The sequence below is a fragment of the Vibrio sp. zbq_1 genome (assembly GCF_043102935.1).
GTDB lineage: Bacteria > Pseudomonadota > Gammaproteobacteria > Enterobacterales > Vibrionaceae > Vibrio > Vibrio parahaemolyticus.
Window position 1 is genome coordinate 343,677 of the sequence record NZ_JBICJH010000004.1, and the last position, 57,671, is coordinate 401,347.

Genomic DNA, 57,671 nt, shown 5'->3' on the forward strand with positions numbered 1-57,671 from the left:
AGTGGTTCAGGTGCGGGCTTTGGAGGCCTCACTACTTTAGGGATCTTATTCGGACAGTATCTCACGCCCGATGGTGATCTGATTTTTAGTGCTTTGTATCGAGTCACCAGCATACTGTTTGCCATCGTGGTCACTTTGCTTGTTACTTATGCCGTGCATCGGTTACTCAACAGCTTTGCCGCAACGCGCTTTAGCCAATCATAGCCTTGACGCGTCGCAGTTCACTAAATCATACGTTGCTGGTCAGAAAGGACTGTTCCAGCAACTTGGTTTTCAAATCTTCAGTCATAGTAATGGGTTGCTCGAATCGAATGCCTATCACCCAGCCTTTGGGTTGCTTCTTTATATTGGCGATCAAGCAAGGATTTTCCTCTCCTATATGAATGCTAAGAGGTGATACCACCGAAACTCGGTCTCCAACCTTAAACTCAGGCTCAATAAAGGTCTGAACACCGACGCCTGCCAGTGAAAAATCAACCAAACTGCCGTCATAAATATTGCCGCTGTGATCGATGGTACAGTCCATTTGTAGCTTGTAACGCTCGTGCTCTCTAACAGGCTTAGTTGCAAACGTACCGGGTATGCGAATAAAGAGCAGAGGGGAAGGGCGAACGGCTGTCATTAGTACACTGGATTTAAAAGCCAACACGTGACCAAGCTCAGTGTCGGAAACGCCGCGCACAATCACATCGGCGTTATGCAGTTTTCTCATCACTTGATCTTCGAGCAATCGCATCGGAATATCGAGGATCAAATAAGAATTTTCTTTTATTCCTAAATAAACGGTTGAGTAGCTGAATTTATCTTTTGGTCCAAATTCGAAGTTAATCGAGAGTTTCATCCCTGGTTTGAGGAATTTATGCAGTACATCTTTCGTATGAGTTGCTGGCATAAGATCTGAGGTTCCAATTTCTGATTGAAAAGAGGCTACCAAAACGCCGTTTTACTCATCAAGTGTGGTTTATAAAAGTTTTTGTCAATTAATCGCTATCTGTGAAGTGGTGGGCGATAAGTTTGAGTAAGTTCATGCTTCATAAAGATTTGGCTGGCGACTACGCTACCGCAAGTCACCAGAATTAACGCGATCCAAGTTAGCGAATCCGGTTGTTCGCCAAAGATTGGAACGGCAAGCAACGTTGCGACAACGGGAGTGAGAGACCCAAATGCGGCGCTGGCTTCGGCGCCAATGATTTTTATGGCATAGATAAACGTAAACGATGCGATAAGCCCTGCGCCGACACCTTGTAGCATTGCATGGCTAAACAGCTCCTCCCAAGGCCAACTGGAGATAGGCGTTACCGCTAAATAACTGTCTATCCAACCGAACCCAACTGCGATGATAAGCATAAGTAACGAGACAATGGCGACAAAACCCGCGCATACATAAGCGTTGAGGTTGGCTACGCGTGCACTGATAGTAAAAACCGCCCACATCAAGCTGCCAACTAAAAACATCGCATGCCCTTGAAGTTGAGACCAGTTGTATTCCTCCCCGATATTAGATAGCAGAAACACAAAAATACCCAGCAGTACGGTGGAAAGACCAATAATGCGGTGATGACTCAGCGATTGTTGATAGAACAAGACTGCAATGGCAGAAACAAACAAAGGCAACGTGCCAGGTATTAAGGCGCTACCATGCGCGACGGGAGCGAAATGCATGGCAGTGCCCGCTACAAGTAAATAAGGTAAACCGCTACCCAAGACAATACCAGTAAGGTATTTGTTGGGAACGGCTTTTAGGGCGGCTTTATGTTTCATTACAAAAGGCAACAAGATTAGGCTAGGAACGAGAAAGCGCACCAAAGCAATATCAGCAGGTTGTAGTGCCGAAATTGCCCCACCTTTGAGCGAAATGAAAAAACCAGACCAAAGCAGTACGGTCACTAAAATTGCAGCGTATCCCAAAATCATCGTTGTCGCGTCCATGTGTAAAGTTCGCTGTAATTATTGAACGAAACTGACGCATCATGTTGGCAAAATGTGACGTACTTTGTTTCAGTATTGGTGTTAAACTGCGTTTAATTAATTAAATTTAGTGATTTTAGGCAAAGGGAGTTGGCATGGACAAAATTGATAGGCAGTTACTTCATCTCATACAGAAAGACGCCACATTAACGACAGCGGAGCTTGCTGACCAAGTAGGGCTCTCTGCTTCACCATGTGCGAGGCGCTTAAAACGTCTTGAACAAGAAGGGGTTATCAGCGGATATCGAGCAATGATCTCACGTGTCGCAGTAGGTATTGCGATGACGGTGTTTGTTGAAGTGAGTTTGAATAACCACCAAGCGTCGTCAATCGATGAGTTTGAAACCGCAATCGTCGATATGGATGAGGTGATTTCTTGTCACGTTGTATCTGGCGCTTACGATTATTTATTGGAAGTGGTAAGTAAAGATCTTCCCGGATACGAAAGCTTCACGAGAAAGCTGCAAAGGTTAGAAAACGTCAAAGACATCCACACACACCTTGCTATTCGGCAGGTAAAAGGAAATGGCTGTTTACCCATTTAATTTGATCATTGTGCCTGTAGTGAGCAAGAGGGGAGATAAATGAAGTGGCTCGATAGATTGAAGATTGCCAACTACCACCGCAAGCGTTATAAACAATTCAGTAATGATAAAGCGCGTACGCTGGGTTGGCAGGACGAATATAGCCAAATCAGCCGATTTGAAGCGCTGACTCGTAGCCTTTGTTTAGAGGCAGTTAGTATTCTCGATATTGGCTGTGGCTTTGGTGATCTGCTTGAATATATTGAGAGCCAGAATCAATATCCAGCGCGCTATGTCGGCATTGATCTGCAGAAGCAGTTCATCACAAAGGCCAGAAAGAAAGCCTTTAAAACGCCTGTTAATTTCATTTGTGGCGACTTTTCTAAGCTTGTTCTTCCTCAAAGTGATTATGTGTTCGCGTCAGGTTCATTAAACTACAAATCGAGCAATGCCAATCATACGATTGAAATGATAGAGAAGATGTATCGAGCGGCTCGAATAGGCTGTGTGTTTAACTTACTCGATGAAGAAAAGCTGCCGAGCATGAGAATGCTAGAATCGCATAACAAAGTGGGGGTGTTGCGCTATTGTCGATGGCTATGCCCAGATGCACAATTAATCGAGGGTTACTCCGACCACGACTTCACGATTGTCATGATCAAAAAAGCGGAGCCAGTTTCCTAACTCCGCTTCATAAACTTTTAAGCCTTATTGGTGTTTGTACTGTGAGATCTTACAGTCACCAGTTTGTCTATCAACCTTAAATGAGAACGCGGCTGAATGGTATTCCCTTCCATCACTCCAAATTGTTTCTCCGAAGATTTTACATAGGTCCAAATCGCTAATTGAACCGAACTCTTTTACGTGCCTAACTACTGACAAAAACTTGGCTTTGGTAGCATTAGGACAATCCCTGTTACTTAATCGATTGATAACCATTTTTGTAGCATCATCTCCAGCCAAATGTGACTTTTTATTAAATTTTGTTAATGGGTAAATTAACCAAAAAATGCGCGTAAGTAAAGCATTATTGTGACGTATGTCTCTATAAAATGGCTGCTTTGGTTATTGGTTAATCAATTTTATTAAGGGGAACAGTCCCATTTTGTAACAGTTTAATGGCGAGAGCCTTGGGCGTATTTTAATGCACTAGCTTCTTTGTCATAAAGATGGGCTAATCCCAGAAATTGCGAGGATAGGGTCGTATAGTCTTTAGCCAGTTGTTGAGCGTTTTCTCGATACCATTCTGCACTGATTTGGTTCGCTGTTTCATTATTATGTCTGCAACTTTGAGCGAGCTTTTCCCAGCCATTGGCTGCCCACTGCGACTCGGTACTAAGCTTGATAAGCTCATTTGCTTTTTGCGTTAACTCTTCTTTGTACTGAACCGAGGCTTTTAGCTGATTTTGGAACAGGTTTTGATTGTACTTAGCGCGCCATAACAAACTGAGTTCATCTGTGGAAAAAGTTTGCGAAAGCAGTTGGCGCTGCTTGTGCTCACTTAACAAGGTGTTGAACACCTTAACATGCTGATTGTAATTGGACTCTAAACGGCTGAATTGGGTAAGATTGTCATTCCAAGAAGATGGATTACATTGAACATTGGCGAACCCTAGCAAAGGGAACGAGATAAGTATCAGCATCCAATAGTGTTTGTTGATCATGATTGCTCACGTAAGTTAACCGTCTCTAAACAGTATAGATGGCGAGATAAGCACAAAGAATAAAAAGGAAAAGAACATGAAAAAAGTTCTCATCGCAGTGTTGATTCTTCTGCTGCTGGGTGGCGCGGGTGCTGGTTACTATTTCTTTTTTATGCAAAAAGACGAACCTGAAAAGCCTGTTGCGGCTAAAACGGAAAAGGCGCCTGTAGATAAAGGGGATGCCTCCAAACCCATCATGGATTTAGAAGCGCCAGCTCCTGAAATCACGGAATATTACGTTATCGAGCGTCGCGTTAACGTTTACAATAAGCCTGATGATAAGTCTTTGATAGTTGATGCGCTTTACAAAGGCGAAAAAGTGTCTGTGCTGGAAAAGGTCGAGGGTTGGTTTCGTCTATCTGACTACATCGTTTACGAAGATGGTGGAGAAGAGACTGCGGAATGGGTCAACTCGAAAGGTCTCTCTGATGCTGAACCTGTCATCAAAGAGCAAGAGCGATTAGAGATCTTGGATGGCTACCTGCAAAAGTCAGACGATTTGAAGGAACATTTAGATATGTTCCGAAACAAAACCCAGCAATTGCTGAAAGATGAAACGTGTGATCCTAGTGATTTTGAAGAGCTCGGTGGTTGGGTTCGTTCAGTGACGTTCAAAAAGCGCAATGTTTACTTCATCTATTGCGGCGGTTTGGAGCAAGAGAACAAGATCTACTTAGATGTCGATAAGGGTGAGCTTTTTTATCGGTAACTTACGACCGATTACATTGGTTCTCTAAAGACGTTTTGATAAAAGCAATGACGATACAAACCTGAAATCAGAGATTTATAACTTTTTAGTTGTGAACCATAATCAATAGGAATACTATCATTAAGCCAAGTGACCTAACTTGGCTCTTTGTGTTTTTAGTGAGTTTCTATGCCTTGGATTTACCTAAGAAAATTGATTTTGCTGCTATTTGCAATGGTATTGCTACCAGTGCATGTATCTGCTGCGCAAATCGATCACAAGGCTCATGTACCGCACTTTTCTAAGCTACAACCTTTTGTAGTTGCAAGTGTATCGCCAAACTCTTCCGTCGATTTCTCTGAAGTTTCAGAAGAAAGTTCTCAATCTCCAGTATCTGAAGGTCATGCAAGTCTTGATTCCGTTGCTTTGTTTAACTCTCAACGCTGGACGTCTTACTTACGAGAAGGGCTTGATGACGAGCACGTAGATTTTGTCGGCGATCTCACGACTCCGTTTTACGCTGATGCGGGTTACGCATACAGCTTGATGGACATTAACTGGCGTCACAACCAGTCCACATTTTATCATTTCACAAGCGATCATCGCATTTCTGGTTGGAAAGAGACCAATGCCATGTACGTCGCACTCAATAGTCAGTTCTCTGCCTAAACACCATCTATTTGCACCATTGTGCACTCTTAACACGACGATTGTATTCGACAGGGCGCGAGCGTTCTGAGCATTTCATACCCTGAATTTATTCTGGGAGCATCTGTCGTGTGTTAAGCCTTGTTATTAAAAGCTTCACTTCATCGTGAAGGGATGATGTTTACATGAAAAAAACACCAAAGCAGCAAAAGAATAGAAAGCTGATGAATCACTACTCAGCTTGGAAATATGTCGTATTAATCACGACGGTCATTATCTTAACCTTAAGTGCGATCCCAACTTGGTTTGGCGAACAGCCTTCTATCCAGTTGACGTTTGCGGATCAAAACAACAGTGAAATGTCGGTTGTTCATCTGAATCAACTGCTAAAAACCAACCATATTTCAGCCGACAAAATCATTGAAAAAGACGGCAAAACAACCATTGTATTCGATGGTGAAGATGCGCAAAGTAAAGCTCGTGCGTTGTTAAACAAAGAGCTAAATAAAGACGACAGCATCACTTTCTCATACGTATCGGTTGCGCCAGAATGGTTGAATGAGATGGGCTTTAGCCCAATTAAACTCGGTCTTGACCTTCGTGGTGGCGTTCAGTTCTTGTTGAATGTTGATGTGAATAAAGCGTTTGAAGAGCAACGTGATGCGTTGATTGATGAAATTAAAGCGAATCTACGTGATCAACGTGTTCGTGGTGTGCAAGTTCGAGCAGAAAGCGGCAACCGAATTACGGTAAACAGTGACAGCGAGCAAGCATTGTCGGAAGTGAACAAGTTCTTGCGTCAAAATTACCCTAGCTGGATTTCAAAAAGTTCATCTCGTGGCTTTGTGCTTGAACCGAGTGAACAAAATATCCAAGAATTTCAATCCTCGACTCTTCAACAAAACCTGAAGATCATGCGTGGCCGTATTGAAGAACTTGGTATCACAGAAGCACTAGTGCAACGCCAAGGTAAAGAGAGCATTCGAATTGAACTCCCTGGTGTACAAGATCCTGCTCAAGCGAAAAACGTTATTGGTGCAACAGCAAGCTTGGCGTTTTATGAAGTGAAAGATGCGAGCCAAGCACACAGCAGCCAAGATCTTGTTCTTCAAGACAATGACGGCCGTACGGTGATTTTGGCAAAACGACCAGTACTAACGGGTGAGCACATCGTAAACGCTCGAGCTGGTGTCGACAAAATGGGTATGTCAGAAGTAAATATTTCTCTTGACCACGCTGGTGGTAAGAAAATGAGCGACTTCTCAGCAACTCACATCGGCAAGCCAATGGCGACCGTTTACCGAGAGTACAAGACAAACGATCGCGGTGTAACCGAGCGTAGTGAGCGCGTTATCAGCGTCGCGACTATTCAATCTCAACTTGGTAGCCAGTTCCGCATTACCGGAGCAGGTAGCATGGACGATGCGCAGCAGTTAGCGCTATTGCTTCGTGCGGGTTCACTAACTGCGCCGGTTACTATTGTGGAAGAGCGTACTATCGGTGCTTCTCTGGGTGCAGAAAACATTGAAAACGGTTTTGCAGCACTGGCTTTAGGTATGGGTTTAACACTGACCTTTATGGCACTTTGGTACCGCCGCTTAGGTTGGGTAGCAAACGTGGCGCTTTGTGCCAACATGCTTTGTTTGCTTGGCCTAATTGCTTTGCTACCAGGTGCGGTGTTAACGCTTCCTGGCATTGCAGGCTTAGTGTTAACCGTCGGTATGGCAGTGGACACCAACGTTATTATTTTCGAACGTATTAAGGACAAAATGCGTGAAGGCCGCAGCTTCGCTCAAGCGATTGATCTGGGCTTTGACAGCGCGTTCTCGACCATCCTTGATGCCAACATTACTACTATGATCACCGCCGTGATTCTGTACGCCATCGGTAATGGCCCAATCCAAGGCTTTGCCTTAACACTCGGATTAGGTTTGTTAACCAGTATGTTTACAGGCGTATTTGCCTCTCGAGCAATGATCAATTTAATTTGGGGCCGCGATGCCCGTCGTGATGTGAGGGTTTAATCATGGTCGAAATGCTAAAACAAAATATTCGTAAAATTCGCTACTTTACTACGCTAGTTTCCATCATTTTGACGGTGATCGCGTTAGTCGCTCTAGGCTTTAAAGGGTTGAACCTCGGCTTGGATTTCACTGGTGGTATGGTGACAGAAGTAAAGGTAGATAAGCAGCTAACTAACCATGATCTGCTTGACGTACTGCAACCAAAACTTGGTGAGTCAACATCAGTAACACGTTCCGGTGAAGATGGCCGTTGGGTGATCCGTTACTCTGCGCCGGAAGAAGGGCAGACATTACCAAGCGTGGCAGATGTACTTAAGCCAATCTCTCACCAAGTTGATGTTGTCAGTAACAGTATTGTTGGTGCTCAAGTTGGCCAAGACTTGTTTGAACAAGGTGGCTTAGCACTGTTGATTTGTGTGTTGAGTATTCTCGGTTACTTGTGTTTCCGTTTTGAGTGGCGTTTGGCAAGCGGTTCACTGTTTGCTTTGGCCCATGATGTGATCTTAGTGCTTGGCTTCTTTGCAATTACTCAAATGGAGTTCAACTTAACCGTTTTTGCTGCTGTGCTGGCGATTTTAGGTTACTCATTGAATGACTCGATCATCATTGCAGACCGAATCCGTGAGCTGTTGATTGCGAAGCAGAGTTGGAAAACAGAAGACATCAATGACCAAGCTGTTATCGCGACGTTTTCACGTACCATGGTGACATCTGGTACAACACTGATCACCGTTGGAGCATTGTGGATTATGGGAGGAGCGCCTTTGGCTGGTTTCTCAACCGCGATGTTTATTGGTGTTCTGTCTGGTACATGGTCATCGATTTCGATTGGTACCGTGCTGCCAGAGTGGTTGAAACTGGAGCCGAAACATTATCTGCCTGTTGAGATCGACGCTGCGCCATAGCATCGTTCTTTTAAGGTAAAAGTGCTTGCGCCACTCATTTTGAGTGGCGCTTTTTTTGTGCTTATTTCACGCGCATCAGACGATGTTTTACCCGTCCCAAATCGAACTCTAAGATCTGTGAGCGCTTCATTGCTTCGACTTTATTCAACATCGACTCTTGGTAGCCTTTTTTCTTCATCCACTGAAGAGGCTCAGAGAAAGCATCTTCATTAACGACATAAGACTCGCCTTTATGCTCTCCTGCATAGACGTTCACAACCCAAACTCGGGCCTGAAAATCTAGTACTTCACTCATCACTTGCGTGAACTTTTGAAAGAGGTTTTTCATTACTTTTAGTTCTGCTCTAACTCACAAACAGCCAAACACCAACGCCCATCATCAAAGTGCCTGCGAAACGGTTCATCAAACGTACATTTTTTGATTGGCCTAAAACACGTTTAAGCCCTTTACCGCCTGTCGCGTAAAGTGACATACAGATGAACTCGAACAGCAGAATGATCGAGACTAAAACCATGAGCTGTGGCGCCAAGGCTTTGCTTTGGTCGATGAATGGAGGCAAAAGTGAGATCATAAACGCCCAACCTTTAGGGTTCGCGATGGCGGTAACGAAGCCCTGCAGAACCAAATTCCAGTTACCTTTAGGTGGTGAAGTTGAGTTCTCCAAATTGATCGCGAGTTTGCCCCGAGATCGCCACATTTCGATACCTAAATAGAGCAAGTACGCACCGCCGCCAAATTTGAGGAAGGTAAACAGCCACGGATAATTGAGCATAACTGCGGCGATGCCGAGTACAGCAGAGATGGAAACCAGAGCGACTCCGGCGAGTTCCCCAATCATCATCCACAGTGTCCGGCGATAGCCGACACTCATTCCCAATGTGAGTGCCAACGTCATGCACATTCCTGGAGTAATCGAGACGAAAAAGAAAGTAGGGATGAACATACTGAGTAATGCAATATTCATATCTGTTGATGACTTAGTGATTAAAGAGAAGCCACAAAGATAGTGCAAAGCGGGAGAGGATGCTACTACAAAGCGAACGGTTGCTTTTTGTGTTAGTTAGCTGATGTTATTAGGATATTTAAAATTAAAATGAAATTATATTTTAATCTCTGCGTCATAATAGTGCGTATTGCACCAGTATGAGACAAACTCTTATATCGTTCTTCGATTAAATATATTTAATTGTTTATATTTTTTCGTTGTTTGTTTTCATTGTTTTAAATAGCCATATTGATAACTAAATTGTCATTAAATACAGTAATTAAATGATATGTTTGATAATTGTCTTTACTGATATTTGAATTATTATTCTAATCTTGTTTTTGCCATAATCATTTAGACTTAAAATTCAGATCTTAAATCATGACATAATGTAACGTCTGCTGTTCTGTATGTAATCATTTGATCTATAAAGATTATTTTACCGTATTGATAGGCTAGTGTTTCAAGTAAGTACTATTAAAAACAATGAGTTATGAAGAGTTAACCATTTTATAACATTTCATGTGTAATGAGATCTAAATCAATCTTATGCAAATGGATTAGTTTTTTATTTGAAATGTAATATTTCTAGGTTAACTTAAAATAAAAGGCAGCACAGGATTGGTTGTCAAAAGAATAAATAAACACGTCAGTTGGTGAACTATTTCATCAGTGTATTAAGTTTGCTTTTTAAATGCCGTTAAGAATGGAGTCTTCAATGAAGAAAGTCGCTTTGATCACTGGATCAAAAGGCGGAATTGGTTCTGCTATTTCCTCTCAATTAGTCAATGACGGTTACCGTGTAATCGCTACTTATTTCACAGGTAACTACGAATGTGCGCTGGAGTGGTTCAACAGTAAAGGGTTTACCAAAGATCAGGTTCGCCTTTTTGAGTTGGACGTAACAAACACCGCTGAGTGTGCAGAGAAGTTAGCGCAATTGCTTGAGGAAGAAGGAACCATTGATGTTGTTGTCAACAACGCAGGTATCACACGTGATGGCGTGTTTAAAAAGATGACTGCGCAAGCTTGGAATGATGTCATCAATACCAACCTCAATAGTCTATTCAACGTTACGCAACCCCTATTCGCAGCAATGTGCGAAAAAGGTGGTGGTCGTGTCATCAATATCTCTTCAGTCAATGGTCTAAAAGGGCAGTTTGGTCAAGCAAACTACTCGGCGGCGAAAGCTGGGATGCTCGGTTTCTCTAAAGCCTTGGCATACGAAGGCGCTCGCTCGGGTGTGACGGTCAATGTTATCGCTCCGGGGTACACCGGTACGCCAATGGTTGAGCAAATGAAGCCAGAAGTGTTGGAATCCATCAAGAACCAAATCCCAATGAAACGCCTTGCGACACCAGAAGAAATTGCAGCATCAGTGAGCTTCTTGGTCAGCGATGCCGGCGCCTATATCACCGGTGAGACTTTGTCGGTGAACGGCGGCCTATACATGCACTAAGGAGATAAGATGATGGAAAAAGTATTTATCGTAGCGGCGAAGCGTACCCCAATTGGCGCTTTTGGTGGCAGCCTGAAAAATACCTCAGCTGGCGATCTGGCAGCAGTAGCGATTAAAGGCGCGTTAGAAGCTGCAAAGTTGGCTGGCGACAAGGTTGACGAAGTGATTGTCGGCAACGTTGTTGGTGCAGGTCAAGGCATGGGTGTTGGCCGCCAAGCGGCATTGTTTGCTGAGATTCCTGAATCTGTTCCTGCATACGGCGTAAACATGGTTTGTGGTAGTGGTATGAAAACGGTCATGGACGCAGTTTCTCATATCCGTAGTGGCGATGCAGAGATCGTTGTTGCAGCGGGTGTTGAGGTCATGTCTCAGATTCCGTTTGCCGCACCAAGCAGCATTCGTGATGGCAATAAAATGGGCAATCTGGAGCTGAAAGATCTGCTCGTAGCGGACGGTTTAACCGACGTTTACAACCAATATCACATGGGTGTGACGGCAGAAAACGTAGCAAAAGAAATCGGCCTAACTCGTCAACAGCAAGACGAATATGCGTTGTCGAGCCAACAGAAAGCGGTTGCCGCTATTGAAGCAGGTAAATTCAAAGACGAAATTGTGCCAGTGGAAGTGCAACAGCGTCGAGAAACCGTACTATTCGATACCGATGAATACCCAAAAGCGAACGCAACAATGGAAGCTTTAAGCAAGCTGCGTCCTGCTTTTGACCGCGAAGGCACAGTGACTGCGGGTAATGCGTCGGGCATTAACGATGGCGCGAGTGCGATTATCGTTGCGTCTGAAAGCGCAGTTAAAGCGCACGGATTAACGCCGCTTGCTGAGATCGTAAGCTACGCGCAATCGGGTCTTGATCCGAAAATCATGGGCTTAGGTCCAGTTGAGTCGGTCAATAAAGCACTCGCAAAAGCGGAACTCACAGTAAACGACATCGACGTTTACGAGTTAAACGAAGCATTTGCAGCGCAAGCACTTGGCGTGATTCATCAGTTGGCGGAAACCAACCAAGTTCCAGTTAATGCGATTCAAGATAAAGCGAACTTTAACGGCGGTGCTATCGCGCTAGGCCACCCGCTTGGTGCATCGGGCAACCGAATTTTAGTGACGCTTGTTCACGAGCTTCATAAGCAAAATGGTCAATATGGTGTTGCTTCACTTTGTGTGGGCGGCGGCATGGGCACGGCTGTGGTTGTAAAAGCAGTTAAGTAATTATTTAAACGGACATTTTTAATTCTTTCTCTAGGAGATAAACCATGTACACTGATTTTTTCAAAACATTTAGCGATCAAACTGAAAAAAATCTAGAACCTTACTTGAAGTTCAACAAGCTAGTGACAAAAAACGTAGAAGTGTTGACTGAGCTTCAACTGAACGCAATTCGCACTTACAGCGAAGTGGGTCTAAACCAGATGAAAGCAGCGTCAGAAATCAAAGACGTGACATCACTAACTGCTTTCAACAGCCAACAGCTAAGCGTACTTACTAAGCTTTCTCAGCAAATGATGGATGACAGCAACAAGCTTCAAGCCATTGCAAAAGAGTTCAAAGAAGACGTTGAGAAAATGACTTCGGAAAATCTAAAGACTGTTACTCCTGCGTAATTTGTCCGATTCTCGCCGCCCCTAGATTTGGGCGGCGTTGTTTTTTCCGAATATAGGAGTAAGACTATGTTTCAACACTTCTTTTCGGACTATCTTGTGAAGCTTCAGGAAACCAATCATCAGTGGTGGCATGATTTCGAAGTGAACAAGGCAGTCGTGAACTCTCCTTTAAACAAGGCCATGCAAGAAGTGAACTTTGAGGATACTGCCAAACTGTTCGAACAAGCTGCGAATCAGCCTGCTGCGATTTTAAAGCTGCAAGCACAGTGGTGGGAACAGCAACTGCAAATTTGGCAGAATGTTGCATTGGCGGGGAATCAAGCACAAATCATTGAAGCTGAAAAAGGGGATAAGCGTTTCTCAAACGAAGCGTGGCAAAATGAAGCCATGTATAGCTTCATCAAACAATCCTACCTTTTATTCAGTAAGACCTATCTTGATACCATCGAGTCTTTGGAAGGCTTAGACGAAAAGACGAAAGAACGTATTATTTTCTTCTCTCGCCAAGCCATTAACGCCCTTTCTCCTTCCAACTTCATCGCAACTAACCCAGAGCTTTTGAAGCTGACACTTGAGCAAAACGGTCAAAATCTACTGGCTGGCTTAGAGCAGTTGAAAGAAGACGTTGAGTCGAGCGCAGACATTTTAAAAGTGCGTATGACGAACAACAACGCTTTCCGAGTGGGTGATGACGTTGCGACAACCGCTGGCGATGTGGTGTTTCAGAATGAGTTGTTTGAGCTTATTCAATATCGTCCGTTAACCGAAAAAGTCAACGCGACACCACTGCTTATCGTTCCGCCTTTCATCAACAAATACTACATTCTTGACCTCACTGCGAAGAACTCGATGGTTCGCTGGTTGCTTGAACAAGGCCACAGTGTGTTCATGATTTCTTGGCGTAATCCAGGTAAAGCGCAAGCGCATGTTGAATTTGGTGATTACGTTACTGAAGGCGTTGTGAAAGCGGTTTCTGCGATTGAAGAAATCACAGGGCAAGAGCAAATCAACGCGGCTGGTTACTGCATTGGTGGTACGGTTTTAGCGAGCACTGTTGCGTACTATGCAGCAAAACGTATGAAGAAGCGCATCAAATCGGCGACGTTCTTCACAACGCTTTTGGATTTCTCTCAACCGGGCGAAGTCGGCGCGTACATTAACGACACAATCATTAGCGCTATCGAGACGCAGAACAACGCAAAAGGTTACATGGATGGTCGTTCACTGAGCGTAACATTCAGCTTGTTGCGTGAAAACAGCTTGTACTGGAACTACTACGTCGACAATTACTTGAAAGGTAACAGTCCGGTTGATTTCGACTTGTTGTACTGGAACAGCGATAGCACCAACGTTAGTGCCGCGTCTCATAACTTCTTGCTTCGCGAGCTCTATCTAGAGAACAAACTCGTGCAAGACAAAGGCGTTAAAATTGGCGGAGTGTGGATTGATCTCAACAAGATCAAAATTCCTAGTTATTTTGTGTCGACGAAAGAAGATCACATCGCGCTTTGGCAAGGCACATACCGAGGTGCATTGCACACTGGCGGCAATAAGACCTTTGTATTAGGCGAATCGGGCCATATTGCTGGTATTGTTAACCATCCTGCTAAAAACAAATATGGCTACTGGTTAAATGACACTCTTGATGACTCAGCTGATGAGTGGTTGAGCAATGCAGAACACAAAGAAGGTTCTTGGTGGACGCATTGGAACGAATGGTTATTGCAATACAACCCGCAAGAGCAGATTGAGCCATTCCCTGTGGGCTCAGAAAATTACCCAGTGATTGATGAAGCGCCAGGACAATACGTTAAGCAAGTTCTGCCAGTGAAAGAGTCTTAAAACTCCCTATAGCAGTAATCTTTAGCGGCCTACATGGTCGCTTTTTTTATGGTCGGATAAGCTGCCATTACACTATAAACAAAAAAGCGCCGAGCATTTGCTCGGCGCTTAGTGTCAACAAAATAGGCAATAAAAAGTTGACGGGGTAGAGATGAACTAACCTTGCGGTTATACCTCTTTATCCTTACCTAGTGAGAGTAGCCATAAAGAGACTGCTGCTACTCCTACAAAGCCGGAAAGAATAATCACTGGCATTGCGCTGTATCCAAGGATATGCCAAATCACAGATTCTAAAGTACTCATGGTTTGTCTCCTTATTGCCAGCCTTCAACGCCACTCATGTCAGGCAGCTTGTGAGCAATACCTTTGTGACAATCTACACAGGTCTTGTCGCCAGAAGCTAATGCTGTTGAGTGTTGAGCCGCAGCACGCGAGCCCTGCTGTGAGTAGTCCATGTAATCAAACTCGTGACAGTTACGACACTCTAGAGAGTCATTCTTCTTCATACGAGCCCATTCGCGCTCGGCTAGATGGCCACGACGAGCTTGGAACTTCTCTGGTGTATCAATGGTGCCAAGAACGTAGTGTGCAAACAGTTCTTTTGACGCTTGAACTTTACGTACGATCTTATCTGTCCATTCATGTGGTACGTGACAGTCAGAACAGATTGCACGAACGCCTGAACGGTTAGAGTAGTGGATCGTCTCTTGGATTTCTTTCACGATAGGTGCGTGACATCCAGAACAGAATTCTTCCGTATTCGTTGCTTCCATACCCGTGTTGAATGCGCCCCAAAACAGAAGACCACCGGCAAAGCCTAAGAATAAAACCACACCAGCGGCAGCTTTACTTGGGTTCTTCAGCCTCTTCCAAAACGCTTTAAGTATTTTCATAAATGACCTCTTAGTACTTGCGTTTCAACTACTGAAGTGAATCAACTGACTGGAATTCATTTTCCACTAGCGGTTTCGCATTGGTTTGTGGAACGTGACATTGCAGACAGAAGTAACGACGAGGAGAGACATCAGCAAGTACTGCATCTTGGCGGTTTACATAGTGCGTTACACTGATTTTTGTTGCGCCAGACTCTTTCGCGTTTTTCCAGCTATGACATGCAAGACACTTGTTTGCGTTCAGTGACACTTCGTAGCTACGAATGCTATGTGGAATCAACGGTGGCTGATAAACAAAGCTGTCTTCAACGATTTGGTCTTTCGGAAAATCTTTAAATTCGTCTGCAGGGCGAGTGTCTTCCAGTTGAGTCATTCCACGTAGTGACTCAAGGCCACCTGTGCCTCCTGGATTGTCCAACTCTGCTTGCGCAATGCCTGTTACTAATGCACCTACAGATAAAAGTGCGACAAGTAATTTTTTCATCATTTCATCTCCGCCTATATGGCTTAAATTCTTTATGAGGCCGCCGCTATGACGGCCTTTACGTTCGTGATTTGACGGTTAAGCAACCTTAGTGATTTTGACTGGACACTTCTTAAAGTCTGTCTGTTTAGACAGAGGGTCAGTCGCATCAAGGATTAGCTTGTTGATCAAAATACGAGCATCAAAGAACGGTACGAATACCAAGCCTTTTGGCGGACGGTTACGACCGCGTGTTTCAACGCGAACGCGTACTTCGCCACGTTTGTTCGCGATAACCACTTCTTCACCGCGACGTACGTTGCGCGCTTTCGCATCTTCTGGGTGCATGTAACACACCGCATCCGGTACTGCTTTGTACAGCTCAGGTACACGACGAGTCATGGTACCAGTGTGCCAGTGCTCAAGAACACGGCCTGTACATAGCCATAGGTCGAATTCTGAATCTGGCACTTCAGGTGGCGCTTCGTACGGTGCAGAGATGATCTTCGCTTTACCGTCGGCATTGCCGTAGAAATCCCAACCAGAACCCGCTTTCGCGTATGGGTCCGAGCCTTCTTTAAAGCGCCACTGTGTTTCTTTACCATCAACGACTGGCCAACGTAGACCGCGTACGGTGTGGTACACATCGTATGGTGCTAAGTCGTGACCATGGCCGCGGCCGAACGTTGCGTATTCTTCAAACAGACCTTTTTGAACGTAGAAACCGAAGTGGTGCGAATCGTCGTTCAGTTCACGTGCCTCTTCAAGCGGGAACTTGTCAACTTGGCCGTTTTTGAACAGCATGTCGTACATGGTTTTGCCACGGTACTGAGGCGCTTTCGCTAGAAGTTCTTCTGGCCATACTTCTTCCATCTTGAAGCGTTTAGAGAACTCCATTACCTGCCATAGGTCAGACTTAGCGTCGCCTACCGTGCCTACTTGTTGGTACCAAGCTTGAGTACGACGTTCTGCGTTACCGTAAGCGCCTTCTTTTTCAATCCACATTGCTGTTGGAAGGATAAGGTCAGCCGCTTGAGCGGTAGCCGTTGGGTATGGGTCAGAAACAACGATGAAGTTTTCTGGGTTACGGTAGCCTGGCAGACGTTCAGTGTTAATGTTCGGACCAGCTTGCATGTTGTTGTTACATTGAACCCAGTAACAGTTCAGTACACCATCGTTCAGCATACGGTCTTGAAGTACCGCGTGGAAACCTGGTTTTGGTGGAATCGTGCCTTCAGGCAGTTTCCAGATTTTTTCTGCGATTTGGCGGTGTTTAGGGTTAGCAACCACCATGTCCGCAGGTAGACGGTGAGCAAACGTACCAACTTCACGAGCTGTACCACACGCCGATGGCTGACCAGTTAGTGAGAATGGGCTATTACCCGGAGTGGCGATTTTACCGGTTAGAAGGTGGATGTTGTAAACCAAGTTGTTCATCCACACGCCGCGAGTATGTTGGTTCATACCCATTGTCCAAAGTGACATTACTTTCGTGTTTGGATCGGCGTATTGCTTCGCAAGCTCAATCAGTTTTTCTTTCTCAACACCCGAGATCTCAGACGCTTTCTCGACCGTGTATGGCGCTACAGACTTCTTGTACTCTTCGAAAGAGATTGACGTCAGTTTGCCTGAGTTAGGGTTTTTCGCTGCTTTTTGTAGCGGGTCGTCGTCACGCAGACCGTAACCGATGTCGGTGTCTGCTTGAGTAAAGTTCGTGTGCTTGTTCACGAAATCCCAGTTAACTGCATCGTTTTCGATGATGTAGTTCGCGATAAAGTTAGCAATCGCAAGGTCAGACTGTGGGTTAAAAATGTAGCCGTGATCTGCCAACTCGAATGAACGGTGGTAGTAAGTTGAAAGTACGTTTACGCGAACATGAGGGTGGCTCAGGCGACGGTCAGTAATACGAGTCCATAGTACTGGGTGCATTTCTGCCATGTTCGAACCCCAAAGCACGAATGCATCAGCGTTCTCGAAGTCATCGTAACAGCCCATAGGTTCATCGATACCGAAAGCACGCATGAAACCTACTACCGCAGACGCCATACAGTGACGAGCGTTAGGGTCAATGTTGTTAGAACGGAAACCGGCTTTCATCATTTTCGCTGCCGCGTAACCTTCCATTACAGTCCATTGGCCAGAGCCAAACATACCAACGCTAGTCGGGCCTTTTCTCTCTAGAGATGCTTTCCATTTTTCTGCCATCGTATCGAATGCAACGTCCCACGAAACTGGCGTAAACTCGCCATCTTTGTGGTATTTGCCGTCTTTCATACGAAGAAGAGGTTGAGTCAGACGGTCTTGACCGTACATGATCTTAGAAAGGAAGTAGCCTTTGATACAGTTTAGGCCTTTGTTTACTGGTGCTTCTGGGTCACCCTGAGTAGCAACGACTTTGCCGTTTTGAGTACCAACAAGAACAGAACAGCCTGTACCACAAAAACGACAAGGCGCTTTGTCCCATGTGATTTTGGTTTGATCAGAGCTTGCAATCAGGTTCGCTGCAGATGCTGGTAGTGTAATACCTGCGACAGCAGCAGCTGATGCAGCCGCGTTTGCTTTCACAAACGCACGTCTTGTCATTTTCATACTTCACCCTCGATTTGGGAATGTTGTGTTCCAGTGTCTTCTTCATCCGTTTCTTCAAGCGCAGTTTCGATTTGGTGATAAACCAATACTGTGCTCAAAACATTCGGTAAATTGTTAATGGCATCAATAGTGTCTGTGATGAAACCTTGGTTTTCGGTTTCAAGCACTACAACGATTTTGCCTTCTGGACTGTCTCCGTAAATTTCCGCGTTTTCATACGTTTCAATTTGCGTCTTAATTTCATCCAGATGCTCGGGCAGCACGTGCACTACCAAACTTGAAATATGCACTTCATTTAGTGACATATAGCTCTCTCATTTATTGCCGTTTACCGTATATACGGCTTAGGCTGTTATATTGCTCACATTGATGGATGAAGTCGGGCACACAGAAACACATGCGCCGCAGCCGTTGCATTCATCAAGGTTTAAATTGGGTTGTGCTACTTTTCCCAGTTCTAACTTGAACTGGATTGCCATTGGGTCGCACATGTCCCCACAGCTTCTGCATTCGACATTTTGCTTTGCTAAACAGCTATCATTAATTACTGCTTTTGCCTGCCAAGGTTGCTCGGTTTCTGCTAAAAAGAGCGGCTCTGGACAAACATCTGCGCATTGATAGCAAAACGTACATTCATCAATAGAAAAATCGACTGAAGGGAATCCGCCATCACTTTTGGTTATAATTTTCGTTTCGCAGGCGTCAATGCACGTTCCGCAACGAGTACAACCATCCGTGAACTGTTCTGGTCGGGCTAACCAAGGTAGGCGAACGGCGTTATCGGTATGCGTTTTTCTTGCAAAGAGTCTTCTTCTGGAAAGGTCTACCACTTAGTCACCTCGAAACTTGGAACCCAAACTAAGCATAGTCCACAATTTTCATTAATAAACTGTCATTAAAGCTAACGAAATTGTAGTTTTTGACATATTTGTATAAATACCTCTTAGGAGGTAATTGGGATGCAATATTGTTTTGGATCAATAAATTCCATCGCAGGTGATCACATATTGATAAAGTTGAAAGTCAATGGGTTCATTGCGTGTACAAGTTGGACAATTAATAGGCGAGGAACTCTGATTGTTTAAAAATGTGAAAAAGTCAGTAACGCGCACGATTGCGTCCGCGATGCTTCTGATTTTGTTGTTATCAGTAGCAACGACTGGCTTTGCTATTTTTACCCTTGCGTCAAGCCTAAATGACGCAGAAGCCGTCAACGTGGCGGGGTCGATGCGCATGCAAAGTTATCGTTTAGCACACGACATTCAGATTCGATCTGTTGATTATTCTTCACATATTGACGCATTTGAGCACTCTATTTACTCGTCTTCGATGAAAGCACTTCAGCATTGGTCTGTGCCGGAAGACATCACTCACGATTACTATCGCTTAATCATGCGATGGCACGAGTTAAAATCGGTGTTGAGAGGGGAGGACCCAAGCCAATATCAACTCTTGGTCGCGGGCTTTGTTCAGCAGATCGACGACTTTGTGTTTAAGCTGCAAAACTTTTCTGAGCAGAAGCTCATCAACTTAGCTTGGATTGGCGGGTTAGGGTTGGGCGGTATTCTTTGCGCCAGTATGTTTGTTGTCCACTTTATCCGTTTGGAAGTCGTGAGGCCGCTGCGTGCACTAGTATTCGCAAGTGAACGAATTAAAAATCGCTCTTTTGATATCAATTTAGCGGTGTCAAGTGACAACGAAATGGGCATACTCACGCGCACCTTCAATCGGATGGCGACAGACCTCGGTAAGCTCTATCGTGGATTAGAACAGGCGGTAGACGAGAAAACTCGCAAGTTGCAACATGCGAATCAGTCTTTAGAAGTGCTTTATGATTCCTCAAAAGAACTCACAGCATCGCGCATTAATCAGGATAATTTCCAGGCGATTTTGAAGCACATTGCGAGCTTAGAAGGCATTAAAGCGGTAAAGCTTGAAATCGAACAGTTGGGAGAGCCTAATTGGATCCTTACGGAAGGGGAAGAGTGCTGCCATGATTGTGATGATGAATGTCATGCAGAACCTTTAACGTTAGATGGCGAACATCTCGGTTCTCTATATTGGAAAGCAGGCTTACCGTGCCCGAACGAGACGCTAATTGACAACTTTGTACAAATTCTCTCGCGAGCGGTGTATTACAATCGCGCACAGCGTCAAGCAGAGCAAATTTTGTTGATGGAAGAGCGCGCGACCATTGCTCGCGAACTTCACGACTCTTTGGCTCAAGCGTTATCCTATTTGAAAATTCAGGTCGCTTTATTAAAGAGAAGCGTGAAAAATCTTCCTGACGAAAAGGCCATTGCTCAAGCCAATCAAGTGATTGCAGAGCTGGATACGGGCTTGTCGGCTGCTTATACCCAGTTACGTGAGCTGTTGACGACATTCCGCCTGACGATCAAAGAAGGCAGTTTTGGCCAAGCGCTGCAAGAGATGGTCGAAACGCTTAATGAGCAAACAACGGCAGAAATTACGTTGAAAAATAGACTTTCATCGACGGAATTAGATGCGCATCAACAAGTCCATTTACTACAGTTGATCAGAGAGGCGGCACTGAATGCGATTAAGCATGCGCAAGCTGACCATATACATATTCAATGTCTTGATTGTGATGGGAAAGTCACAGTAACCGTCTCCGATGACGGGGTAGGCTTTGAACATCAGGACGAAAAAATTAATCATTACGGTATGACGATCATGCAAGAGCGAGCAGCGAGACTGCACGCCGATCTACAGATTGAAGCATCAATAAACAAAGGGTGCACCGTAAAACTCGAATTCCAACACAGTAAGGAAGTAAACTTTGACAGTGTGTAAAGTAATGCTGGTGGATGATCATCCACTGATGCGACGTGGTATCCATCAACTCCTGAGCTTTGAGCCAGAGTTTGAAGTCGTTGCAGAAGCAAGCAATGGCGCAGATGCAGTCGCAAAAGCGCATGAGCTTGAGCTCGATTTGGTGCTGCTAGACCTCAACATGAAAGGCATGTCTGGGCTGGATACGTTAAAAGCGCTGCGAGCAGATGGTTGTGAGGCGAGGATTGTTATTCTGACCGTTTCAGACAGCCCTGCGGATATTGAAGCGATTGTACGCAGTGGCGCGGATGGCTATTTGTTAAAAGATACAGAGCCGGATGAGCTTGTTGAGCTACTCAAACAGGCCCATCAGGGTGACAAGGCATACAGCCAAGAGGTTGCCAAGTATTTGAGTGAACGCTCTGATCATGAAGATGTTTTTGATTCGCTAACGGATCGCGAAACGCAAATACTGCGAGAGGTGGCAAGAGGCTTCCGTAATAAGCAGATTGCCGATCGTTTGTTTATTTCTGAATCGACGGTAAAAGTACACATGAAGAGCTTACTTAAGAAGCTTCAAGTACCTTCTCGTACGGCGGCAACGGTACTTTACTTAGAGCGCTTCGGAGATATCAAATAATCACGCTGTCATCGCTGTGTTGCGACCTTATCTTTTGATTATTAAATAATTTTTATAAAATCAGAAATGAAAAAACCGCCATTAAAGGCGGTTTTTTCATTTGTCTGGGCGAATAGAATACAAGTCACTGTTGTGCTTGCCGCACTCCAGATAATACTGATGCGCCACCTTTTTATTTTCGGCGACGACGATCATACTGTGCATTTTCCCCTGTTCGAAATATCGAATTTCATATTCTACACTGGTATCAAGTTGCTCAGCGGCTGCCATACTTCGCCTCCATAACCTATCCTAAAATCATCCATGCAAATAATATGCCGTTATAGGGAGCGCTGTCCGGTACAAAAATTGACCGATAAATGCGCTTTAACTCACTTTTTTGCGGATAGATGTGATCAAAAAGTTAATTTCAAACTCTATATACTATGAGGGTGGCAATGAGCAATTGTCACACTGGCGTAAGTTTGCCGCAATATTAAGTGATACAAGTTGAGTATAGAACTTAATCAATAGAAAAGGGAATACGAATAAGTGATTAAATTATCGAGTTTATCCAATAAAGTTCTTCAATACGGATTCGTGTTCTTGTTGGTTATTTTACTGGCCGGATGTACGAAAAAGTTTCTATATAGCAACATCGATTGGTTTGTTATTGAATATTTAGATGACTACGTATCGCTTAACGATGAACAAGAAACGTTGTTAGAAGAGCGACTATTGCTATTAGCAGATTGGCATAAGAAAGAAGAATTACCATTATATATCGATCACTTAAAAGAGCTTGAGAATATTAATGCAAACAATATTACTCTTGCGTTTTTACAGCAAAACCGAGAAAAAATGAAAGCGCACTATGACCGTATAGTGTCGAGATCGGCGCCAGATTTGTTCTCTTTGAGCTTACAACTGACGCCAAAGCAACAACAAGAGTTTTTGCAAAACGTGAGAAAGGACTATCAAGAAAGAAACGCAAAATATGCGGATAAAACCGAAGCAGAGATCAGAGAGATTATTTTAGAGAATACAGAGGAGTTGATAGAAGAATGGATTGGGGAATTGAATAGCGATCAAAAACGGTACGCAAAACAAATTTCCCAGCAAACGATTTTGAATAGTCCACTTTGGCGAAATTATCGCGCTTCAATATATCAAGAGTTGGAATACCTTTTCGAAAATCAGTCCAACAGTGTTGTCTATCAACAAGTATTTATGCAGTTATTGTTCGAGCCGGAAAGCTATTATAGCGAACAACTATCCGAGAATATCGATCACAACCTTGGGTTAGTGGATCAATTGACGTTAAACGTAGCGAAGTCCATGACCGATAAACAGTGGATCCACTTCCACAATAAAGTCAAAGAATGGCGAGTGTTAGCAGAAGAACTCCAAGATTAAACATATTGAAAACAAATGGTTATCGTTATGTATGCCAGGCTGAACCGAGACTTTCTGATGAAAAAATGATTCAAAGCAAATTCTTATTGAACTAAGAGCGTAACATGGAGTGAGGTTTATTACGGGCACTAGGCGGCCTCGCATTTAAATAACATTAGGTAGCTGAACTCATCCAGAGTAATTGGAGTTCATTCGTCAGAGCTACCTATGTTCGGCAAACCTTAGTATTGCCGGTTTGTTTGAGTACGATGCGTAGTCTGGTGTTGATCGCTTAGAACAATGAGAATAAATATGAAGCATTTAGTTGAAAGATTCCTTCGCTACGTCACGTTTGACACCCAATCAAATCCCCATGTTGCCCAATGCCCAAGTTCACCTGGCCAACTCGTTTTTGCAGAGTTGTTGAAACAAGAGATGCTAGACCTTGGTTTGAGCGATGTGACTTTAGATGAACACGGTTACTTGATGGCAAAACTGCCGTCGAATGTTGATTACGATGTTCCACCAATCGGCTTTATCGCCCACATGGATACTGCACCAGATGCGTCTGGTAAGAATGTAAATCCGCAATTTGTTGAAGACTATCAAGGTGGCGATATTGCACTTGGGTTGGGAGACGAAGTGTTATCTCCGGTTCAGTACCCAGACTTGCACAACCTACACGGCCACAATTTGATTACCACCGATGGCACAACGTTGCTTGGCGCGGACAACAAAGCGGGCATTGCAGAAATTTTGTCTGCGATCGCGATGTTGATTGAGAATCCAGACATTCCTCATGGTGACATTTGTATCGGTTTTACGCCGGACGAAGAAATCGGTCGTGGTGCAGATTTGTTTGATGTTGAGAAGTTTGGCGCGAAATGGGCATACACTATCGATGGTGGCCCGCAAGGCGAACTTGAATATGAGAACTTCAATGCGGCAAGCGCCGATGTGATTTTCCATGGCGTAAGCGTTCATCCAGGTACGGCTAAAGGCAAAATGGTCAATGCGATGAATTTAGCGGCGCAATTCCAAGTTAAAATGCCAGCAGACCAAACCCCTGAAACCACCGAAGGGTATGAGGGTTTCTTCCATCTGAAATCGGGAGAATTGGGTATCGCCCGCAGTGAACTTGGTTACATCATCCGAGATTTTGACCGTGAAGGGTTAGAAGAGCGTAAGGCGCTGATGCAAAAACTTGTCGATGAAATGAACGCAGGTCTGAAACACGGTTCTGTCGAACTTAAGATTACCGACAGTTACTACAACATGCGCGAAATGGTTGAGCCGTACCCTCACATTATCGAATTAGCGAAACAGGCAATGGAAGCGTGTGATGTTGAACCGTTGATCAAACCGATTCGTGGTGGTACGGATGGCGCGCGGTTATCCTTTATGGGATTGCCTTGCCCTAACATCTTCACCGGTGGTTTCAACTTTCATGGTATCCATGAATTTATCTCTGTAGAGATGATGGAAAAATCTGTCCTTGTGATTGTAAAAATCGCTGAACTTACCGCTAAAAAACACGGTTGATGGAACGTTCACCCACTCAATTCAATTGAATGGGTGACGGGTGGCATCGATACAAAAAAGCCCAGACAATTTCTGCGTCTGGGCTTTGTAGTTTTTGGAAGGACTAACGAACGTCTTTATCCTCGAAATTGATGTCGTCTAGCGGTAGCCAATCTACCTCAACACCCGCCTGATCAAACATATCTTGGCTCACTTGGATTTTATCTCCCCAGCGAGATAGAAAGTCTTCAGACTGCTCTGGGCAGTGAACGTGCGAAATGCCTGTTTGAATGATCTTTGCCGCGCAGTTCGGGCACGGGAAGTGCGTTACCCAAATGTCACAACCATCCAAATCGCGTTTTGAAAAGAGAATTGCGTTCTCTTCTGCATGCAGAGTTTTTAAGTATTTCAGTTCACGTTCGTCGGTGTCTACGCTGTCCGAAACACCGTGTGGATAACCGTTAAAGCCAACAGAAACAATGCGGTTCTGTTTAGTGATCACCGCACCTACCTGCGTTGAAGGGTCTTTACTCCAAGACGCCACCAGTTCAGCCATTTGGTAAAAACGTTTCGCCCATTTAGAAATCATGCTCATCCTCTCGGTCGAAGGCTTTGAATTATCTGAATGATAACCCATTTTTTTTAAAAAAATAGTCGAAATACGAGCATTACAGTGAAAGCGATTCGTTTTCATGGTTAATCGGGGAGAGTTTGTTCAGCTCTAAGCAACAATTCCGCTTTTATTGATGAGTTTATTGGTCAAAATTGGCAAGCGAATGAGTCATACATCACATTGATGATTAGAGGTTGCTTATATTGTGGGGTGAATGAAGATCTGAAAATGATTTCAAATGCATCAACTTTATTTCGGCTCGTTTCAATTAATTACATTTAGAAACATTTTACGCAATTTATGTAGGAGAATTCGGAATCTACTGTCTGTAAGGTTAGTGTGTTTTCAACAATATCCTGTTCCATAAAGACGGTAAATACATGCAAAAGAAACCACTTGTCGCATTAATGGCGGCTACAGCTATCCTTGCAGGATGCGGAGAAGCGAATAATGCCCAAAGAGAGAGCCAAGCGCCTCTTGTCGTAACTCAGGATGTCACGGTAATCGACTACCAACCGAGTAAATCATATATCGGTCGCATTGAAGCGGTAGAAGATACCAATATCACAGCACAGATTTCAGGCTATTTACAAGCTCGTCATTTTGAAGAAGGACAAATGGTAGAAAAAGGTCAGCTTCTTTATTCTATTGAACCTTCTTCTTTTGAAGCACAAGTGGCAAGTGCGAAAGCAGCGTTAGCACAAGCAAAAGCTTCGCTTAAAAAGGCAGAGCTTGATCACCAACGCGGTAAAAACCTGCTTCCTCGTGGCAGCATCTCCCAATCGGAATTTGATGCGTTGACAGCAACATTGCTAGGCGCGCGTGCAGAACTAGAAGCCGCGAATGCACAGCTTAAACTTGCAGAAGTCAACCTTTCGTACACGCAAATCCGAGCGCCGTTTAGTGGTCGTATTAGCGACACAAAAGTGAGTACTGGTGATCTGGTTTCTCCATCTTCGGGTGTGCTGACGACGCTCGTGAGCCTAGATCCTGTGCACACTTCGTTTAGCGTCAGTGAACGTGAGCGTTTAGCGATGGGCATGGATCGAATTAAAGGCGATGGTTCGGCCGAGTCGAACGGTGTGGAAGTGCAACTAGAGCTAGAAAACGGCCAGTTTTTCGAACACCTAGGTCAGCTTGATTTCTTGGGTAACCGTATTGATACCAAAACTGGCACGATTGCTATGCGTGCGTTGGTGCAGAACCCAGAACACAAACTGCTCCCGGGCCAGCACATCAAAGTCAACTTACGTGATAAGAATACGCGAGATGTCATCGTCGTGCCTCGTCGTGCAGTGCAAACTGACCTGGAAGGTGACTTCGTGATGGTGACAACGGAAGGTAACGTCGCTGAGCGTCGTAATGTTGAACTTGGCCCGCAAGTGGAGCAGGGCATCATCATTCGCGAAGGTCTTGAGGAAGGTGAAGCTGTTATCACACAAGGTCTACAGCGTGTTCGTAATGGCGTAGAAGTGCGTGTTCAAACTCCAACTGAAGACAAACAGTAGGAGGTCGCATGTTAAGTCGTTTCTTTATACAAAGACCTAAGTTCGCGCTGGTCATTTCGATCATCCTGACGTTGGCTGGTGCCATTTCGCTAGCGATTTTGCCAGTGGCTGAATATCCGCAAATTAGTCCACCGTCGGTTAGCGTAACGGCGTACTACACTGGCGCAAGTGCCGAAGTGGTTGAACAGGCCATCGCCGATCCGATAGAGACATCGGTGAACGGCGTAGAAAACATGATTTACATGTCTTCGAAAAGTGCTAACGATGGTTCGTACAGCTTAAACGTTACGTTTGATGTTGGTACCGACCCAGATATGGCGCAGGTGAACGTGCAAAACCGAGTGTCACAGATTGAGTCAAAACTGCCTCAGGAAGTGCGCATGGTCGGCGTGACGGTGAAAAAGCGTTCTCCTGACTTATTGATGGTTCTGAACTTCTATTCACCAGACGGCAAGTACGATGACCAATTCTTAATTAACTACATCAACTTGAACGTCAAAGATCAGTTGGCGCGTGCGAAAGGCATCAGTGAAGTAAATGTAATTGGTGGTGGTGAATACGCGATGCGCGTGTGGTTGGACCCAGAAAAAATGGCCAACCTCAAACTAACGACATCGGATGTATATGCTGCTTTAGCGGAGCAAAACGTTCAGGTTGCTGCTGGCCGTGTTGGTGCCGCGCCGTACAATAACCCGCAAGAAGTGCAGTTCAACCTAGTGACGAAAGGCCGCTTAGAAAGTGTGAGCGAGTTTGAAAACGTTGTTCTTCGTGCCAATCCAAATGGCTCTACGGTTTATCTAAAAGACGTTGCTCGTGTTGAACTGGGTAAGAAGTTCTACGATGGTAACGGTAAGTTCCGTGGGCAAGATGCTTCGATTGTCGCTCTGTCACTTCAGTCTGATGCAAACGCACTAGAAAGTGGTAAAGCAGTAATGGAACTGCTTGAACGCTTGAGCGAAAACTTCCCTGAAGGTATGACTTACGAAACCAGCTACGACACGACTGTGTTCGTCGCTGAGTCTATCAAAGGTGTGGTAAAAACACTTGTCGAAGCGATTCTACTGGTTATTGCCGTAACCTACCTATTCTTGGGCAGTGCGCGAGCAACGTTAATTCCAGTGGTCGCGATTCCAGTTTCGTTGATTGGTACGTTTGCCATCATGCAAGCGACAGGATTCACCATCAACACGGTAACCTTGTTCGGTTTGATTCTCGCGATTGGTATCGTGGTGGATGACGCGATTCTGGTTATCGAAAACGTTGATACCACGATGGCGAAAGATCCAACCATTTCACCTCGTAAAGCAACGTTGCTAGCGATGAAAGAGGTGACTGGGCCAATCATTACCTCAACGTTGGTTCTGTTGGCGGTATTCCTACCTGTTGCGATGCTTCCGGGTATTACTGGCATCATGTATCGTCAGTTCGCATTGACGATCTGTATTTCGGTTGTGATTTCGTCAATCAACGCGCTAACGCTGTCACCGGCTCTTTGTTCATTGGTATTAAAACAAGGTGGTGGCAACACGGCTAACTGGTTCCAAGCATTCAACCGTGGTCTAGAGCGTGTTACTACGCGTTACGGCCAAGTTGCAGGCTTCCTTGTTAAGAAATCTCTGTTGTTGGTTACGTTCTTCATCGTTGCGGTTGCTGCGGTGTCTTTCTTCGCGAAGACGACGTCAACGGCATTCGTTCCTCAAGAAGATAAAGGTATTTTGCTGGTCAACGTTCAGTTGCCTGATTCTGCTTCTCTGTCTCGTACAGAAGAGGTGACGAGCGACTTGATGAAAATGATCGAGGAAGAACCTGGTGTAGATGGCGTAACGGTTGCAAACGGCTTTTCGTTTATGACTGGAGCTGCGGCGTCAAACGGTGCTTCGCTGTTCATCAAGTTGCATGATTGGGAAACGCGTAACTCGCTAGGTGGTGAACATTCTGCCAACGCGATTGCAGCTCGCATCAATGGTCGAGCTGCAATGGAATTGCCTCAAGCTGTTGTGTTTGCGATGGGGCCGCCAGCCGTTCCGGGTATGGGCGCTGCTTCCGGTTTTGAATTTGTATTGGAAGATACGCTAGGTCGTAGCCGCACTGACTTGTCGATGGTAATGGGGGAGATGATTCAGGCAGCAAACCAAGCTCCTGAGATTGCGTACACCTTTAGTACATTCCGCGCGAACGTACCGCATTACTATGTGGATATTGACCGCGAGAAAGCGCAACAACTTGGCATTTCGCTGTCGTCTATCTTCCAAACGTTGCAAGGCAACTTAGGTTCGCTTTACGTGAATGACTTCACCATGTTTGGTAAAAACTTCCGTGTAACCATGCAAGCGGACAGCCAACACCGTAGTGGCATGCAAGATTTGGAACGTTTCCATGTTCGCTCTTCGATGGGGGAAATGGTGCCACTAAGCACGCTAGTCAGCTACGAGCAAGTATTCGAACCTGATGTGGCATGGCGATACAACATGTACCGTAGTGCCATCATTCAAGGCCAACCAGCTCCGGGTTACTCAAGTGGTGATGCAATTGCAGCGATGGAACGCGTTGCTGCAGAAGTTCTACCACAGGGCTATACCTACGAATGGACAGGCATGGCGTACCAAGAAGTGCTTGCCGGTAACCAAGCCATTTACGCATTTGCGTTGGCGTTGATCTTCATTTACTTGTTCATGGTGGCGCAGTATGAAAGTTGGAGTATTCCTCTGGCGATCATTTTGGTGGTACCTGTTGCAACGCTAGGCTCCTTCCTCGCGCTGAACTTAACGGGCACACCATTAAACTTGTACGCTCAGATTGGTCTCGTTCTCCTTATAGCATTGGCTGCGAAAAACGCTATTTTGATTGTGGAGTTCGCGAAGCAAGAACGTGAAGAGAAAGATGTTTCCATCGATGACGCAGCCGTAAAAGGCGGTACGCTACGTTTCCGTGCGGTGAACATGACGTCTTGGTCGTTTATCTTGGGGATTTTCCCGTTGATCTTCGCCGCTGGCGCGGGTCATGTGAGCCAAAACTCGCTCGGGGTGTCTCTGATTGGTGGTCTATTGTGTGTGCTTCTTGCGGGTACGTTCTTGATTCCGGGCTTCTACGCCCTGGTACAGAGACAACGTGAGAAGATTCATGGCGGCAATACAAAGCTTGTGCCGCTTGATGATGAATAACTACCGACACGATTTGGGCTGAGCTGATACTGAGCCTAGATAGAAAACAAAAAGCCCGAAGCATTCATTCGCTTCGGGCTTTCTTATTGGATTAAAGAATCTACTAGTAGATTACTTTAAGCGAGTCTTAAACTCGGCTACCGCTTCATCCATATCGTGTGCTTGAGCCGACACTGAGTTCACTTCATGCAAACATTCTTGCGCGGAGTGCATGTTGTTTTCAGAGATGACGTTCAGCTCAGTGATTGAGTCGCTAACTTGGTTCATCACAATGCCTTGCTCTTCAATCGCAGAAGCAATGCGCTCTGAGTTGCCTTGAATCGCGTGCATGTCCGTGATGATTTGTTGGAGGCTTGCGTCTAATTGTTCAGATGCACTCAGGGTTTGCTGACCTTGTTCGTTACATTGATCAATATCGGAAACCACCATCGACATCTGCGCTTGGATGTCCATCACCACTCGCGTGATCTCTTCCGTTGATTGATGTGTACGGCTCGCAAGAGCGCGAACTTCATCTGCAACCACGGCAAATCCACGTCCTTGCTCACCCGCACGAGCCGCTTCGATAGCCGCGTTAAGTGCAAGCAAGTTCGTTTGTTCAGCAATGTCTTGAATGATGTTCACTGCACCGCCAATTTTATCGACGTGTTGGTTCAATGAGCCGATAGACTGTTGGCTGTTCGAGAGGATACCCGTCAGCTGACCAACATTCGTCACGGTCATTTCTACGACAGAGCGACCTTGTTCGGCGTTAGTCGCAGCTTGGTGAACACCTTCAACCGCAACCGATGTGCTTTCAGAAATTTCACCGATAGTGGCAACCATCTGCTGCACGGCCGTCGCCATAGAGGCGGTGTGATCAGTCTGTGCGTGGAACTGTTCCATAACACCTTCAAGCTCACGATGCATGTTGTCCGTGCTCGCTGTTAACTGCATCGATTTTTCTTGTGTGTTGTGGATCAAACGCTCCAGCTTTTCGAGCAGATCGTTGAGGTGGTGGCTGATATCAAATAGTTCATCCTTACCTGCAAGATCAGAGCGTAAGCCCATGTTATTGCTTTCGCTGATGTTCTTAATCGTTGCTAGCAAGCTGCCAACTCGAACGTTGATAGAGCGAGAAATTTGCCAAATCAGCGCAAAAATCACTACTAAGATGAACGCCGTAATGGCTTGCTTGATGCTTGCCATTTTTTCATCGCGTTGGGTTGCGGCAGAATCAATAGATGATGAGAAAGCTTCAAACTGCTCTTCCACGGCATGAGATAGCGCGCGAGTTTCGCCCAGTAAACCTTTGTTGTAAGCCACACCAATGACTTGTTTTTGAGCTGCAAGTTGTTTCGCTGACTCTAACAGTTCTGGAACGTATAGGTCAGACAGTTTGCTTGCGTCAAATTCGCCCACTTTCACCGCATTATCAAACTGGATAAGAGAAAGGATTTGCTGATGGTCGGCGCTTTTCTTTGCTTCAAGTAGAAGGTTTTCGTAACGCGCAAGAATGCCACTTTCTTTGTCTAGTCCATACTTTTGAGAAGCGGAAACTAATGCTTGGAAACCTTTTTGATAAGCGAGTAAATCCTGCTTGAAACGCTGACTTGACGGTAGGTCGTATCGGTTTAGGATTTGAGCGAGCTCTTTCTCGGTGCTTAAAAACTTATCAACATTGCTATCAAATTTATCTAAGTATTTGACATTGCTGCGAAGTAAAAAGTCTTTCTCATTACGTCGCAAGTTGAGTAAGCGTATTTCTAAATCACCGACAAGTTTTACTGCGTGGTTGAGTTCATTGCTCTGATTTGCGAAATGAGATGAGGTACCCAAAAGGGTCACAATGCCTAAAATGGCGATAACTCCGAGGAAGTAGAGTTTTTGCCTAATAGTCATATTGTTGTTTCCTGAATAAGTGACTAAAAAAGAGAAATCCAATCAGATTTCCAAGGGCTAGCAAACGTTGTTCAACTAACATGTCGTGAAAATGACATGCCTTAATACAGCACTTTTTTACGTTGCTGTTTTTTTGCCCCCTGCTTGTTTTTACTGTCAAGTCGGCGGCGTTGTGAAGCGCGGGTTGGTTTTGTTTTAATGCGCTTCTTATCTTGTAAGGCGGCAGCTTTAATCAACTCTTGTAGGCGATTTAGCGCATCCTCTTTGTTTTTTTCTTGTGTGCGAAACTGTTGCGCTTTAATGATCACCACACCATCTTTAGTGATACGGCTATCAGAAAGTGCAAGTAATCGCTCTTTGTAGAATTCCGGTAAACTTGAATGGTGTATATCGAAGCGCAGATGTATGGCAGTCGCTACCTTGTTAACGTTCTGTCCGCCATTTCCTTGAGCTCTAATGGGCGTTAATTGTATTTCCCATTCTTGAAGTGTGACGGAGTTCGAAATTTTGAGCATGATAAGCAAATGCCGATAAGGACGATTGAAAGAGCTGATAAATTAACACTACAGATGTACAAATAGAAGAAAAGACATGAGCACGATTGATTTTAGGCCATACGAAGGATTCATCTTCGATATGGATGGTACCTTGATTGATACCATGCCTGCCCACCTTGCGGCTTGGCAAGCAACGGCTGACCGATTTGATTTTCCGTTTTGTCAGGAGTGGTTACACAGCTTAGGCGGAATGCCGAGTTTTAAAATTGTTGCTGAGTTGAATCGTCATTATGGGTTATCTCTAGATCCTCAAACGGTTTCAAAATTCAAAATGGAGACGTTTGCCGCGATGGAATTGCAGGGCGAGGTCATCCAGTGCACTGGCATTGTTCTTGACGAATATTTAGGCCAAAAGAAAATTGCGGTCGGAACGGGAAGTCAGCGAGAAAGTGCGATGCGTCTGCTCAGTCATGCAGGGTTGATCGACAAGCTTGATGCTGTTGTGACGGCTAGCGATGTCGAAAATCACAAACCTTGTCCGGATACTTTTCTATTAGCCGCAGATAGATTAGGGATTGACGCGCAAAACTGTCTGGTTTTTGAAGACACAGAATTGGGTAAATGTGCGGCTCATTCTGCTGGGATGGACTGTGTCATGGTCGAAGGAAATAATCTCGTTTTTTATCCGAAGAGATAAGTGCTTACTATCGATGGACGATGCTTGAATCTTCATTTCTTGATTTCATTTCCTTTATAAAAATCCAAAAATCCAAAAATCCAAAAATCCAAAAATACTGAAAGTGAAAAGGGGTGCAAGCGCACCCCTTTTGATGAGAATGTGTGAACATTCAGATTATGGTTGAACCATCTCTTGGTATTCGAATGAAGGAACCACAACTTCTACGCGACGGTTTTTCTCACGACCTTCACGAGTGCTGTTGTCAGCGACTGGATTCTCTTCACCCATACCTTTCACTGTCAGGCGATCAGCATCGATACCAGCGCCAGTGATGTAATCTGCCACAGCTTGAGCACGACGCTCAGACAGTTTTTGGTTGTAAGCCGCAGGACCTGAGCTATCAGTGTAACCTGTGATTTCAACTTGAGCTTGTGGGTATTCGTTTAGGAATGAAACAAAGTTGTCCAGACGTTCAGAAACAGACTCAGTAAGTTTCGCACTGTCGAACTCAAACGTGCCTGTACCGTACTCTTCTTTGTGAACTTTGCTCATTAGTACTGGTTCTGGATCTGGCTCAACTACTTCTTCTGTTACAACAGCAGCAACCACTGGCGCAGCCGCGAATTTGTAGTTAACGCCGATACCGAAGAAGTTTGCGTCCATATCGTCCCAAACGTCATCCGACATATCTTGGTAACGTTGGTACTCAGCGCGAACACTCCAGTTTCTATCAATCGAATATTCAGCACCTAGTGAGCCTGTTGCAACGAAATCTTTTTCGTCTTCAGACATCATGTACGCACCACCGATCTTAGCGAATAAGTTCCAAGAATCGTTTAGATGCCAGTTGAATTTAGGTGCAAGTGTTAAAGCCGTTAAATTGCCGTCGATCGTATCAACTGTACTAGCTCCTGACTTAAAGTTCGCTTTGTAGTCGCCTAAGAAATCGACACCGTACTCTAGACCGATGAAATCGGTAAAGTCATAACCGATATGTAGTCCGGCACCAAAAGCTTCATCATCACAAGGGCTATTTAGATAGCAAGCATCGTCAAGTGTAGTCATGCCCACTTTGCCCCCGATATACATTTCAGCTTGAGCAGAGTTTAAAAGCGCGCTACTACCAGCTACCACTGCTGCTACTGCAATTGCTACTTTGTTCATAATGTTTCCTTGTATTGATTGCATATTAACTTCTACTTTGTTTTATCAAAAATTTAGAAAAAACCAGCGTTTATAAGAAATTAGTTCAATATTCTAATGATTTCACATCAAGCAACAATATCTTTGAACTTGATCAACATTTATTACCCAATAACACCTCACAAACTTCTGATATTTCTTACATTGTAGTAAAGATTTTTAGTGTCATAAGAAAATTGATGATTATTTTGAACTTTTTCGTGTAAACATTATTTTACGATGTGCGAGATAGTTAACGGCTGTAATTTGTTTGCATTTATTTGCAAAAAGTGATTGCAAGTCTATGGGGAAGCCGATAAGTTAATTGGAACGATAGACAGATAATCACCGGAGCCCTTGTTGCTGCTCGCTTTGTGAACAATGTTGCAATGAGTACAGTTGGCAAAAATTGGGTCGGAAATAACAACCAGGAAGTAGAAGTAATGTTTCAAACTGATGATGTAAGAATTAATAGAGTAAAAGAGTTATTGCCCCCTGTTGCAGTTCTAGAGAAGTTCCCAGCGACCGAAACCGCTTCTTCGACCACTTTTGATTGCCGTAATGCCATTCACAATATTCTTGAAGGAAAAGATGATCGTTTACTTGTGATCGTTGGTCCTTGCTCTATCCATGATCCTGCAGCTGCAGTTGAATACGGCAAAAAGCTGAAAGTGTTGCGTGATGAACTTGGTGAGCAACTGGAAGTTGTGATGCGAGTTTACTTTGAAAAACCACGTACGACAGTAGGCTGGAAAGGTTTGATCAACGACCCATACCTGAACGACACATTTAAGCTAAATGACGGTCTTCGTATTGGACGTAAGCTGCTTTTGGATCTCACTGACATGGGCCTACCAACAGCGAGTGAATTCCTAGACATGATCACGCCTCAATACGTGGCGGATTTGATCAGCTGGGGCGCGATTGGTGCACGCACGACGGAATCGCAAGTTCACCGCGAACTTGCTTCTGGTCTTTCTTGCCCGGTTGGTTTCAAAAACGGTACTGACGGTAACATTAAAATCGCGAGTGATGCTATTCGTTCTGCAAGCGCTTCTCACCATTTCCTATCGGTAACGAAGTACGGTCATTCAGCGATTGTTGAAACTGCAGGTAACCCAGACTGCCACATCATTTTACGTGGTGGTAAAGAACCAAACTACAGTGCAGCACACGTTGCTCAAATCAAAGACGAGTTGGACGCGGCAGGTCTACCGAAGAAAGTGATGATCGATTTTAGCCACGCGAACAGCTCTAAGCAGTTCAAACGTCAAATGCTAGTGTCTGATGATGTATCAGAGCAAATCGCTGGTGGTGAAGATGCAATCTTTGGCGTGATGATCGAGTCTCATTTGGTTGAAGGCCGCCAAGATTTAGTGGATGGTAAAGCGGCAACTTACGGTCAGTCGATTACTGATGCATGTATCGGTTGGGACGATACGGAAACGGTACTTCGTCAGCTTTCTGAAGCAGTAAAGGCGCGCCGTAGCAAATAAGCTCAGCAGCAAGAACATTTTTAACAAGCGAGTACTTAAAGAGCCAGAGGCACTATGTCTCTGGCTCTTTTTATTGAGAATTAATCGCATCTCTTTCTATTACGCGGTCTTTCCTATATGTTGTTTGAAGGAATTTTAACCAAAGGAAATGGATTTGAATCGTAACGTATGGTTGTTATCGTTGTGCCAAGCACTCTTGATGACAGGAAACATTCTCTTGATCTCGGTGATCGCGCTCATTGGCAAAACACTTGCCCCGTCACCGAGCTTTATTACTTTGCCTGTCGCACTGCAGTTTCTCGGTTTAATGGCGGCAACGATACCTGCATCATTGATTATGGGGAAACTCGGTCGTCGTTTGGGCTTTAGCCTAGGTAACCTCATCGGCATCGTGGGCGCAAGTTTGGCGACGTACGCGTTAAGCCAACAAACTTTTTATCTATTCTGTTTTTCTACGTTTTTGCTCGGTGTCGGAATCGGTTTTGGCACGCTCTATCGTTTTGCTGCAATAGAAGTGTGTGAAGAATCGGCAAGACACCGAGCAATTTCAATATCTATGGCGGGTGGGGTATTAGCGGCTATTCTCGGTCCGAATTTAGCGGTGTATTCGCAACAATGGTCAGACGATGGTTTATATACGAGTGCTTTTTCTGTCCTGATTGTTCTCTACATCACCGCGCTTGTATTGCTTCAAACGATTCGGTTCCCGCCAGCGCATACTCAGCTATCGCATGTTAAAGCCGATACTATTAGTGACATCATAAGACGCCCGAACTTTATGATTGCGGTGTTAGCGGCAATGGTGGCTTATGCGGTGATGAATATTCTAATGACAGCGACGCCTTTGGCGATGATTGGTTGTGGTTTCGACTTCGACAAAGCCGCAGGTGTGATTGAGTGGCACGTGCTCGGCATGTTCGCTCCGGCCTTTATTACTGGTCGATTAATTGAGCAGTTCGGCGCAAAGAAAATGATCCTAGCGGGAGGTGTGCTGTTTATTGCTTGTATAGGGATTAACATTCATGGTGTGTCCATTTGGCACTTTAGCCTTGCCTTAGTTTTGTTGGGCGTAGGTTGGAACTTCATGTTTATCGCTGCAACGGGGCTGTTTAGCCAAAGTTACGAAGCGAAAAACCGCAGCAAAGCGCAGGCGTTTAATGAGTTCTTCGTGTTCAGCTGTGTCACCATTACTGCCTTACTTTCCGGCTGGCTTGAATCGACAGTCGGTTGGCAAAACCTGAACTTGTACGTTCTTCCGTTCGTATTGCTCGTGATTGTGATCTTTGCGATGAAAACGGATAACAAAACAGAATCCCAAATAGCCTAACTTTCAATCTGTCACAGAAAAACTCAGCATCTGAATGCTGAGTTTTTTGTTTATTAGCTCAAATTTTGACTGGTAACGCGCAAATTTCTGCCAGTGATGATAATTCCCACACTAAAAATGTCGTATTGATAATACTTTTTATCTAACATTTTGTAATAAAAACAATAATCCTGTATACATCTCGCCGAAAACTAATAAAAATTATAGAAGTATCGTCTATGTCAGCCAATTTTTCTCAGAAAGCTCAAGAAACTCTCGTCGGAGAACTTGAAGAACTCGTTTCGACCACTAACTTAAAAGGCGTTATTACTTATTGTAATGACGCATTTTGTCGCGTTGCAGAATACACGCACGAGGAGTTAGTCGGTCAGAATCATAATATCGTCCGTCATAGTGACATGCCTAAAGCCGCTTTTGGTGATATGTGGGCACGCCTTAAAGAAGGCAAAGCGTGGCGAGGTATGGTTAAAAACAGCACCAAATCTGGCGGTTATTACTGGGTAGATGCCTACGTAACGCCTATCTATGAAAAAAACCAAGTTGTCGGTTATCAATCTGTACGCGTTAAGCCCAAGCGTGAATGGGTGGATATTGCAGCAAAAGCTTACAAGGGGATGCTAGCCGCCGAGAAAGCGGGTAGAACCTGGTCGTTAAAAATTAACGAAACGGTTCGCTATGCGATCCTACTTGGTGCATTAACTGCACCTGCCGCAGCGTACGCACTATCTGTTGAAGGTCCGCTTGCTTGGCTTGCAAGTGCATTACCAGCGAGCGTTTTAGCGTTATTGTTCCGCCAAGAGTTGATTGACACGCCGCAACAGCTCAAAAAGCTGCAAAAACAGTATGACAGCGTGAGCCGTTTGATCTATTCAGGCAATAGCGCATTTTCGATTGCTGATTTCCATATCAAAATGTTGTCTGCAAGGATTCGAACCGTATTGGGAAGAATGACCGACTCGGCGCTACCACTGCAAAATTGCGCTGAAGAACTCAGTCAAACAACGGCCGAGGTTTCAGCCGCGTTGAACCAACAAAACAGTGATATTCGACGCGTGCGAGATGCGACGCAAGAAGTGGAATCTTCAGCGAACTCGGTATCTTCAAGCACTAACGATGCCCATATGCTGATTGATGACACCTTGAAGTCATGCATGATGGCCAAAGAGACGATCGATCAAACGCATACCAACCTAGCTCAATTGAGTCTTCAAGCTGAAAAAGCAACGGAAACGACTTATCAACTGAGCGATCAGGCACAGAAAGTGAATCATTTGATGGTTGAAATCGGTGGTATTGCAGAGCAGACCAACTTGCTGGCGCTGAACGCGGCGATCGAAGCAGCAAGGGCAGGTGAGCAAGGTCGTGGTTTTGCTGTTGTTGCTGATGAAGTTCGCGCACTGTCTGGACGTACGTCGAATGCGACGGAGCAAATTCAAGCGTCTATCTCTGCTATGCTTTCGACGATAGAAGGTTGGCAGAAAGATATTTTGGCAAACAAAGAGCAAACCGATGCCTGTTCTCAAGTTGCTGAGCAAAGCGCGCTGCGTTTGTCTGAAGTTGAACAGATGATGCAAAGCATGAGTGGTTTGATGGTTGATGTGGCAGAAGCGGCGAATAACCAGTTAAAGCTATCTAGCGATGTAAACCAGCACATTCATTCTATTGCGTCGACCGCAGAGCAAAACTTAGCAGCTACGCATTCTGTTGAGCAAAACAGCCGTCAGTTGAAAGAACAAGTACAAGATTTCTATCAGCTTGCGATTCGATTTGAAGATAAGCAGTCGTAAAGCTGCCTTTTAGCGACGCCAAATATCTCAAACAAATTCGAGATAAAATAAAGCCCCGCCATTTCTGGCGGGGCTTTTCAGTTTTCAAATTCGCAATAGAGAAAACTGATTATCTTTTAACGCAATTACGCTAGTAGTTCTTTTGCTGTGTTCACTACGTTTTCTACAGTGAAACCAAACATTTCGAACAACTGGTCAGCTGGCGCAGATTCACCGAATGTTGTCATACCGATGATGCGACCGTCGAAACCAACGTACTTGTACCAGAAGTCTGCGATGCCCGCTTCAATAGCGATACGTGCTGTTACGTCTGATGGTAGAACTGCTTCACGGTAAGCTGCGTCTTGTTTGTCGAATGCATCTGTTGATGGCATTGAAACAACGCGTACTTTCTTACCTTCTGCTGTTAGTTGTTCAGCGGCTTTCACTGCTAGCTCAACTTCAGAACCTGTTGCGATTAGGATTAGCTCAGGTTTGCCATCGCTGTCTTTCAGGATGTAGCCACCTTTCGCGATGTCTGCAACTTGCTCAGCGCTGCGTGGTTGTTGCGCTAGGTTTTGACGAGAGAAGATAAGTGCTGTTGGTGCATCTTTACGTTCAATCGCTAGTTTCCATGCTACAGCAGACTCAACTTGGTCACATGGACGCCATGTGTTCATGTTTGGAGTCAAACGTAGAGACGCGATTTGTTCAACTGGTTGGTGAGTTGGGCCATCTTCGCCAAGACCGATAGAGTCGTGAGTGTACACTTGGATGTTCTGAATTTTCATCAGAGCGGCCATACGCATTGCGTTGCGAGCGTATTCCATGAACATTAGGAATGTTGCGCCGTAAGGAACGAAACCGCCGTGTAGTGCGATACCGTTCATGATAGCAGTCATACCAAATTCACGTACACCGTAGTGGATGTAGTTACCAGAGAAGTCGTTCGCTTCTAGAGACTTAGAACCAGACCACATGGTTAGGTTAGAAGGCGCTAGGTCAGCAGAGCCGCCCATGAACTCAGGTAGTAGAGCACCAAATGCCTCTAGAGCGTTTTGAGATGCTTTACGTGACGCAATGTTTGCTGGGTTTGCTTGAAGATCCGCAATGATTTGGCTTGCTTTCTCTTCCCACTCAGCTGGAAGTTCACCGTTTACGCGGCGTTTAAATTCAGCTGCCAGCTCAGGGTACGCTGCTTCATAAGCTGCAAATTTCTCGTTCCACGCTGCTTCCTTAGCTGCGCCTGTTTCTTTCGCTGACCATTCTGCGTAGACTTCCTGCGGAATTTCAAAAGGACCGTGCTCCCAACCTAGTTCTTTACGTGTCGCTGCAATTTCTTCAGCGCCTAGTGGTGCACCGTGACAGTCGTGTGAACCAGATTTGTTTGGTGAACCAAAACCGATGATAGTCTTAGTACAGATTAGAGTAGGGCGAGGATCCGCTTTTGCAGCTTCAATCGCTGCGTTGATTGCGTCAGCATCGTGACCGTCTACTGCTGGGATTACGTGCCAACCGTAAGCTTCGAAACGCTTAGGTGTATCGTCAGAGAACCAACCTTCAACGTGACCGTCGATAGAGATGCCGTTGTCATCCCAGAATGCGATCAGTTTGCCTAGGCCTAGCGTACCAGCAAGAGAGCAAGCCTCGTGCGAGATACCTTCCATTAGACAGCCGTCGCCCATGAACACGTAAGTGAAGTGGTCAACGATGTCGTGGCCTTCTTTGTTGAATTGCGCTGCTAGCGCTTTCTCAGCCATTGCCATACCAACAGCGTTGGTGATGCCTTGACCTAGAGGGCCCGTTGTTGTCTCGATACCAGGAGCGTAGCCGTACTCTGGGTGACCTGGAGTCTTAGAGTGAAGCTGACGGAAGTTTTTCAGATCATCGATAGATAGCTCGTAACCGCTCAAGTGCAGTAGAGAGTAAATTAGCATTGAGCCGTGGCCGTTTGAAAGTACGAAACGGTCGCGGTCTGCCCATTCAGGGTTTGATGGGTTGTGGTTTAGGTGAGAACGCCAAAGAACTTCAGCGATATCAGCCATACCCATAGGTGCGCCTGGGTGGCCAGAGTTAGCTTGTTGAACACCGTCCATGCTTAGCGCACGGATTGCATTTGCTAGGTATTTACGATCCATAGTGATTACTTCTCGATAAGTGTTTAAATAGAGGGAACTCGTCTAAACAAGTTCAAATAGAAAATCTTGAATGAGCGTTGATGCTAAAAGCGAGTAGACGGGCTACTCGCTCTTGGTAAGCAATTAAAGCTTAGCTTCGATCATCGCTTCTAGTTTGCCTTGGTCAACTGCGAAGTTGCGGATGCCTTCTGCCAGTTTCTCAACAGCCATTGGGTCTTGGTTGTGTTCCCATAGGAACTCAGCGTGAGTCATTGGTGCTGGACGCTCAGCTGCGCCTTTAGAATCAACTAGCTTCTCAACCACTTCACCTTCTGCAGCTTCTAGTTCTGCAAGTAGAGCAGGAGCGATAGTTAGACGGTCACAACCAGCAAGTTCTAGGATCTCACCGATGTTACGGAAGCTTGCGCCCATTACTACCGTTTTGTAGCCGTACTCTTTGTAGTAGTTGTAGATCTTAGTTACAGACAGTACGCCTGGATCTTCTGATGCTTCAAAGTCGCGGCCTTCTTTCGCTTTGTACCAGTCCATAATACGGCCAACGAATGGAGAGATTAGGAATACGCCCGCTTCTGCACAAGCACGCGCTTGAGCGAATGAGAATAGAAGAGTCAGGTTACAGTTGATGCCTTCTTTCTCTAGGATTTCAGCTGCGCGGATACCTTCCCAAGTAGACGCCAGTTTGATAAGGATGCGGTCGTTAGTGATGCCAGCATCGTTGTACATTTTCACTAGTTGGCGTGCTTTCGCTACGCTGCCTTCCATATCGTAAGATAGGCGAGCATCAACTTCTGTAGAGATACGACCTGGGATAGTTTTTAGGATTTCTTTACCGATGTTTACTGCAAGCATGTCACAAGTGTCTTGAACTTGTTGAGCTTTATCGTTGCTCTGTGCTTTAGCGTATTCGATTGAAGCATCGATTAGAGGTGCGTACTCTGCGATTTGAGCTGCTTTTAGGATAAGAGAAGGGTTAGTTGTTGCGTCTTCTGGCTGGTACTTTTTGATTGCATCAATTTCACCAGTGTCTGCTACTACAGTCGTTAGTTTACGAAGTTGCTCTAACTTGTTGCTCATAATCGATCATCCTATATAAATGGGCTTAAGCGTGGTTTTTGTTGCCACAGCTTGTGCATTTGCAAGCGAGTTAGCTAATCGTCTCATCGCGTTTAATGAGACATCTGCTCAGCCAACTACGGAAAATTTCGTTACCGAACAAATGCTATGAACATTTGATCGATAGCTGAGTAAATGATGTGTTCATATTTATCCTATCTATGCCGAAAGTCAATCGGTGAAATCGACTTATAGTGAACTTCATCAACGTTTTTTTACTGTGTGTTTAGCGGTTAACCCAAATAAACGTTTGCCCTTATTGCTCAATGCTTGAGCGTTGTTAGAAATAGCAAAAAACCGTACTGAGAAAATGTTATTGCAGTGAGCAAATGTTGCATTTAAATTGATGGAGAACATATGCTAAGTCAATGAGCAGATGCTCACTTATTGCATACAATGTCGGGCCTCTTAAACGACGAGAGTAAACATGAGCAGTTCTAACCAAGATATTTCCATTGAAAACACGGATTTGTTGACAGAGATCTCCGTTGCCTACTATCAGGACGGTGCGACTCAGGAAGAGATATCGAGAAAATTTGCCATTTCACGCGCGAAGGTAGGGCGAATGCTCAAACAAGCGCGTGATGAAGGCATCGTTGAAATCACCGTTAAATATCACCCGGTATTCAGCGCCAAGATTGAGCAACGTTTGATCGAGCGATTTGGCGTAAAGCGCGCGCTTGTCGCTCTTGACCAGCCGAATGAAGAAGCGCAGCGACTGCAGGTGTCGGGATTAGTATCCAATTATCTCACCAGTACGCTTAAAAACGGCATGGTGGTGACCGTTGGACAAGGGCGTAACGTCTCTTCTGTTGCTCATCATATTGGGGTGATCACCCCACGAGACTGCAAATTTGTGTGTGGTATCGGCGGTATTCACCCGCGTGGTGGTATGTACAATGCTGACCACATTTGTCGTCAGTTAGCTAAAAAGTACGGCGGAACGTCCGAAACGCTTTACGCGCCGGCTTATGCAGAAAACCGCGAGCAAAAAATGGCGTTCATGCAAAATGCAACCGTCAAACAAACGCTCGATTTGGCACGTAAAGCCGATGTCGCTTTAGTCGGTATTGGTGATATGAGCGAAAACAGCTACATGGTCGATCTAGGGTGGTTTACACCAGATGAAGTGGTTCAATCCCGACTAAAACAAGGTGTAGTAGGGGACTTTGCAGGTTATGACTTCTTTGATATTCACGGTAACGTTGCCAACACCGTAATGAGTGACCGTGTCATTGGCCTTGGAATTGAAGAGTTTCGGCCAATCGCAGAAGTGATTGCTATCGCTGCTGAAAACAGTAAACCGCTTGCATTACTTGGCGCGTTACGTACCGGTGCAATCGACGTGATTGCTACCAGTGTAAGCAACGCTTTGACAGTATTGAACTTGGATGAGCAGATGCACGGCAACGCGGCATCTGAGAGTTAGCACAAATAATATGCAACTTATGTAATCAGGCTGCGAGGATTTATAAATGACTCGCAGCCTGATTTCGTTTTCAAGTTAAAAATATTCTCTAGGAGTAGCTTTAAATTTGTACACCTACTCTGGAGAAAACAATGAAAAAGACACTTCTTGCTGCACTAATTATGGGGATAACTGGTGCGGCGCACGCCGAGCAAAAAGTCGTAGCGGGTTACTTTGCGGATTGGCAGTACGCGAATGCAGAAAACCCATACACGGTGAAAGATATTCCCGCCGATAAACTGACACATGTGATTTACGCGTTTCTCAGTATGTGCGGTCCTCATACCGGTGCCTCTGAAACGGTGCAAAACCTAGTAGCTAAACAATGCGAAGGAAAAGATCCCTATACGGCGATCATTGTCGATACCGAAGCGGCACTGGAAAAGAACTTTGGCGCTGTCTCAGTTAAGGTGCCATACAAAGGTCACTTCGCTCAACTTGCCGAAATGAAGAAACAACATCCTGATCTCAAAATTCTTCCTTCTTTTGGTGGTTGGACAATGTCCGAACCGTTCCATGCTATGGCGAAAAACAAACAAGCGATGGATCAATTCTCAAAAAGTGCCGTTGAGTTGATTGCTCAATATGATTTCTTTGATGGCATTGATTTGGATTGGGAATACCCAGGCGGTGGCGGTTTAACAACGTCGCCTTGGAACCCAGATACCAAGCTTTCTGATGAACAAAAAGCGTCTGAGCGTGAGGCGTTTACCTACTTGGTGAAAACCATGCGTGCAGAGTTAGATGAACTCACAAATCAAACCAAACGTGAATACGAGCTTTCTACGGCGGTAGGCGTTGGTCCAAAAGCGGCAGGTATCGATTGGAAAGCAGCAGAACCGTACCTAACCAACATGTTTGCGATGACGTATGACTTTCTTGGTGGGTGGGGGCAACAAACTGGCCATACTACCAACTTGCACGCGACAGAGCGAAGCTGGTGGGGCATGGGCGCAGACGTGTTCATCAACCAGATGATCGAGCTGGGTATTCCAAGTGAAAAACTGGTGATTGGCGCTGCATTTTATGGGCGTGGCTGGCAAGGTACTAAAGATTTTTCGGGTGGCTTACCAACGCAAGATCTCGTATCCGAGCAAGGAGCTCAGTTTGGGACGGGTGAGAACGGCTATTTCATGTTCTGGGATTTAGTGACGAACTATGGAGCGAAGCAGGGCTACGAGTACAACTATGATGAGCAATCCCAAGCGCCGTACTTGTGGAATCCTGAAAAGAAAGTTTTTATCTCTTACGAAGATCAACGCTCGATCAAAGCCAAAGCAAATTGGGCGAAACAGGCGAACTTAGGTGGCATTTTTACTTGGGAATTGTCGGGCGACCCGAAAGGCGAGCTTGTTGAGGTGATGTACCAAGAAATGCAGAAATAAACGGAAATCGTGGTTTAAAACCGACATCACTAAAGCCATCGTTAATCTATGATGGCTTTTTCTTCTTTATTGTCTTTCACAAAGCTAACAAGTTGGTCAAAAGAGAGTGGCTTGGAGTAGAAATAACCTTGAATCAAATCACAGCCACACGCTTCTAATTGGTCGCGTTGGCGTTGCGTTTCGACCCCTTCAGCTAAGACTTTCATTTCGAAGTTTTTGCCAATAGCGATGATGTTTTTCACCATATTCAGCGCTTTTTTATCGTGCTCAATATTGTCGACAAAGCTCTTGTCAATTTTAACTTCATCAATCGGCAATGTTCTCAACATGCTTAGTGACGAATAGCCCGTTCCGAAATCATCCAATGAAATCTTAAAGCCCAAAGCGTGCAAGCGCTCGCAAGTCGGAGAGAACTTTTCTAGATCTTCGATAAACAAGTTCTCGGTAATTTCTAACGTGATTCTATTGCAATCAAGATGGTATTTGTCCATCGCCGCCATCAAGCGCTCTATAAATTTGGCGTGCAGGAACTGCTTGACGGAAATATTGATCGACATCTGAATTGGAGTGGCAAGGTGGGTTGTCAGTAAGCCCATATCTTCAAGGCTCTTTTCGATGATCAACTCACCCAATCGCACCATCAAACCAGAGCTTTCAGCGACAGGAACAAATTCGTTAGGTGGCACTTTGCCCAGTTCCTCGTCTTCCCAACGAACAAGCGCCTCAACACCATAAATCTCGCCATTAATGTTTAACTGCGGTTGATAAGCCATAAACAGCGTTTGCTTCTCAATCGCAAGCCTCAGACGTTGCTCGACTTTCATCTTGTGCAGATGACTTGCTTGCATCTCCTGATTAAACAGACTGTACGCATTACGCTGTTTCTTCGCTTGATACATGGCGATATCTGCAGAAAGCAGCAGCGCGTCTAAGTTGTCGCCGTGCATTGGGTAGAACGCAATCCCAATGCTGCAACTGAGCAGGAACTGGTTATCGTTAACGTTATATGGTTTGGAAAGCGTTTGAATCAGCTCGCTTGCTAGATCTTTGATGGTCTCTTCATCAGTTCGATTAACGATAAAGATGAACTCGTCGCTTGCCTCACGGACGATCAAACGACCTTCGCGCGAAAAGTGGTTAAGGCGAGTCGAGATCTGTTTTAGAACTTCGTCACCAAATTCGTGGCCGTGTGTGTCATTGACCGATTTGAAGTTATCGATATCAATGAACATTAAGGTGAACGGGTTACTGCTGCCACACATCCAACGTTGAATGTTGGAACGTAAATACTCGCGATTAGGTAGGCGAGTTAGATGATCATGACAAGCTTGGTAAAGCAAACGCTCTTTGGTTTCGTGTTCATTGTTAGCGATTGAGCGAAACAGCGCATAAAACGCTGCTTGAACGATCAGAAAGACGATGCAGTAAAACGCAAATTGGCTGTAAAAGCCGCGCTTGATGAAGCCCAAATCGGTCGACGACGCCGCCCATAACCCATAATCAGGAAGGTATTTGAGTGTGATTAATTCATTCAAACGTTGGGTGTCGACGACGACATTGATTGCTCGGGTTAGCTGTTTTACTTGGTCGGTATCCCAGCCGTAGTCTTGCTGGATTTGATCCAATAAGGCTTGTTTATTTAAATCATCGGCGGGCTTTTGATAGTCCTTGATCGTGGTGTCTTCAGATGAGCTAAACGTAAGGTAGCCGTCGTTTCTAATGAGGGACACGCGATTGTGTTCATTAGCATGAATATCGTTACGAAACACTGACGACGTATTCATGTTAAAGCCAGCGGTCATTACCGCTTGTACTACGCCATTTTTATCTGGAATCGCTTTACGAATGGGAATAACTAACGAATCTTGCGCTTCCATAAAGTAGGTTCTGCCGATCACCATGCGATCGGAGTTCAACGCTTCAAGGAAGGTCTCTCTGGTCAGCGGATCTTGCTTGAGATTGTGTAGCTTTTCCAAAATCAAGTTCGAGCTAACGGAAATATAGTCGCCGTTGGGATTGGTCAAGCCAAAACCGATGATCGCCGGATGAATGTTGAGAAGTTTATCTAACATTGGGCGAGTTTGAATGGCCGCGGTACGAGTGAAGCTATTTTGTTCCACCAGTTGATGACCAACGACTTCTAGCAGCGATTCTTGCCCTTTTAAAAGTGATTCAACGGAGGAAGCAAACAGCTCCAATTGTAGGAGCTGTTTGTCTTTGTATTTGTCTAACGTTGCTTGGTAGTGGTAATAGCCGAATAGCGAAAATGTCACGATACTGACGGTGAGCAGCATCATGTAAAGAGTCCAAATGTTCTTCTTTAATCCGACCATGTTGTTTTGATAACCCCTAGCTTAACGCGTAATTGGCAGTGAGCAGTCTGCACCCCATTCTGTCCATGAACCGTCATAAACAGATAAGTTGCGTAAGCCTAGTTGATGAGCTGCCAACAATAAAATACAGGCAGTCACACCTGAGCCACAGCTGAAAATGATTGAATTGTCATTATATAGCGACAGTTCGCTAAATGCTTGTTTCAATTCTGAGTTCGGTTTGATGTAACCGTTATCCAGCAGTTCTTGAAAAGGCAGGCACAACGAGTTTGGAATATGGCCACTGCGCAATCCTTCTCTTGGCTCAGGCACTTCACCAAAAAAGCGCGCTCGTGAGCGAGCATCAACAATATGCGCACTGCAATTGTTTGAGTACTCTAATACTGCATTTGCGTCCAAAAATGCATTTTTATTTAATTTTCCCGCAAAATTTCCTAATTGTTCAGGTTTTGCTAGCGAATCTACGACGGGCAATCCCGCTTCTATCCAAGCTGGAAGTCCACCATTAAGTACTTTGACGCTCTCGTGTCCCATCGCTTTGAGCATCCACCATGCGCGTGGTGAAGCAAGTGTACCTGAGTTGTCATAAACGATGATCAAGTCTTCGTTATTTAGCCCAAGCTTTTGTGCGCTTACATTAAATCCGGCTTCGGTTGGCATCATGTGCGGCAAAGAGGTATCAGGCAGACAAAAGTCATTGTCGTAATCAAAACGGTAAGTGTTTGGAATCCATTTATCGGTGATTTTTTTGCTTTCAGAAGGAATTTGAAAGCTAATGCTTGCGTCTAAAAGCTTTACATTTTGTTGGTCAAGTAGGGCATGGAGTTCTTTTGCACTGATCAATGCTTGCATTGCTAAATCCTTCTTGTCGTGGGAGTGACCACTATTCTAGTTACAGCTGACGAATGAAAGTGATGGTTCAAAAGTTGAGCTTGTCGCTTGCCTAAATGTGGCTGTCGAACCGATCGCACAGTCAGTTGTTATCGGAACGGCGACGCGTTGTTGTTCGATATCAGGAGCGTCTATCGTCAGGTAACGTCGTTGCCCGTCTAAAGACTGAGTCAAAGTGTTGCTGATGACGGTTGCTGATAAGGTTTTTTCGCTGGTGGGTGAGCCCCACAAAAGTAAAAGGAGCAGAGCAATCGAACCGATGAAGACCAAAATGTAAGTTTTGGGGTTATCCAAGTTGAGTTCCACCCGTTTAGGCTAGCGTAAGCCTATTGTTTTACAATAAAAAAATCGCATGTTCAAAGAACGATGCGATTTTTGCTGATATTTAACATCTCTAAGAGGTTTAGGTTTGTTTGCTATTCATGACATTAATGCTTACAGGCGCCAAGATGAATCTTCTGCTGATATCACGTGCTGCACGGGGTCTGAACCGTCATAAAACCAAACTTCGACTAATAGATTTCCTTGGCTATCGGAGACCGGAAAATTCATTTCGGCTTTTCCGTTGATGAGTGCTTCAGAAGCTACTTTGCTTGCGTATTTCGCTTGGTAGGTACCTGAAGTCATCGCTTGATACTCTTTATAGACACTAAGGTGCGCGCGTTGTGAAGAGTAACCACTAATGTCAACAGATAGAGCACGAGCGACGATCGGATCGTAGTCGTAGCCATCTGGTACGTTCAGCGTTTGCATGCTTGGTTCTTCGACCACGATGGTGGTCTGAGTTGGTGGAGGCGTTGAGCTGTCACCGCTTTTATCACCGCCGCCACCTCCACCGCCGCAGGCTGTTAACGCTAATCCCATGATGATTGTGATTAAATTTTTCATAATGTGGTCTCCTATGGAATGTAGCATTTGTTTGCTTTTGGTGAGGCATGCCAGTTAGCATTTTGACTGCCGACTGATTCAGCGTAAGTGGCAAATTGTGGATACGCGTCGACCAAGTCTACGTTTTCCAATGGCCACTCCCAGTCCTCAACAATCAGCAGAGCCCAAGGTAGGTTGTTGCTGGTTTTGAAGTACGTACCTTGTACAGGATCACTTGCATCAACACCGAGTCCGTACAAATTGGCATCATCAAACTGTTCGGTTGGCGCTTGATCCGGTAGGTGTACTTCCCATTTTCGGCCTGGTTGGAAGGTAATACCGTCACCGTGGTAAGTGTTTGGTGTTGCAAAGATAAATGGGTCGTAAGGCATGGCTTGTAAGCCAGAGCGGTCGGAGCCTTCCTTAAAGTAAACCGTCAACGTAAAAGAGAAAGCAACGTTGTCATCACATCCTGATTGAGTTCGGAAGTAGGTACAATTGCTTTGCGTGTATTGGCTGAGATCATCGCTGATGATGAAAATGGCCTCTTCCGAGATAGTTTCCAATCCATTGCTTGCTTGTTGAACGCCGTTAAACGACAGGGTAGTTAAGCCATTCTCGATGCTTGCTTTTGCTATGCCCGGTAAACGAATAGCAAAGCCATTTTTGTATCCTGCACCGTAAGCGGCGAGGTCACCGGTGATTTGAATGTTCTCGACCACACCTTCCATACGCGTTTCTGTGATTCGGAACTGAATGACGACGTCGTTCATGTCGTAGTCTGCGGTGTATGGCCAGTTATCCTCAAACGCTACCGTTGCGTAGCCTTCTGCACTTGGGAAATGCTGAACAGATACGCCATTTTCGGTGATAGTGATTGGATGATCTTCCACTTCGCCGGAGGTTGAGCCGCCATCGTATTTGAGCCCCGTTTGTTGACTAAAGCGGAATCGGCTCCAACTTGGTCCTGCGGTTGCCAATTCAGAGACGATAAATGGAAGTGTGTTGTTTCCTGTTGCGAGTAACTGGTCTGTAAATACTTGTTCACCTTCATCTGCGAAATCACCGTCGCGGTTCCAGTCAAACCAAGCGGATAAGTAGCCAGAAGTAGACGCTGTCACATTCACCAGTGAACTCAAACCTGGATCGAGTGCGGCAACAAAGCCAACACCATCTTCGTCTGCGGTACCAACTTTGTTGTCGCCAGAAGGTGCGATTTGTCCATCTGAATCGCCATCAGGCGCAATGAAACCAAGCCATGTCACACCATCGATTTCGTGTCGTGGACCGTTTGAGGAAAGAAGCGTGTGGTAACTATCTGGAGCATCGCCAAAATCGATTGGGTCATCTTCATCAATAACTGGCGCGTTGGCGCAGCGTGCACCGTCATTTTGGCTTGAACTCGGGCCGTTCGAGACAAACTCAACCGCTGGGACAATGCCAGCGTTGATGTTTGAAGCGTTGTCCGCTGACAAATTAATACGGTAGATTTTTCCGTCTTGATTGCGGGAAACATAGTAATTGCCGTTGACGTCAAAATAGCCTGCACCAAAGGTACCGGTTTCGCCCGTATCTCCAATCATAGTGGCTTGGCCATTTGCAGTATTGAATTTGTAGAGAATGCCGGAGTTGTTGTCGATTCCGTAAAGCGAACCGTCGCCTGGATGAAAGGCAAAATCCGTCAAGTTTACGTTTGCGGTCGCGGTAATTTGTGTAAGTGTTAGCGTCGCATTTGGATTGGTATCTAATGGTGATAAATCAATGGAAAATAATCCTTTGCCTTTTCGATATAAGTAGTAAACGTGATTATAAACATCTCCAACAAAAAACGTATGGCTAGGCAAACCAGCGACATTCAGTGTTTCTGCTTGAAAGTCTTTCCCTAAACGGACGATTTTCAAGTTGGTGGTATCGTAGCCGTAAATGTATCTGTCGGTGAAGTCGAACCCGACGGCATTGATCCCTGATGCCAAACCCACATCATCAGCTAATAAAGTGGTGGAACCCGTAACCAGATTGACGCCATAAACTTGAACGGGGGTCGATTGGAATAAATACGCTTTGCTCGGACAAGTGTCGAAAGGCGCCGCATTCGCATAAGCGCTTACGAACAGTGAGCCGAGTATTAGTGATGTCCTTTTCATGATTCGCCCTCTCATTGAATTGTTTTATATGCAATGAAAGGAGCGTGCCAATTCTTAAGTAGCTGTTTTTGATGGACATTGACAACTAGAAGTTCGAGGTTTTAATTTTGAATCTCAGAATAAGAAAAAGCCCAACGTTGTGTTGGGCTTTTTGAGAACTCTTTACTATGGTGAAGTTTGCGCCACTTAACCACAAACAGGGCAGGTCGGCATTTTCATCAAGTTCATTTCTCGCCACGACATGCTGAGCGCATCGAGAATAAGGATTTTCCCTTTCTTTGGCTGGCCGTAATTTGCGATCACCTTGATGGTTTCCATCGCTTGTACAGCACCCACAATCCCGACCACTGGTGCCATTACACCAGCTTCAACGCAGCTTAGTGCACCGCTACCAAATAGTGCACTCAAACACTGGTAACAAGGTTGAGTTGGATCGTCGTACGTAAACACGCTCACTTGACCTTCCATACGAATTGCCGCACCAGAGATAAGCGGGGTTTTCGTTGCAAAGCAGAGGCGGTTCAGTTGGTTACGAGTATCAACGTTATCAGACGCATCAACTACCACAGTGTGTTGTTCAATCAAAGCTCGAAGTTGAGCATCATCGAGACGTTTGGCAACGGTGTTTACCTCGACGTGAGGGTTAAGTTCTCGTAGCGCATCGGCGGCAGAATCCACTTTTTTGCGGCCGATATCTGTGTCGTGGTGTAATACTTGGCGCTGCAAATTAGAGAGCTCTACAATGTCGTCATCGATGAGCGTAATACGGCCGACACCTGCTGTGGCGAGGTATTGGCTAGAAGCACAGCCTAAACCGCCCGCACCCAAAATAAGCACGGAGCTTTGTTTGAGCGCTTCTTGCCCTTCGAAATCGAACTGGCGAAGAATGATCTGGCGGTTATAGCGCAGCATCTCATGATCGGAAAGAATATCCACGGCACGTTCCTAGTATAACGTTGAGTTAAACAGTTGGATTTGAACTGTTTCGCCAACTTCCACGCGGCCACGCTCTCGTTCCAACACCACAAAGCAGTTTGCCAAACTCATTGAGCGGAAGGCACCAGAACTTTGGTTGCCAGTGGTTTCAACGACAAATTTGCCATCTTCTAGCGTGTAGATGCCACGTTGGTAGTCCGTGCGGCCCGGCGCTTTCTTAAATGCAGTTTTTGTCGTAGCAGGGATAGACTCAGGTGCTTTCCATTCAGTATGGCCAGCTAATTTCGCCAACATTGGTTGAACAAGTACGTACATGGTTAGCACAGCAGATACAGGGTTACCTGGTAGACCACAGAACCAAGCTGTACTTAACTTACCAAATGCGAAAGGTTTACCCGGCTTGATTGCCAGTTTCCAAAAACCGATTTCCCCAAGTTGTTCAAGAATGTCCTTGGTGTAGTCTGCTTCGCCCACACTGACGCCGCCAGAGGTGACAACCACATCCGCGAGCGTTTGTGCTTTTTCAAACGTTGCTTTTAATGTTTCTGGGCAGTCAGGGATAATGCCAAGATCAATCGCTTCACAGCCAAAGTTTTCGATAAGCGGTTTAATGCCGTAACGGTTGCTGTCGTAGATTTGACCTGCTTCGAGTGGCTCACCTAATGGTTTAAGTTCATCACCTGTCGAGAAAAACGCCACCTTCGGTTTACGTACAACAGTGACATGGCTTACGCCAAGAGAAGCAATCATTGGAATATCGCGTGGTGTTAGGCGCGCGCCTTTTGCTAATACGATATCGCCTTGCTTGATGTCGTCACCAGTTGGGCGGATGTTATTTTGAGGTTTCACATCCGTTTGGTTGAACTGGATACCCGCTTCGGTCACGGTCGTGTTTTCTTGCATGATAACGGCATCGCAACCTTCCGGAATTTTCGCGCCAGTCATGATTCGAACACAAGTGCCTGTTGGCCATTCACCTTCAAAAGGTTGGCCCGCAAAGGATTTGCCCACCATCGGCAATACAGTCGACGCTTCTAAATCTTGAATACGGATTGCATAACCGTCCATTGCTGAGTTGTCAAAAGGCGGTACGTGAATTGGCGATAAAACGTCTTCGGCCAGTACAAAACCCAGAGCATCAGCAAGAGGAAGAGAAAGTGTCGTTTGGATAGGTTTGATGCGCGATAACATTTTGTCCATCGCTTCTTCAATTGGCATCAAGCCAGGTGCGTCGCAGCAGCCCATTGAGATAATCCTATGTTCTTTTGTTTTGTGGCAACTCTACCATAAAATCGGACTTGGTAAGAATGTCCACCTATAAAATATGGGTGTAATTATTCAAAAATCCGAGTATCCTTGTCACCCATCCGAAAGGGGTAAACGCCTATCGGAACTAAAGAAAACGGCTCAGTGTATTCTTGTTATGTGCCTTGGCGATATGAACATCTAACTGAGCAACTTAGACGCTAACGGGATGAAAACACTGCAATTGTATTTCACACCGAGAGTGGTAGTTACAAAAGAGGAAGTGGAATGTCAGGTCTTAGCGAGTCAGCGAAGTTAGTAAAAGAAGCGCTAGAGCAACGCGGTTTAGAAACACCAATGCGTCCTAATGCCGTGAGCCGTGAAGAGAAGAAAGAAAAGATCGAGCACCACATGCGTGAGATCCTAACCCTGCTTCAACTCGACCTTACGGATGACAGCCTAGAAGAGACGCCACATCGCATTGCAAAAATGTACGTGGACGAGATTTTCTCTGGTTTGGATTACTCCAACTTCCCAAAAATCACGGTTATTGAAAACAAGATGAACGTAAGTGAAATGGTTCGCGTGAAAGACATCACCGTAACCAGCACGTGTGAACACCATCTTGTCACGATCGACGGCAAAGCGGCCGTTGCGTATATCCCTCGTGGTAAAATCATTGGCCTGTCTAAGATCAACCGTATTGTCCGTTTTTTCGCGCAGCGCCCTCAAGTTCAAGAGCGTATGACACAGCAAATCCTAGTTGCTTTGCAAACATTGCTTGAGTCTGACGATGTGGCCGTGACTATCGACGCGACGCATTACTGCGTGAAATCACGTGGTGTTATGGATGCAACCAGCGAAACGACAACCACAGCATTGGGTGGTATTTTTAAGAGCAACCCAGCCACCCGCGCTGAGTTTCTGCATGGTTTACGCTAGTTAAAACGAAGCTTAGATTTGAGAGAGGATGGCAACGTGCCATCCTTTTTTATACCTGAATCATGGGTAGGTGAGTCGCAATAAATAATATTTATGCAATTGTGTGTTGACAGTCACATTCGTTGCTCTTAGTATATGCGCCCAATGAACGGCTACAACGTGTAATCGTTTGTTTTGAAAAGAGATATCTCTCTAAGTTCAGCTGATCTCGGTCAGTTGTCTTTCTTTTTTTCTAATAATAGAAAGACAACAAATTTGAGACTTGGCATGACTACACAAAGCACTATCAGCACCTCTTCCATTTCAGCTCCTGTAACAGAAACCAGTTGGCAAAAGAAAGCCATGCTAAGTGTCGCGTTTTTGATGGCGACGACCTCTGTTGGCCCAGGCTTTTTGACTCAAACTGCTGTCTTCACGAACATCTACAAAGTCGACATGGCGTTTCCAGTATTGGCTTCGATCTTTATCACGTTTGGTATCGTGATGAACTTGTGGCGCATTGTGGGCGTTTCTGGCATGCGAATCCAAGACATTGCGAACAAAGTGGCGCCGGGTATGGGTTATGGTGTCGGTATTCTCCTTGCGCTTGGAGCTGTGGCGTTTAACTTTGGCAACGTAAGTGGCGCGGCGTTAGGCATTAATGTGTTAACGGGCGTGGACACGACTTGGGGTGCGCTGTTTACTGGTGTGGTCGGCTGTTTGCTGTTTGTGGTTCATAACGCCTCCAAACGAATGGACCAAATGGCTCGCTACCTTGGCTTGTTCATGATTGTTCTGATTGCATATGTGGCAATGACGAGCTTACCTCCGATGGGAGATACACTAAGTGCAGCGGTGATGCCTATGGATGTTGGAAGCTTGCTTCTGCCTACATTGACTATCGTTGGTGGCGCAGTTGGCGGTTACTACACGGGTGCACAACGTCTAGTGGACATTGGCTTGAAAGGTAAAGAGAACGTACCTTCCATCACTTCAACGGCGTGGGCTGGTATCTCTATTGCGGTGGTTATTCGCGTACTACTGTTTTTAGCTGTATTTGGTGTTATCGCGACAGGCGCAACGTTGGATTCAGCTAACCCGGCAGCCGACGCTTTCCGTCAAGGTGCTGGCCAGCTTGGTTACTTCATCTTTGGCTTAGTACTGTTTGTTGCTTCCATCACGTCTGTAGTGGGTAACTCTTATATGGCTATCTCATTAATTAAGACGCTTTTCCCCGTTGTAGCGCGAAACGAAAAAGCGTGGTGTGTCGGTTTCATTATCCTAACCTCGCTAGGCACGGTTACCATGGATATGCCAATTCTTCTACTTATGTTAGCGGGTTTAGTGAACAGCATTATCCTTCCTATCGTTTTGGGTACCGTCTTAGTTGCGACAAAACGCAAAGATATCGTCGGTGACTACCAACACCCAATGTACTTAACGCTAACTGGAGCAGCGATTGTTATCGTGATGGCTGCATCGAGTTTGACTAACGTCGGTAACTTCATGGCGAAGTTTACGGGTTAATACTTTGTTGATAGTGATAAAAAACGGCCTCTTAATGAGGCCGTTTTTTATGCTTGTTTGGTCGGGGTTCTTACAATTTCTGGCCAGTACATTTTCACATAACCTGCCGATACCCAAACGACCAATACGGTCGCGATACTGAGTTCTAAAAAGCCGAAATCGTGTAACCAATGCCATTGAGGATGAGATTGTGCGAAAAAAGAGGTTAATCGGTGCATCGCAATGGCGCTGATGACTGAAGGAAAAGTCACCGCTGCAATCGAGGGTTGGAACTTCAATCGAAGTAAGCGGAAATAACATAAGTAGATCAGTAGCGTCATTGTGATCGCGATTCCCGCCAACGCGCCCGTCAGAATAGGGTCGGGTTGGGGAAAATTCACTAAATAAGCTGCCAGTGACAAGTTAACTGGCGCGGCCATAATCGCGAGCGTTGGTCTTGCTCGTCTTGGCAGTGAGCCAAAAAACACCAAGCGATACAACACCAGTGGCAGCATAAAGAAGTAAATGCCGATACACATGATCGCGAGGGTTTCGGAAAACAGATTATGACCGAATTGCGAACCAGCCAACGAGCTACTGATTAATCCAACAGGGTAGAGAAACCAGCTCGGGACGATGTTCGACATTTTGAAGTTCATGAGCTGGAAGCCAAAAAACAGCACCATCATTGTAAAATGAAGCAGTACAGCTAAACACCAAAGGGGATAGGCAATGAGTGGTGCAACCGACGCGAGATAATCGGTCAGGATCAATAATGCCATACTCATTGGTGCCATTAAACTACCACTTAACGGGTGCTTAATATCCGCCATAAATAGGCGAGGATTGGTGGCGTACTTAATCAGAACGGGAGCGAGCAATAACGCGCCAAATGAAGCCAGAAAAGGACGAATTGGCGTACCAATATCGGGAACATAGAGCGCCCACGCTTGGCCAAGCCCGATCATACCCAGTGCCAGCGCCGCTTGAGAAGGCGGGACACTATAAAACTGCACAAGTCTTTTCCAGTTCAAATCTACTCCGAATTGATTTTGCCCGAATGAAACGAAAAGTGATGTTTAAAACCAAGTTATCTTTGGTTGCTTTGCGTGTGAAAATCGCGAACGGTGTGGAATCAGATCGTTGATTCTCTTCATCTTAACCTGCTGCTGCCTTGCATTGCGAAACGCGAATTTTCAACGCATGTTTTGCGCAATTGTTAACTCATTTTGGCCTGTAGTGGGCGGATTTGAGTGGAACAATTGCTCTATTTTATGGCGCGAATATTAACAAGTTTAACAGGCGATGACGCCTAAACATGATGGGTAAATATCAGAGAATGAGAATTTTGTGAGTTTGGTATCGAATATTTGCGAACCGTTGCAAAATTATAGAAATGCAGGCTCCAAACATTCGTGATACTTACAAGTAGGTTTGGAGCCGGAGTGCTTTAAGTTGCCTAGGAGGCCTGATTTTCAGGGAGATCTTGTTGACGTAGCTTGTCATTTTTAAGCGTACGATGCAGCAACTGGCTGTAAATAGGTTGTCCACCAAGCAACTGTGCGACAATCACCGCCCCTAGACAGGTAATGATTAGCGGAAGAATCAGATAGTAGTTGTTGGTCATTTCGATCACCAACAAAATACCAGTGATAGGCGCGCGAACTGTCGCAGCGAACAGAGCTCCCATTCCTGCAATCGCAAAGACGCCAGGTTCTATATCAAGCGTTGGCAACAGAACATCTGCGCTTGCGCCAAATGCGTATCCAAACAATGTGCCCAGCGCGAGCATTGGCGCGAAAATACCGCCTGGTGCGCCAGAGCCAAAGCAAAGCAAAGTTGTGACCACGCGACCAATAAACAGCAGCACTAAAATAGAGATCGAGTAGTTACCTGTTGTGACATCGGGAATAAGTGCAATGCCTCCGCCTGTTAATTGAGGTACGTAAAGCAACAGCAGGCCAAATACGCCGCCCAAAAT

At 45.2% G+C, this 57,671-nt stretch carries 53 protein-coding genes (2 of these 53 cut by a window edge); 25 read left to right on the forward strand and 28 right to left on the reverse strand.

The genetic code is table 11. The features are described 5' to 3' along the window. Nucleotides 1-204 carry the 3' end of a DUF2955 domain-containing protein gene (locus tag ACF8CV_RS01985; protein ID WP_138937145.1) on the forward strand. 834 nt of this gene lie to the left of the window's left edge, so the window shows 204 of its 1,038 coding nt (coding positions 835-1,038); its start codon lies off the left edge, out of view; it ends in the stop codon at nucleotides 202-204. A 25-nt stretch (nucleotides 205-229) separates the two neighbouring features. Here ACF8CV_RS01985 and ACF8CV_RS01990 read toward each other — a convergent pair whose 3' ends face one another. Further along, complete coding sequence (locus ACF8CV_RS01990) at nucleotides 230-892, reverse strand: flagellar brake protein (RefSeq protein ID WP_005499292.1); 663 nt, start codon at nucleotides 890-892, stop codon at nucleotides 230-232. Between the two features lie 95 nt (nucleotides 893-987). Then, entirely contained in the window at nucleotides 988-1,914 is a 927-nt protein-coding gene (locus tag ACF8CV_RS01995) for a DMT family transporter (protein WP_024700028.1), read from the reverse strand. A gap of 149 nt (nucleotides 1,915-2,063) precedes the next feature. Between ACF8CV_RS01995 and ACF8CV_RS02000 the strand changes: the two genes are divergently transcribed. Beyond that, nucleotides 2,064-2,513: an Lrp/AsnC family transcriptional regulator gene (locus tag ACF8CV_RS02000; protein WP_025622305.1), complete on the forward strand. Its 450-nt coding sequence runs from the start codon at nucleotides 2,064-2,066 to the stop codon at nucleotides 2,511-2,513. Nucleotides 2,514-2,552: 39 nt separating this feature from the next. Then, nucleotides 2,553-3,176 carry a bifunctional 2-polyprenyl-6-hydroxyphenol methylase/3-demethylubiquinol 3-O-methyltransferase UbiG gene (locus ACF8CV_RS02005; protein ID WP_025521037.1) on the forward strand — a complete coding sequence of 208 codons (624 nt, stop codon included), beginning with the start codon at nucleotides 2,553-2,555 and terminating at the stop codon, nucleotides 3,174-3,176. Between the two features lie 24 nt (nucleotides 3,177-3,200). Here the strand turns inward: ACF8CV_RS02005 and ACF8CV_RS02010 are convergent, their stop codons facing one another. Together ACF8CV_RS02010 and ACF8CV_RS02015 are read right to left on the reverse strand one after the other, a co-directional pair. After that, nucleotides 3,201-3,431, reverse strand: coding sequence for a hypothetical protein (locus tag ACF8CV_RS02010; protein ID WP_025621960.1), 231 nt, complete (start codon nucleotides 3,429-3,431; stop codon nucleotides 3,201-3,203). 176 nt (nucleotides 3,432-3,607) lie between these two features. Continuing rightward, nucleotides 3,608-4,156: a hypothetical protein gene (locus ACF8CV_RS02015; RefSeq protein WP_005463482.1), complete on the reverse strand. Its 549-nt coding sequence runs from the start codon at nucleotides 4,154-4,156 to the stop codon at nucleotides 3,608-3,610. 76 nt (nucleotides 4,157-4,232) lie between these two features. On the opposite strand from ACF8CV_RS02015, the gene ACF8CV_RS02020 reads away from it, so the two are divergent. From ACF8CV_RS02020 to secF, 4 genes are all read left to right on the forward strand, one after another. After that, nucleotides 4,233-4,904, forward strand: coding sequence for an SH3 domain-containing protein (locus ACF8CV_RS02020; protein WP_005477076.1), 672 nt, complete (start codon nucleotides 4,233-4,235; stop codon nucleotides 4,902-4,904). Between the two features lie 168 nt (nucleotides 4,905-5,072). Further along, nucleotides 5,073-5,552: a hypothetical protein gene (locus tag ACF8CV_RS02025; RefSeq protein WP_029816378.1), complete on the forward strand. Its 480-nt coding sequence runs from the start codon at nucleotides 5,073-5,075 to the stop codon at nucleotides 5,550-5,552. 164 nt (nucleotides 5,553-5,716) lie between these two features. Beyond that, complete coding sequence (gene secD / locus ACF8CV_RS02030) at nucleotides 5,717-7,555, forward strand: protein translocase subunit SecD (protein WP_005485105.1); 1,839 nt, start codon at nucleotides 5,717-5,719, stop codon at nucleotides 7,553-7,555. A 2-nt stretch (nucleotides 7,556-7,557) separates the two neighbouring features. Continuing rightward, nucleotides 7,558-8,460 (forward strand): protein translocase subunit SecF, encoded by a 903-nt coding sequence (secF, locus tag ACF8CV_RS02035; protein WP_005463489.1) that lies wholly within the window; start codon nucleotides 7,558-7,560, stop codon nucleotides 8,458-8,460. Nucleotides 8,461-8,521: 61 nt separating this feature from the next. On the opposite strand, the gene ACF8CV_RS02040 is transcribed toward secF, so the two are convergent. Together ACF8CV_RS02040 and ACF8CV_RS02045 are read right to left on the reverse strand one after the other, a co-directional pair. Further along, nucleotides 8,522-8,788 carry a hypothetical protein gene (locus tag ACF8CV_RS02040; RefSeq protein WP_005485023.1) on the reverse strand — a complete coding sequence of 89 codons (267 nt, stop codon included), beginning with the start codon at nucleotides 8,786-8,788 and terminating at the stop codon, nucleotides 8,522-8,524. Nucleotides 8,789-8,804: 16 nt separating this feature from the next. Beyond that, nucleotides 8,805-9,425 carry a LysE family translocator gene (locus ACF8CV_RS02045; RefSeq protein WP_025525188.1) on the reverse strand — a complete coding sequence of 207 codons (621 nt, stop codon included), beginning with the start codon at nucleotides 9,423-9,425 and terminating at the stop codon, nucleotides 8,805-8,807. A 739-nt stretch (nucleotides 9,426-10,164) separates the two neighbouring features. Here ACF8CV_RS02045 and ACF8CV_RS02050 point away from each other — a divergent pair. The 4 genes from ACF8CV_RS02050 (at nucleotide 10,165) to phaC (ending at nucleotide 14,360) form a co-directional block, all read left to right on the forward strand. Further along, nucleotides 10,165-10,905: an SDR family oxidoreductase gene (locus ACF8CV_RS02050; protein ID WP_138937144.1), complete on the forward strand. Its 741-nt coding sequence runs from the start codon at nucleotides 10,165-10,167 to the stop codon at nucleotides 10,903-10,905. 12 nt (nucleotides 10,906-10,917) lie between these two features. Continuing rightward, nucleotides 10,918-12,126, forward strand: coding sequence for an acetyl-CoA C-acetyltransferase (locus ACF8CV_RS02055; RefSeq protein ID WP_031831709.1), 1,209 nt, complete (start codon nucleotides 10,918-10,920; stop codon nucleotides 12,124-12,126). A gap of 44 nt (nucleotides 12,127-12,170) precedes the next feature. Next, entirely contained in the window at nucleotides 12,171-12,518 is a 348-nt protein-coding gene (locus tag ACF8CV_RS02060; protein WP_005398278.1) for a phasin family protein, read from the forward strand. Nucleotides 12,519-12,584: 66 nt separating this feature from the next. Further along, complete coding sequence (phaC, locus tag ACF8CV_RS02065) at nucleotides 12,585-14,360, forward strand: class I poly(R)-hydroxyalkanoic acid synthase (RefSeq protein ID WP_005485133.1); 1,776 nt, start codon at nucleotides 12,585-12,587, stop codon at nucleotides 14,358-14,360. A 168-nt stretch (nucleotides 14,361-14,528) separates the two neighbouring features. On the opposite strand, the gene ACF8CV_RS02070 is transcribed toward phaC, so the two are convergent. The 6 genes from ACF8CV_RS02070 to napF form a co-directional block, all read right to left on the reverse strand. Then, nucleotides 14,529-14,663, reverse strand: coding sequence for a TIGR02808 family protein (locus ACF8CV_RS02070; protein WP_005463497.1), 135 nt, complete (start codon nucleotides 14,661-14,663; stop codon nucleotides 14,529-14,531). 11 nt (nucleotides 14,664-14,674) lie between these two features. Further along, the gene (locus ACF8CV_RS02075) at nucleotides 14,675-15,253 is read right to left on the reverse strand and encodes a NapC/NirT family cytochrome c (protein ID WP_005463498.1); all 579 of its coding nucleotides are present in this window, start codon (nucleotides 15,251-15,253) and stop codon (nucleotides 14,675-14,677) included. Nucleotides 15,254-15,281: 28 nt separating this feature from the next. After that, the gene (locus ACF8CV_RS02080) at nucleotides 15,282-15,737 is read right to left on the reverse strand and encodes a nitrate reductase cytochrome c-type subunit (protein WP_011106440.1); all 456 of its coding nucleotides are present in this window, start codon (nucleotides 15,735-15,737) and stop codon (nucleotides 15,282-15,284) included. Nucleotides 15,738-15,815: 78 nt separating this feature from the next. Beyond that, nucleotides 15,816-18,305 (reverse strand): periplasmic nitrate reductase subunit alpha, encoded by a 2,490-nt coding sequence (napA, locus tag ACF8CV_RS02085; protein WP_005499273.1) that lies wholly within the window; start codon nucleotides 18,303-18,305, stop codon nucleotides 15,816-15,818. Then, a complete protein-coding gene (locus ACF8CV_RS02090; RefSeq protein ID WP_005463501.1) occupies nucleotides 18,302-18,610 on the reverse strand; it encodes a chaperone NapD in 309 nt (102 codons plus the stop codon). Before ACF8CV_RS02090 ends, napA begins: the two co-directional genes overlap by 4 nt. Nucleotides 18,611-18,649: 39 nt before the next feature. Further along, nucleotides 18,650-19,135 (reverse strand): ferredoxin-type protein NapF, encoded by a 486-nt coding sequence (gene napF / locus ACF8CV_RS02095; RefSeq protein ID WP_138937143.1) that lies wholly within the window; start codon nucleotides 19,133-19,135, stop codon nucleotides 18,650-18,652. A 247-nt stretch (nucleotides 19,136-19,382) separates the two neighbouring features. On the opposite strand from napF, the gene narQ reads away from it, so the two are divergent. Next, nucleotides 19,383-21,119, forward strand: a complete 1,737-nt coding sequence (gene narQ, locus ACF8CV_RS02100) for a nitrate/nitrite two-component system sensor histidine kinase NarQ (RefSeq protein WP_005477087.1) — start codon at nucleotides 19,383-19,385, stop codon at nucleotides 21,117-21,119. After that, nucleotides 21,106-21,738, forward strand: coding sequence for a response regulator (locus ACF8CV_RS02105; RefSeq protein ID WP_005485085.1), 633 nt, complete (start codon nucleotides 21,106-21,108; stop codon nucleotides 21,736-21,738). Before narQ ends, ACF8CV_RS02105 begins: the two co-directional genes overlap by 14 nt. A gap of 96 nt (nucleotides 21,739-21,834) precedes the next feature. On the opposite strand, the gene ACF8CV_RS02110 is transcribed toward ACF8CV_RS02105, so the two are convergent. Then, the gene (locus ACF8CV_RS02110) at nucleotides 21,835-22,008 is read right to left on the reverse strand and encodes a hypothetical protein (protein ID WP_005463506.1); all 174 of its coding nucleotides are present in this window, start codon (nucleotides 22,006-22,008) and stop codon (nucleotides 21,835-21,837) included. 261 nt (nucleotides 22,009-22,269) lie between these two features. Here ACF8CV_RS02110 and ACF8CV_RS02115 point away from each other — a divergent pair, with 261 nt between their 5' ends. Both ACF8CV_RS02115 and pepT read left to right on the forward strand, forming a co-directional pair. Then, nucleotides 22,270-23,133 (forward strand): DUF6279 family lipoprotein, encoded by an 864-nt coding sequence (locus ACF8CV_RS02115; protein ID WP_138937142.1) that lies wholly within the window; start codon nucleotides 22,270-22,272, stop codon nucleotides 23,131-23,133. Between the two features lie 291 nt (nucleotides 23,134-23,424). Further along, a complete protein-coding gene (gene pepT / locus ACF8CV_RS02120; RefSeq protein WP_020841896.1) occupies nucleotides 23,425-24,654 on the forward strand; it encodes a peptidase T in 1,230 nt (409 codons plus the stop codon). A gap of 103 nt (nucleotides 24,655-24,757) precedes the next feature. Here the strand turns inward: pepT and ACF8CV_RS02125 are convergent, their stop codons facing one another. After that, nucleotides 24,758-25,222 carry a dCMP deaminase family protein gene (locus ACF8CV_RS02125; RefSeq protein WP_005463512.1) on the reverse strand — a complete coding sequence of 155 codons (465 nt, stop codon included), beginning with the start codon at nucleotides 25,220-25,222 and terminating at the stop codon, nucleotides 24,758-24,760. A gap of 404 nt (nucleotides 25,223-25,626) precedes the next feature. Between ACF8CV_RS02125 and vmeY the strand changes: the two genes are divergently transcribed. Next, nucleotides 25,627-26,754 carry a multidrug efflux RND transporter periplasmic adaptor subunit VmeY gene (gene vmeY, locus ACF8CV_RS02130; protein WP_069523055.1) on the forward strand — a complete coding sequence of 376 codons (1,128 nt, stop codon included), beginning with the start codon at nucleotides 25,627-25,629 and terminating at the stop codon, nucleotides 26,752-26,754. An 8-nt stretch (nucleotides 26,755-26,762) separates the two neighbouring features. After that, a complete protein-coding gene (vmeZ, locus tag ACF8CV_RS02135; protein ID WP_005477161.1) occupies nucleotides 26,763-29,915 on the forward strand; it encodes a multidrug efflux RND transporter permease subunit VmeZ in 3,153 nt (1,050 codons plus the stop codon). A 111-nt stretch (nucleotides 29,916-30,026) separates the two neighbouring features. Here the strand turns inward: vmeZ and ACF8CV_RS02140 are convergent, their stop codons facing one another. Continuing rightward, nucleotides 30,027-31,796, reverse strand: coding sequence for a methyl-accepting chemotaxis protein (locus ACF8CV_RS02140; RefSeq protein WP_025442606.1), 1,770 nt, complete (start codon nucleotides 31,794-31,796; stop codon nucleotides 30,027-30,029). Nucleotides 31,797-31,897: 101 nt separating this feature from the next. Then, on the reverse strand, nucleotides 31,898-32,311 hold the full coding sequence (arfB, locus tag ACF8CV_RS02145) for an alternative ribosome rescue aminoacyl-tRNA hydrolase ArfB (RefSeq protein ID WP_005463517.1): 414 nt from the start codon (nucleotides 32,309-32,311) through the stop codon (nucleotides 31,898-31,900). A gap of 76 nt (nucleotides 32,312-32,387) precedes the next feature. Here arfB and ACF8CV_RS02150 point away from each other — a divergent pair, with 76 nt between their 5' ends. Continuing rightward, the gene (locus tag ACF8CV_RS02150; protein WP_031812145.1) at nucleotides 32,388-32,990 is read left to right on the forward strand and encodes a beta-phosphoglucomutase family hydrolase; all 603 of its coding nucleotides are present in this window, start codon (nucleotides 32,388-32,390) and stop codon (nucleotides 32,988-32,990) included. A 156-nt stretch (nucleotides 32,991-33,146) separates the two neighbouring features. On the opposite strand, the gene ACF8CV_RS02155 is transcribed toward ACF8CV_RS02150, so the two are convergent. Then, the gene (locus tag ACF8CV_RS02155; protein WP_005463527.1) at nucleotides 33,147-34,136 is read right to left on the reverse strand and encodes an OmpA family protein; all 990 of its coding nucleotides are present in this window, start codon (nucleotides 34,134-34,136) and stop codon (nucleotides 33,147-33,149) included. A gap of 461 nt (nucleotides 34,137-34,597) precedes the next feature. Between ACF8CV_RS02155 and aroG the strand changes: the two genes are divergently transcribed. The 3 genes from aroG (at nucleotide 34,598) to ACF8CV_RS02170 (ending at nucleotide 38,764) form a co-directional block, all read left to right on the forward strand. Beyond that, nucleotides 34,598-35,650, forward strand: coding sequence for a 3-deoxy-7-phosphoheptulonate synthase AroG (gene aroG / locus ACF8CV_RS02160; RefSeq protein WP_005499266.1), 1,053 nt, complete (start codon nucleotides 34,598-34,600; stop codon nucleotides 35,648-35,650). Nucleotides 35,651-35,804: 154 nt separating this feature from the next. After that, the gene (locus ACF8CV_RS02165) at nucleotides 35,805-36,977 is read left to right on the forward strand and encodes an MFS transporter (RefSeq protein ID WP_021447944.1); all 1,173 of its coding nucleotides are present in this window, start codon (nucleotides 35,805-35,807) and stop codon (nucleotides 36,975-36,977) included. 218 nt (nucleotides 36,978-37,195) lie between these two features. After that, complete coding sequence (locus tag ACF8CV_RS02170; RefSeq protein ID WP_017447380.1) at nucleotides 37,196-38,764, forward strand: PAS domain-containing methyl-accepting chemotaxis protein; 1,569 nt, start codon at nucleotides 37,196-37,198, stop codon at nucleotides 38,762-38,764. Nucleotides 38,765-38,889: 125 nt separating this feature from the next. Here the strand turns inward: ACF8CV_RS02170 and tkt are convergent, their stop codons facing one another. Together tkt and tal are read right to left on the reverse strand one after the other, a co-directional pair. After that, the gene (gene tkt / locus ACF8CV_RS02175; protein WP_015313413.1) at nucleotides 38,890-40,881 is read right to left on the reverse strand and encodes a transketolase; all 1,992 of its coding nucleotides are present in this window, start codon (nucleotides 40,879-40,881) and stop codon (nucleotides 38,890-38,892) included. A gap of 123 nt (nucleotides 40,882-41,004) precedes the next feature. Then, a complete protein-coding gene (gene tal, locus ACF8CV_RS02180; protein ID WP_005463537.1) occupies nucleotides 41,005-41,955 on the reverse strand; it encodes a transaldolase in 951 nt (316 codons plus the stop codon). A 466-nt stretch (nucleotides 41,956-42,421) separates the two neighbouring features. On the opposite strand from tal, the gene ACF8CV_RS02185 reads away from it, so the two are divergent. Together ACF8CV_RS02185 and ACF8CV_RS02190 are read left to right on the forward strand one after the other, a co-directional pair. Beyond that, complete coding sequence (locus tag ACF8CV_RS02185; protein WP_005463541.1) at nucleotides 42,422-43,423, forward strand: sugar-binding transcriptional regulator; 1,002 nt, start codon at nucleotides 42,422-42,424, stop codon at nucleotides 43,421-43,423. 131 nt (nucleotides 43,424-43,554) lie between these two features. Beyond that, a complete protein-coding gene (locus ACF8CV_RS02190) occupies nucleotides 43,555-44,847 on the forward strand; it encodes a glycoside hydrolase family 18 protein (protein WP_025554831.1) in 1,293 nt (430 codons plus the stop codon). A gap of 41 nt (nucleotides 44,848-44,888) precedes the next feature. Here ACF8CV_RS02190 and ACF8CV_RS02195 read toward each other — a convergent pair whose 3' ends face one another. The 7 genes from ACF8CV_RS02195 to moeA form a co-directional block, all read right to left on the reverse strand. After that, the gene (locus tag ACF8CV_RS02195; protein WP_025518345.1) at nucleotides 44,889-47,180 is read right to left on the reverse strand and encodes an EAL domain-containing protein; all 2,292 of its coding nucleotides are present in this window, start codon (nucleotides 47,178-47,180) and stop codon (nucleotides 44,889-44,891) included. Between the two features lie 21 nt (nucleotides 47,181-47,201). After that, nucleotides 47,202-48,032: a sulfurtransferase gene (locus ACF8CV_RS02200; protein WP_029843870.1), complete on the reverse strand. Its 831-nt coding sequence runs from the start codon at nucleotides 48,030-48,032 to the stop codon at nucleotides 47,202-47,204. A 36-nt stretch (nucleotides 48,033-48,068) separates the two neighbouring features. Continuing rightward, complete coding sequence (locus tag ACF8CV_RS02205) at nucleotides 48,069-48,365, reverse strand: hypothetical protein (RefSeq protein WP_017447384.1); 297 nt, start codon at nucleotides 48,363-48,365, stop codon at nucleotides 48,069-48,071. Between the two features lie 141 nt (nucleotides 48,366-48,506). Next, a complete protein-coding gene (locus ACF8CV_RS02210) occupies nucleotides 48,507-48,959 on the reverse strand; it encodes a hypothetical protein (protein WP_015313408.1) in 453 nt (150 codons plus the stop codon). An 11-nt stretch (nucleotides 48,960-48,970) separates the two neighbouring features. Then, nucleotides 48,971-51,082, reverse strand: coding sequence for an LruC domain-containing protein (locus tag ACF8CV_RS02215; protein ID WP_138937141.1), 2,112 nt, complete (start codon nucleotides 51,080-51,082; stop codon nucleotides 48,971-48,973). A gap of 186 nt (nucleotides 51,083-51,268) precedes the next feature. Further along, nucleotides 51,269-52,018: a molybdopterin-synthase adenylyltransferase MoeB gene (gene moeB / locus ACF8CV_RS02220; RefSeq protein WP_138937140.1), complete on the reverse strand. Its 750-nt coding sequence runs from the start codon at nucleotides 52,016-52,018 to the stop codon at nucleotides 51,269-51,271. Nucleotides 52,019-52,027: 9 nt separating this feature from the next. Next, a complete protein-coding gene (gene moeA, locus ACF8CV_RS02225) occupies nucleotides 52,028-53,263 on the reverse strand; it encodes a molybdopterin molybdotransferase MoeA (RefSeq protein WP_020838039.1) in 1,236 nt (411 codons plus the stop codon). A gap of 288 nt (nucleotides 53,264-53,551) precedes the next feature. Here moeA and folE point away from each other — a divergent pair, with 288 nt between their 5' ends. Further along, a complete protein-coding gene (gene folE, locus ACF8CV_RS02230; protein ID WP_005477356.1) occupies nucleotides 53,552-54,205 on the forward strand; it encodes a GTP cyclohydrolase I FolE in 654 nt (217 codons plus the stop codon). A 267-nt stretch (nucleotides 54,206-54,472) separates the two neighbouring features. Beyond that, nucleotides 54,473-55,711: an NRAMP family divalent metal transporter gene (locus ACF8CV_RS02235; RefSeq protein ID WP_138937139.1), complete on the forward strand. Its 1,239-nt coding sequence runs from the start codon at nucleotides 54,473-54,475 to the stop codon at nucleotides 55,709-55,711. A 47-nt stretch (nucleotides 55,712-55,758) separates the two neighbouring features. Here ACF8CV_RS02235 and ACF8CV_RS02240 read toward each other — a convergent pair whose 3' ends face one another. Beyond that, nucleotides 55,759-56,706 carry a TDT family transporter gene (locus ACF8CV_RS02240; RefSeq protein WP_005477193.1) on the reverse strand — a complete coding sequence of 316 codons (948 nt, stop codon included), beginning with the start codon at nucleotides 56,704-56,706 and terminating at the stop codon, nucleotides 55,759-55,761. A gap of 443 nt (nucleotides 56,707-57,149) precedes the next feature. After that, on the reverse strand, nucleotides 57,150-57,671 hold the final stretch of the coding sequence (gene clcA, locus ACF8CV_RS02245) for a H(+)/Cl(-) exchange transporter ClcA (RefSeq protein ID WP_005463563.1). It continues 882 nt past the right edge of the window; the window shows 522 of its 1,404 coding nt (coding positions 883-1,404); its start codon lies beyond the right edge, outside the window; it ends in the stop codon at nucleotides 57,150-57,152.

Coding starts and splice junctions, on each gene's coding strand:
- moeA (WP_020838039.1), bottom strand. CDS start 53,263: ATGGGCTGCTGCGACGCACCTGGCTTGATGCCAATTGAAGAAGCGATG.
- ACF8CV_RS02200 (WP_029843870.1), bottom strand. CDS start 48,032: ATGCAAGCATTGATCAGTGCAAAAGAACTCCATGCCCTACTTGACCAA.
- ACF8CV_RS02185 (WP_005463541.1), top strand. CDS start 42,422: ATGAGCAGTTCTAACCAAGATATTTCCATTGAAAACACGGATTTGTTG.
- ACF8CV_RS02020 (WP_005477076.1), top strand. CDS start 4,233: ATGAAAAAAGTTCTCATCGCAGTGTTGATTCTTCTGCTGCTGGGTGGC.
- ACF8CV_RS02235 (WP_138937139.1), top strand. CDS start 54,473: ATGACTACACAAAGCACTATCAGCACCTCTTCCATTTCAGCTCCTGTA.
- ACF8CV_RS02155 (WP_005463527.1), bottom strand. CDS start 34,136: ATGAACAAAGTAGCAATTGCAGTAGCAGCAGTGGTAGCTGGTAGTAGC.
- ACF8CV_RS02170 (WP_017447380.1), top strand. CDS start 37,196: ATGTCAGCCAATTTTTCTCAGAAAGCTCAAGAAACTCTCGTCGGAGAA.
- ACF8CV_RS02080 (WP_011106440.1), bottom strand. CDS start 15,737: ATGAAAAAATTACTTGTCGCACTTTTATCTGTAGGTGCATTAGTAACA.
- ACF8CV_RS02075 (WP_005463498.1), bottom strand. CDS start 15,253: ATGAAAATACTTAAAGCGTTTTGGAAGAGGCTGAAGAACCCAAGTAAA.
- ACF8CV_RS02195 (WP_025518345.1), bottom strand. CDS start 47,180: ATGGTCGGATTAAAGAAGAACATTTGGACTCTTTACATGATGCTGCTC.
- ACF8CV_RS02215 (WP_138937141.1), bottom strand. CDS start 51,082: ATGAAAAGGACATCACTAATACTCGGCTCACTGTTCGTAAGCGCTTAT.
- ACF8CV_RS02025 (WP_029816378.1), top strand. CDS start 5,073: ATGCCTTGGATTTACCTAAGAAAATTGATTTTGCTGCTATTTGCAATG.
- ACF8CV_RS01990 (WP_005499292.1), bottom strand. CDS start 892: ATGCCAGCAACTCATACGAAAGATGTACTGCATAAATTCCTCAAACCA.
- ACF8CV_RS02090 (WP_005463501.1), bottom strand. CDS start 18,610: ATGTCACTAAATGAAGTGCATATTTCAAGTTTGGTAGTGCACGTGCTG.
- ACF8CV_RS02060 (WP_005398278.1), top strand. CDS start 12,171: ATGTACACTGATTTTTTCAAAACATTTAGCGATCAAACTGAAAAAAAT.
- ACF8CV_RS02045 (WP_025525188.1), bottom strand. CDS start 9,425: ATGAATATTGCATTACTCAGTATGTTCATCCCTACTTTCTTTTTCGTC.
- ACF8CV_RS02125 (WP_005463512.1), bottom strand. CDS start 25,222: ATGATTTCTAAATGGGCGAAACGTTTTTACCAAATGGCTGAACTGGTG.
- pepT (WP_020841896.1), top strand. CDS start 23,425: ATGAAGCATTTAGTTGAAAGATTCCTTCGCTACGTCACGTTTGACACC.
- ACF8CV_RS02005 (WP_025521037.1), top strand. CDS start 2,553: ATGAAGTGGCTCGATAGATTGAAGATTGCCAACTACCACCGCAAGCGT.
- arfB (WP_005463517.1), bottom strand. CDS start 32,311: ATGCTCAAAATTTCGAACTCCGTCACACTTCAAGAATGGGAAATACAA.
- folE (WP_005477356.1), top strand. CDS start 53,552: ATGTCAGGTCTTAGCGAGTCAGCGAAGTTAGTAAAAGAAGCGCTAGAG.
- ACF8CV_RS02010 (WP_025621960.1), bottom strand. CDS start 3,431: ATGGTTATCAATCGATTAAGTAACAGGGATTGTCCTAATGCTACCAAA.
- vmeZ (WP_005477161.1), top strand. CDS start 26,763: ATGTTAAGTCGTTTCTTTATACAAAGACCTAAGTTCGCGCTGGTCATT.
- ACF8CV_RS02140 (WP_025442606.1), bottom strand. CDS start 31,796: ATGACTATTAGGCAAAAACTCTACTTCCTCGGAGTTATCGCCATTTTA.
- secD (WP_005485105.1), top strand. CDS start 5,717: ATGAAAAAAACACCAAAGCAGCAAAAGAATAGAAAGCTGATGAATCAC.
- ACF8CV_RS02110 (WP_005463506.1), bottom strand. CDS start 22,008: ATGGCAGCCGCTGAGCAACTTGATACCAGTGTAGAATATGAAATTCGA.
- ACF8CV_RS02050 (WP_138937144.1), top strand. CDS start 10,165: ATGAAGAAAGTCGCTTTGATCACTGGATCAAAAGGCGGAATTGGTTCT.
- vmeY (WP_069523055.1), top strand. CDS start 25,627: ATGCAAAAGAAACCACTTGTCGCATTAATGGCGGCTACAGCTATCCTT.
- ACF8CV_RS02150 (WP_031812145.1), top strand. CDS start 32,388: ATGAGCACGATTGATTTTAGGCCATACGAAGGATTCATCTTCGATATG.
- tkt (WP_015313413.1), bottom strand. CDS start 40,881: ATGGATCGTAAATACCTAGCAAATGCAATCCGTGCGCTAAGCATGGAC.
- ACF8CV_RS02015 (WP_005463482.1), bottom strand. CDS start 4,156: ATGATCAACAAACACTATTGGATGCTGATACTTATCTCGTTCCCTTTG.
- ACF8CV_RS02055 (WP_031831709.1), top strand. CDS start 10,918: ATGGAAAAAGTATTTATCGTAGCGGCGAAGCGTACCCCAATTGGCGCT.
- ACF8CV_RS02070 (WP_005463497.1), bottom strand. CDS start 14,663: ATGAGTACTTTAGAATCTGTGATTTGGCATATCCTTGGATACAGCGCA.
- aroG (WP_005499266.1), top strand. CDS start 34,598: ATGTTTCAAACTGATGATGTAAGAATTAATAGAGTAAAAGAGTTATTG.
- napA (WP_005499273.1), bottom strand. CDS start 18,305: ATGAAAATGACAAGACGTGCGTTTGTGAAAGCAAACGCGGCTGCATCA.
- ACF8CV_RS02000 (WP_025622305.1), top strand. CDS start 2,064: ATGGACAAAATTGATAGGCAGTTACTTCATCTCATACAGAAAGACGCC.
- secF (WP_005463489.1), top strand. CDS start 7,558: ATGGTCGAAATGCTAAAACAAAATATTCGTAAAATTCGCTACTTTACT.
- ACF8CV_RS01995 (WP_024700028.1), bottom strand. CDS start 1,914: ATGATTTTGGGATACGCTGCAATTTTAGTGACCGTACTGCTTTGGTCT.
- tal (WP_005463537.1), bottom strand. CDS start 41,955: ATGAGCAACAAGTTAGAGCAACTTCGTAAACTAACGACTGTAGTAGCA.
- phaC (WP_005485133.1), top strand. CDS start 12,585: ATGTTTCAACACTTCTTTTCGGACTATCTTGTGAAGCTTCAGGAAACC.
- ACF8CV_RS02190 (WP_025554831.1), top strand. CDS start 43,555: ATGAAAAAGACACTTCTTGCTGCACTAATTATGGGGATAACTGGTGCG.
- ACF8CV_RS02040 (WP_005485023.1), bottom strand. CDS start 8,788: ATGAAAAACCTCTTTCAAAAGTTCACGCAAGTGATGAGTGAAGTACTA.
- ACF8CV_RS02210 (WP_015313408.1), bottom strand. CDS start 48,959: ATGAAAAATTTAATCACAATCATCATGGGATTAGCGTTAACAGCCTGC.